The organism is Novispirillum itersonii subsp. itersonii ATCC 12639 (assembly GCF_000381985.1).
In the GTDB taxonomy this organism is placed as follows: Bacteria; Pseudomonadota; Alphaproteobacteria; order Rhodospirillales; family Rhodospirillaceae; genus Novispirillum; species Novispirillum itersonii.
Genome location: NZ_KB907342.1, coordinates 1 through 57,671, shown reverse-complemented (window position 1 = coordinate 57,671; position 57,671 = coordinate 1). Strand labels below are relative to the sequence as shown.

General features: G+C 63.1%; 51 protein-coding genes and 2 tRNA genes (1 of these 53 running past the window's edge). 39 read left to right on the top strand and 14 right to left on the bottom strand.

Features of this window, described 5'->3' with window-relative positions; genetic code table 11:
- Positions 1–420, top strand: partial view of a cysteine synthase A gene (gene cysK / locus G365_RS0110345; RefSeq protein WP_019645452.1) — the 3' end only. It extends 540 nt beyond the left edge of the window; only the last 420 of its 960 coding nucleotides appear in the window; its start codon lies off the left edge, out of view; the stop codon is at positions 418–420.
- 96 nt (positions 421–516) lie between these two features.
- Entirely contained in the window at positions 517–1,329 is an 813-nt protein-coding gene (locus G365_RS0110340; RefSeq protein WP_019645451.1) for a HesA/MoeB/ThiF family protein, read from the top strand.
- A 65-nt stretch (positions 1,330–1,394) separates the two neighbouring features.
- Here the strand turns inward: G365_RS0110340 and G365_RS0110335 are convergent, their stop codons facing one another.
- Positions 1,395–1,970: a hypothetical protein gene (locus G365_RS0110335; RefSeq protein WP_019645450.1), complete on the bottom strand. Its 576-nt coding sequence runs from the start codon at positions 1,968–1,970 to the stop codon at positions 1,395–1,397.
- 123 nt (positions 1,971–2,093) lie between these two features.
- Positions 2,094–3,443 (bottom strand): TldD/PmbA family protein, encoded by a 1,350-nt coding sequence (locus G365_RS0110330; protein ID WP_019645449.1) that lies wholly within the window; start codon positions 3,441–3,443, stop codon positions 2,094–2,096.
- Positions 3,444–3,626: 183 nt separating this feature from the next.
- On the opposite strand from G365_RS0110330, the gene pabB reads away from it, so the two are divergent.
- A complete protein-coding gene (gene pabB, locus G365_RS0110325; RefSeq protein WP_019645448.1) occupies positions 3,627–4,979 on the top strand; it encodes an aminodeoxychorismate synthase component I in 1,353 nt (450 codons plus the stop codon).
- 106 nt (positions 4,980–5,085) lie between these two features.
- Here pabB and G365_RS0110320 read toward each other — a convergent pair whose 3' ends face one another.
- The 4 genes from G365_RS0110320 to G365_RS0110305 form a co-directional block, all read right to left on the bottom strand.
- Positions 5,086–6,195 carry a hypothetical protein gene (locus tag G365_RS0110320; protein ID WP_019645447.1) on the bottom strand — a complete coding sequence of 370 codons (1,110 nt, stop codon included), beginning with the start codon at positions 6,193–6,195 and terminating at the stop codon, positions 5,086–5,088.
- Between the two features lie 210 nt (positions 6,196–6,405).
- The gene (locus G365_RS0110315) at positions 6,406–7,218 is read right to left on the bottom strand and encodes a metal ABC transporter permease (protein ID WP_019645446.1); all 813 of its coding nucleotides are present in this window, start codon (positions 7,216–7,218) and stop codon (positions 6,406–6,408) included.
- The gene (locus G365_RS0110310) at positions 7,211–8,134 is read right to left on the bottom strand and encodes an ATP-binding cassette domain-containing protein (RefSeq protein WP_019645445.1); all 924 of its coding nucleotides are present in this window, start codon (positions 8,132–8,134) and stop codon (positions 7,211–7,213) included. The genes G365_RS0110315 and G365_RS0110310 overlap by 8 nt, the downstream gene beginning before the upstream one ends.
- Positions 8,131–8,652: a Fur family transcriptional regulator gene (locus G365_RS0110305; RefSeq protein WP_019645444.1), complete on the bottom strand. Its 522-nt coding sequence runs from the start codon at positions 8,650–8,652 to the stop codon at positions 8,131–8,133. The genes G365_RS0110310 and G365_RS0110305 overlap by 4 nt, the downstream gene beginning before the upstream one ends.
- Positions 8,653–8,811: 159 nt before the next feature.
- Here G365_RS0110305 and G365_RS0110300 point away from each other — a divergent pair, with 159 nt between their 5' ends.
- From G365_RS0110300 to G365_RS0110290, 3 genes are all read left to right on the top strand, one after another.
- On the top strand, positions 8,812–9,798 hold the full coding sequence (locus G365_RS0110300; RefSeq protein ID WP_019645443.1) for a zinc ABC transporter substrate-binding protein: 987 nt from the start codon (positions 8,812–8,814) through the stop codon (positions 9,796–9,798).
- A 207-nt stretch (positions 9,799–10,005) separates the two neighbouring features.
- Positions 10,006–10,082 (top strand) — tRNA-Arg (locus G365_RS0110295).
- 127 nt (positions 10,083–10,209) lie between these two features.
- Positions 10,210–10,286, top strand: a tRNA-Arg gene (locus tag G365_RS0110290).
- A 147-nt stretch (positions 10,287–10,433) separates the two neighbouring features.
- Here the strand turns inward: G365_RS0110290 and G365_RS0110285 are convergent.
- Both G365_RS0110285 and G365_RS22920 read right to left on the bottom strand, forming a co-directional pair.
- The gene (locus G365_RS0110285; RefSeq protein ID WP_019645442.1) at positions 10,434–11,687 is read right to left on the bottom strand and encodes an aspartate aminotransferase family protein; all 1,254 of its coding nucleotides are present in this window, start codon (positions 11,685–11,687) and stop codon (positions 10,434–10,436) included.
- 5 nt (positions 11,688–11,692) lie between these two features.
- On the bottom strand, positions 11,693–12,757 hold the full coding sequence (locus G365_RS22920) for a phosphotransferase (RefSeq protein ID WP_019645441.1): 1,065 nt from the start codon (positions 12,755–12,757) through the stop codon (positions 11,693–11,695).
- 192 nt (positions 12,758–12,949) lie between these two features.
- On the opposite strand from G365_RS22920, the gene G365_RS0110275 reads away from it, so the two are divergent.
- The gene (locus tag G365_RS0110275) at positions 12,950–13,624 is read left to right on the top strand and encodes a GntR family transcriptional regulator (RefSeq protein WP_019645440.1); all 675 of its coding nucleotides are present in this window, start codon (positions 12,950–12,952) and stop codon (positions 13,622–13,624) included.
- Between the two features lie 19 nt (positions 13,625–13,643).
- Here G365_RS0110275 and G365_RS0110270 read toward each other — a convergent pair whose 3' ends face one another.
- Positions 13,644–15,137: a carboxypeptidase M32 gene (locus tag G365_RS0110270; protein WP_019645439.1), complete on the bottom strand. Its 1,494-nt coding sequence runs from the start codon at positions 15,135–15,137 to the stop codon at positions 13,644–13,646.
- 81 nt (positions 15,138–15,218) lie between these two features.
- Here G365_RS0110270 and elbB point away from each other — a divergent pair, with 81 nt between their 5' ends.
- From elbB to G365_RS22915, 4 genes are all read left to right on the top strand, one after another.
- Complete coding sequence (gene elbB / locus G365_RS0110265; RefSeq protein WP_019645438.1) at positions 15,219–15,905, top strand: isoprenoid biosynthesis glyoxalase ElbB; 687 nt, start codon at positions 15,219–15,221, stop codon at positions 15,903–15,905.
- A 189-nt stretch (positions 15,906–16,094) separates the two neighbouring features.
- A complete protein-coding gene (locus G365_RS21095; protein WP_081628520.1) occupies positions 16,095–17,993 on the top strand; it encodes a GGDEF domain-containing protein in 1,899 nt (632 codons plus the stop codon).
- A gap of 217 nt (positions 17,994–18,210) precedes the next feature.
- Complete coding sequence (locus G365_RS21090) at positions 18,211–18,471, top strand: hypothetical protein (protein ID WP_155976221.1); 261 nt, start codon at positions 18,211–18,213, stop codon at positions 18,469–18,471.
- Positions 18,472–18,508: 37 nt separating this feature from the next.
- Entirely contained in the window at positions 18,509–20,410 is a 1,902-nt protein-coding gene (locus G365_RS22915; RefSeq protein ID WP_019645435.1) for a cyclic nucleotide-binding domain-containing protein, read from the top strand.
- Positions 20,411–20,455: 45 nt separating this feature from the next.
- Here the strand turns inward: G365_RS22915 and G365_RS0110245 are convergent, their stop codons facing one another.
- Positions 20,456–21,760: a molybdopterin molybdotransferase MoeA gene (locus tag G365_RS0110245; RefSeq protein WP_019645434.1), complete on the bottom strand. Its 1,305-nt coding sequence runs from the start codon at positions 21,758–21,760 to the stop codon at positions 20,456–20,458.
- 295 nt (positions 21,761–22,055) lie between these two features.
- Between G365_RS0110245 and G365_RS0110240 the strand changes: the two genes are divergently transcribed.
- The 3 genes from G365_RS0110240 (at position 22,056) to G365_RS0110230 (ending at position 25,586) form a co-directional block, all read left to right on the top strand.
- On the top strand, positions 22,056–22,562 hold the full coding sequence (locus G365_RS0110240; protein ID WP_019645433.1) for a cold-shock protein: 507 nt from the start codon (positions 22,056–22,058) through the stop codon (positions 22,560–22,562).
- A gap of 694 nt (positions 22,563–23,256) precedes the next feature.
- Positions 23,257–24,108 carry an OmpA family protein gene (locus tag G365_RS0110235; protein WP_019645432.1) on the top strand — a complete coding sequence of 284 codons (852 nt, stop codon included), beginning with the start codon at positions 23,257–23,259 and terminating at the stop codon, positions 24,106–24,108.
- A 167-nt stretch (positions 24,109–24,275) separates the two neighbouring features.
- Positions 24,276–25,586 (top strand): bactofilin family protein, encoded by a 1,311-nt coding sequence (locus tag G365_RS0110230; protein WP_019645431.1) that lies wholly within the window; start codon positions 24,276–24,278, stop codon positions 25,584–25,586.
- Between the two features lie 79 nt (positions 25,587–25,665).
- On the opposite strand, the gene G365_RS0110225 is transcribed toward G365_RS0110230, so the two are convergent.
- Positions 25,666–26,004 (bottom strand): BolA family protein, encoded by a 339-nt coding sequence (locus G365_RS0110225; protein ID WP_019645430.1) that lies wholly within the window; start codon positions 26,002–26,004, stop codon positions 25,666–25,668.
- 146 nt (positions 26,005–26,150) lie between these two features.
- Here G365_RS0110225 and G365_RS21080 point away from each other — a divergent pair, with 146 nt between their 5' ends.
- From G365_RS21080 to G365_RS0110185, 8 genes are all read left to right on the top strand, one after another.
- Positions 26,151–26,783: a J domain-containing protein gene (locus tag G365_RS21080; protein WP_019645429.1), complete on the top strand. Its 633-nt coding sequence runs from the start codon at positions 26,151–26,153 to the stop codon at positions 26,781–26,783.
- 122 nt (positions 26,784–26,905) lie between these two features.
- Positions 26,906–27,892, top strand: coding sequence for a cobaltochelatase subunit CobS (gene cobS, locus G365_RS0110215; RefSeq protein ID WP_019645428.1), 987 nt, complete (start codon positions 26,906–26,908; stop codon positions 27,890–27,892).
- A 90-nt stretch (positions 27,893–27,982) separates the two neighbouring features.
- Positions 27,983–29,980, top strand: a complete 1,998-nt coding sequence (cobT, locus tag G365_RS0110210; RefSeq protein ID WP_019645427.1) for a cobaltochelatase subunit CobT — start codon at positions 27,983–27,985, stop codon at positions 29,978–29,980.
- A 223-nt stretch (positions 29,981–30,203) separates the two neighbouring features.
- On the top strand, positions 30,204–31,808 hold the full coding sequence (locus tag G365_RS0110205) for a peptide ABC transporter substrate-binding protein (protein ID WP_019645426.1): 1,605 nt from the start codon (positions 30,204–30,206) through the stop codon (positions 31,806–31,808).
- Between the two features lie 150 nt (positions 31,809–31,958).
- Positions 31,959–32,885 (top strand): oligopeptide ABC transporter permease OppB, encoded by a 927-nt coding sequence (oppB, locus tag G365_RS0110200; protein WP_019645425.1) that lies wholly within the window; start codon positions 31,959–31,961, stop codon positions 32,883–32,885.
- A complete protein-coding gene (locus G365_RS0110195) occupies positions 32,885–33,802 on the top strand; it encodes an ABC transporter permease subunit (protein WP_019645424.1) in 918 nt (305 codons plus the stop codon). The genes oppB and G365_RS0110195 overlap by 1 nt, the downstream gene beginning before the upstream one ends.
- Before the next feature lie 12 nt (positions 33,803–33,814).
- Entirely contained in the window at positions 33,815–34,786 is a 972-nt protein-coding gene (locus G365_RS0110190; protein WP_019645423.1) for an ABC transporter ATP-binding protein, read from the top strand.
- The gene (locus tag G365_RS0110185) at positions 34,783–35,772 is read left to right on the top strand and encodes an ABC transporter ATP-binding protein (RefSeq protein WP_019645422.1); all 990 of its coding nucleotides are present in this window, start codon (positions 34,783–34,785) and stop codon (positions 35,770–35,772) included. The genes G365_RS0110190 and G365_RS0110185 overlap by 4 nt, the downstream gene beginning before the upstream one ends.
- Before the next feature lie 96 nt (positions 35,773–35,868).
- On the opposite strand, the gene G365_RS0110180 is transcribed toward G365_RS0110185, so the two are convergent.
- Positions 35,869–39,189: a YhdP family protein gene (locus tag G365_RS0110180; protein ID WP_169545116.1), complete on the bottom strand. Its 3,321-nt coding sequence runs from the start codon at positions 39,187–39,189 to the stop codon at positions 35,869–35,871.
- A 119-nt stretch (positions 39,190–39,308) separates the two neighbouring features.
- On the opposite strand from G365_RS0110180, the gene G365_RS0110175 reads away from it, so the two are divergent.
- Together G365_RS0110175 and bcp are read left to right on the top strand one after the other, a co-directional pair.
- Positions 39,309–42,335: a bifunctional [glutamine synthetase] adenylyltransferase/[glutamine synthetase]-adenylyl-L-tyrosine phosphorylase gene (locus G365_RS0110175; protein ID WP_019645420.1), complete on the top strand. Its 3,027-nt coding sequence runs from the start codon at positions 39,309–39,311 to the stop codon at positions 42,333–42,335.
- Complete coding sequence (gene bcp / locus G365_RS0110170; protein WP_019645419.1) at positions 42,332–42,805, top strand: thioredoxin-dependent thiol peroxidase; 474 nt, start codon at positions 42,332–42,334, stop codon at positions 42,803–42,805. The genes G365_RS0110175 and bcp overlap by 4 nt, the downstream gene beginning before the upstream one ends.
- A 91-nt stretch (positions 42,806–42,896) precedes the next feature.
- Here bcp and G365_RS0110165 read toward each other — a convergent pair whose 3' ends face one another.
- Positions 42,897–43,217: a TM2 domain-containing protein gene (locus G365_RS0110165; protein ID WP_019645418.1), complete on the bottom strand. Its 321-nt coding sequence runs from the start codon at positions 43,215–43,217 to the stop codon at positions 42,897–42,899.
- Positions 43,218–43,565: 348 nt separating this feature from the next.
- On the opposite strand from G365_RS0110165, the gene G365_RS0110160 reads away from it, so the two are divergent.
- From G365_RS0110160 to G365_RS21070, 7 genes are all read left to right on the top strand, one after another.
- On the top strand, positions 43,566–43,757 hold the full coding sequence (locus tag G365_RS0110160) for a periplasmic nitrate reductase, NapE protein (RefSeq protein ID WP_019645417.1): 192 nt from the start codon (positions 43,566–43,568) through the stop codon (positions 43,755–43,757).
- Between the two features lie 16 nt (positions 43,758–43,773).
- A complete protein-coding gene (locus G365_RS22910; RefSeq protein WP_019645416.1) occupies positions 43,774–44,115 on the top strand; it encodes a 4Fe-4S dicluster domain-containing protein in 342 nt (113 codons plus the stop codon).
- Positions 44,112–44,381 (top strand): chaperone NapD, encoded by a 270-nt coding sequence (locus G365_RS0110150; protein WP_019645415.1) that lies wholly within the window; start codon positions 44,112–44,114, stop codon positions 44,379–44,381. The genes G365_RS22910 and G365_RS0110150 overlap by 4 nt, the downstream gene beginning before the upstream one ends.
- Complete coding sequence (gene napA, locus G365_RS0110145) at positions 44,378–46,882, top strand: nitrate reductase catalytic subunit NapA (RefSeq protein ID WP_019645414.1); 2,505 nt, start codon at positions 44,378–44,380, stop codon at positions 46,880–46,882. Before G365_RS0110150 ends, napA begins: the two co-directional genes overlap by 4 nt.
- 2 nt (positions 46,883–46,884) lie before the next feature.
- Complete coding sequence (locus tag G365_RS0110140) at positions 46,885–47,445, top strand: nitrate reductase cytochrome c-type subunit (RefSeq protein ID WP_019645413.1); 561 nt, start codon at positions 46,885–46,887, stop codon at positions 47,443–47,445.
- Positions 47,445–48,071, top strand: coding sequence for a NapC/NirT family cytochrome c (locus G365_RS0110135; protein WP_019645412.1), 627 nt, complete (start codon positions 47,445–47,447; stop codon positions 48,069–48,071). Before G365_RS0110140 ends, G365_RS0110135 begins: the two co-directional genes overlap by 1 nt.
- Before the next feature lie 96 nt (positions 48,072–48,167).
- Complete coding sequence (locus G365_RS21070) at positions 48,168–49,439, top strand: molybdopterin molybdotransferase MoeA (RefSeq protein ID WP_019645411.1); 1,272 nt, start codon at positions 48,168–48,170, stop codon at positions 49,437–49,439.
- A gap of 6 nt (positions 49,440–49,445) precedes the next feature.
- On the opposite strand, the gene G365_RS0110125 is transcribed toward G365_RS21070, so the two are convergent.
- On the bottom strand, positions 49,446–50,423 hold the full coding sequence (locus G365_RS0110125) for a helix-turn-helix transcriptional regulator (RefSeq protein ID WP_169545115.1): 978 nt from the start codon (positions 50,421–50,423) through the stop codon (positions 49,446–49,448).
- A gap of 205 nt (positions 50,424–50,628) precedes the next feature.
- Between G365_RS0110125 and G365_RS0110120 the strand changes: the two genes are divergently transcribed.
- The 8 genes from G365_RS0110120 to G365_RS21065 form a co-directional block, all read left to right on the top strand.
- Complete coding sequence (locus tag G365_RS0110120) at positions 50,629–52,623, top strand: TonB-dependent receptor domain-containing protein (protein ID WP_019645409.1); 1,995 nt, start codon at positions 50,629–50,631, stop codon at positions 52,621–52,623.
- 64 nt (positions 52,624–52,687) lie between these two features.
- The gene (locus G365_RS0110115; protein WP_019645408.1) at positions 52,688–53,818 is read left to right on the top strand and encodes an ABC transporter substrate-binding protein; all 1,131 of its coding nucleotides are present in this window, start codon (positions 52,688–52,690) and stop codon (positions 53,816–53,818) included.
- Positions 53,815–54,843 (top strand): FecCD family ABC transporter permease, encoded by a 1,029-nt coding sequence (locus tag G365_RS0110110; protein ID WP_019645407.1) that lies wholly within the window; start codon positions 53,815–53,817, stop codon positions 54,841–54,843. The genes G365_RS0110115 and G365_RS0110110 overlap by 4 nt, the downstream gene beginning before the upstream one ends.
- A complete protein-coding gene (locus tag G365_RS0110105) occupies positions 54,840–55,607 on the top strand; it encodes an ABC transporter ATP-binding protein (protein WP_026345248.1) in 768 nt (255 codons plus the stop codon). The genes G365_RS0110110 and G365_RS0110105 overlap by 4 nt, the downstream gene beginning before the upstream one ends.
- A gap of 11 nt (positions 55,608–55,618) precedes the next feature.
- Positions 55,619–55,909 carry a DUF2218 domain-containing protein gene (locus G365_RS0110100; protein WP_019645405.1) on the top strand — a complete coding sequence of 97 codons (291 nt, stop codon included), beginning with the start codon at positions 55,619–55,621 and terminating at the stop codon, positions 55,907–55,909.
- A 236-nt stretch (positions 55,910–56,145) separates the two neighbouring features.
- Complete coding sequence (locus G365_RS0110095; RefSeq protein ID WP_019645404.1) at positions 56,146–56,532, top strand: hypothetical protein; 387 nt, start codon at positions 56,146–56,148, stop codon at positions 56,530–56,532.
- A gap of 71 nt (positions 56,533–56,603) precedes the next feature.
- Positions 56,604–57,344 carry a P-loop NTPase family protein gene (locus G365_RS0110090; RefSeq protein ID WP_019645403.1) on the top strand — a complete coding sequence of 247 codons (741 nt, stop codon included), beginning with the start codon at positions 56,604–56,606 and terminating at the stop codon, positions 57,342–57,344.
- Between the two features lie 11 nt (positions 57,345–57,355).
- Positions 57,356–57,671: hypothetical protein (locus G365_RS21065; RefSeq protein WP_043742083.1), on the top strand; the 316-nt coding region annotated here is incomplete at its 3' end.

Sequence of the window (57,671 nt, the reverse complement as noted above, 5' to 3'; positions counted from 1 at the left end):
GTCGACGTGCTGATCTCCGGTGTTGGGACCGGTGGCACCATCACCGGCATCGGCGAAGTGCTGAAAGCCCGTAAGCCGGGCGTGAAGATCATTGCGGTGGAACCGGAAGACAGCCCGGTGCTGTCCGGCGGGGCCCCCGGCCCGCACAAAATTCAGGGCATCGGGGCCGGTTTCGTGCCCGGCGTGCTGAACACCGGCGTGTTTGACGAAGTGATCCAGATCGGCAACGAGACCGCCTTTGCCACGGCCCGCAAGGCTGCAAAACTGGAAGGCCTGCCGGTCGGGATTTCCGGCGGGGCCGCACTGGCTGCCGCGCTGGAAGTTGCGGCCCGCCCGGAATTCGAAGGCAAGCAGATCGTCGTGATTCTGCCGAGCTTTGCCGAGCGTTACCTGTCCACCGCCCTGTTCGAAGACGCCTGATCGACTCTCGACAGACGCCGGTTTCCGGTCCATATCGGGGGGGAGGGTCCAGCCGGGCCCTCCCTTCCGCTTTTTTGGGACAGAGACACCGCGCCGATGTCGTTCAGCGAAGATCAGATCCGCCGTTACGCCCGCCATATCCTGCTGCCCAACGTCGGCGGAATCGGACAAGAAAAGCTTCTGGCCGCAAAGGTCCTGCTGATCGGGGCAGGCGGGCTGGGGTCGCCGCTGGCATTGTATCTGGCAGCCGCCGGTGTCGGCACCATCGGGCTGGTTGATGATGACACCGTTGATCTGTCCAACCTGCAACGGCAGATCGCCCACACCACCGACCGCATCGGTCAGCCGAAAACGGACAGTGCCACACAGGCCATGCAGGCTATCAACCCCGATGTGACGGTCCACCAACACCGCCTGCGGCTTGATGCGTCCAACGCTGCGGCCCTGTTTGCCGACTATGATCTGATCGCCGACGGGTCAGACAATTTCAGCACCCGGTTTCTGGTCAACGACGCCGCCTTCTTTGCCCGCAAAACGCTGGTCAGCGCCGCTATCCTGCGGTTTGACGGCCAGCTTGCAACCTACAGACCCCATGCCGGCGGCCCCTGCTACCGCTGCATTTTCCGCGAACCGCCACCGCCGGGCCAGATTCCGTCCTGCGCCGAAGCGGGCATTCTCGGGGCCGTCGCCGGGGTGATGGGCACACTGCAGGCGACGGAAATCCTGAAGGAACTGCTGGGAATCGGCGACAGCATGGCCGGACGGCTGCTGATTTATGATGGCCTGTCCACCACGTTCCGCACCGTACGGGTCAAGCCGGACCCCGGTTGTCCCCTGTGTGGCCCAAACCCGACGATTACGCATCTGGAACAGCCGGACGAAGGCCCGGCCTGCGGTCTGCCCGGATAAAAACACAGCGGGGCCCCATACATCAGGGGCCCCGCGGGTCTCTTTGCCTGCCGGAGCTGAGGATCTTACCGGCTGTTCTGGCGGCGGTTATAATTCAGCTGATCCTGCGTCAGCTGGAACCCGACATAGACCGGCATGTCCTTGGTCTTGGTATCCTTCAGCGGCAGGGTCAGGCGCACTTCCTCATCGCGGACCATCATCGTGCTGATGTTGCCGTCAGGATATTTGAATTCCATCGGCATCACCTGCTTGGCCGCCGGAGACGGATAGAACGACGGTATCGCCACAAAATATTCCAGCTTGTTGGTGGCTGACGTTTCCGCCGGCCCCTTGGTGATCGCAAACAGCACCTTCATCCGCATATTGACGGTCTGCTTGTCCTTGGTCTTTTCAAAGGTGCAGTCCCCGTTGTAATCAGCGATTTCCGCCGTATAGACCACATCGGTCAGATCGCGGCCCGGACCATCGCGGAACACCGTCAGCTTGGCGGTATTGCGGTCAATCTTCACCTGCGGGCATTCCTGACCGCCGCTGGGATCTTCTTTCTTAAACGTGGAGCAGGCCGACACTGCCAGCACCAGCCCGGCAACGGCCCCGAAGCGCAGCATGGCCCCAACGCGATCAACGGACAGGTTCAGCATTATCTTCTCCTTACGCCGCATCCGGCCGGGCAGTGCCGCCCGCACCCTGCGATTACCGGCCCTGATTTAGACCTTTTCCCGCCTCAGGGCAACCCGAGGCGGGTGAATTCAGGCAAAAGGGCCTCAGCCCCCGGCCACCGTCATTCCGTCAATGCGCAGGGTCGGTGCATCCGTGCCATGACGCAGATCGAGATCACTGGCCGGAGTCAACGAACGGAACATTTCCTTCAGATTCCCGGCGATGGTCACTTCGTTCACGGCATAGGTGATTTCGCCGTTCTCGATCCAGAAACCGGCTGCCCCACGGGAATAATCCCCGGTGACACCGTTGACGCCATGACCGAACAGATCGACCACCAGCAGCCCTTCCTTCAGCTCGCGGATCATTTCCTCCGGACTCTGGGATCCGGCTTCCATCCACACATTGCTGACGCTTGGCGACGGGGCCGAAGAGGTGCCCCGCGCGGCATGACCGGTGCTGGCCAGCCCCAGCTGACGGGCTGACCGCAGATCCAGCACCCAGGTGGTCAGAACGCCGTTGTCAATCAGGGCCCGGCGGCTGTTGGCAATACCTTCAGCATCCACAGGACGCGACCGCAGACCTCGCGCGCGATGCGGATCTTCGATGATCGAAATACCGGGGGCGAACACCTCGGTCCCCATCGCATCTTTCAGAAATGACGTTCCCCGGGCAATGCTGGCCCCATTGATCGCACCGCACAGGCTGCCGACAATCCCCCGGGCCATACGCGGATCAAAAATCACCGGCACCCGGCAGGTTTTGATCCGGCGGCCACCGAGACGGCGCACCGCCCGCTCTCCGGCGCGGCGACCGATCAGGGCGGCCTCTTCCAGATCTTCGACATAGACCGCAGTGGTGTAATCGTAATCCCGCTCCATCCCGCTGTCGCCATCCCCGGCCAGCGCCACTGCCGACAGCGACGACCCTGAGGACCAATAGCTGTGCGCAAATCCGTTGGAGGCCACCACCGAAACCAGCGAGCGCCCCCAGGAGGCCTCTGCCCCTTCGGAGTTGGTGACACCGGGAACCGAACGGGCGGCATCTTCCGCCGCCGCGGCCATGGCAATCAGCTGATCGGCACTGAGTTCCGTCGGATCGTCACCGTCAATATCAGGCATCGACAGAGCCAGCTGATCAGGGTCAGCAAGCCCGGCAAAGGGATCTTCCGGCACGGCCTTCGCCATGGCAATCGCCCGCTCCACCAGTGCCGACAAGGCTTCCCGGCTGCGGTCGCCCGACGACACAATGGCCTGACGCTTGCCGATCAGCACCCGCAGGCCAATATCCCCACCTTCTGACCGTTCCAGCGTTTCCAGCTTGCCAAGCCGCCACGCCACCGACACCGACTGTCCGTCCACCAGAATGGCATCGGCGGCATCGGCACCGGCCCGGCGGGCATCGGCAATCAGATCTTCGAGCAGAGACAGGGTATTGGCAGAAACGTCGGTCATGAAAACTCCCGGCACAGACGGCAGACAGCGGCCCAAAGCGGCACTCCCGGTTTCAGCCACCACACCTGTCACGGCCGGGCTGAAAAACGGATCAGGCCCGCCACTCTGCCCCAAACACCGCGCCGAGAAAACCGCTATCTCTCCCCTCGCCTTTCCGGGCCGTTCGCCGTATGGTCCCCCGCCATGAGCATGCACCTGATTCCTTATTCTGATCCGCTGGCCGCCTTTGCGCCCTTCGCCGGGCAGGACGGCTCGGTTTTGCTCGACTCCGCCGCCCCATCGGGCGGGCGGGGCCGCTGGACTTATCTGTGCGTCTCCCCCCTGACCTGCGTGACCGACCCGGCAGACCCGTTTGCCGCGCTGGATCATGCCGTCCGCAGCCTGCCAACAGCGCAACCAGACCCCAATCCCCTGCTGCCCCCGTTTCGCGGCGGGGTGGCCGGATGGCTGGCGTATGAGGCCGGACGTCACCTGGAAGCCCTGCCCACAGCCCGCCCGGATGATCTGGGTATCCCGGAAGCTGCTTTCGGTGTGTATCCGGTCATCGCCGCTTTCAACACCCTGTCCCGTACCGCGATGGTTCTGGGCCTGCCGGGCTTTGAACGCGATGCGGCGGACCTTGCCGCCAGACTGTCCGTCAGCACGCCGCTGGCGCCCCCGGCCAGCGCCACAGCCCCGATGCGGGCCGAACTGAGCCGGACGGAGGCCGCAGACCGGATCCGGCAGGTGATCGACTACATCTATGCCGGAGATATCTTTCAGGCCAACTGGACCCAGCGCTTTCTGGCGGAACACCTGCCGCCCGGCGTACCCCCGTTTGACCTCTACCGGCGGCTGCGCGCCCTGTCCCCCGCCCCTTTCGCCGCCTGCCTGTCTTTTGACGGCGCGCATGTGCTGTCTGCCTCACCGGAGCGGTTTCTGCAGGTCAGCGCCGATGGCCATGTGGAAACCCGGCCAATCAAAGGCACCCGCCCCCGGGGCCAGACGCCAGAAGACGACGCCCGGCTGGCCGCCGACCTGTGCGCCAGCGAAAAAGACCGGGCTGAAAACCTGATGATCGTCGATCTGCTGCGCAATGACCTGTCCCGGGTGTCGCAGGTCGGGTCAGTTCGGGTCCCCGTTCTGAACGGACTGGAAAGCTATGCCACCGTCCATCATCTGGTCTCGGTGGTGGAAAGTCAGCTTCGGCCCGGCGACTCGGCGGTTTCGCTGCTGCGGGCCAGTTTTCCCGGCGGGTCGATCACCGGGGCACCGAAGATCCATGCCATGGAACTGATCCACGCGCTGGAGCCCGCCCGGCGCGGCCCCTATTGCGGATCCGTTTTCTGGCTGGGGCCAGACGGGGCCTTTGACTCCTCCATCATCATCCGCACGCTGGTAATCGGCAGGTCGGGCCGCATTGCAGCACAGGCCGGGGGCGGCATTGTTGCCGACTCCGACCCGATGGCTGAAGTAGAGGAAGCCCTGACAAAAGCCCGGGCGATGATCCGGGCCGTCAGCGGCGCGGATCTGCCGCAGTTCCCCCAGCAGTCTTAACCCCGGCCCGGGGCACATGAACTGAGACACACGAACTGAGACAAACGAAAACCCCCGCACCTTTCAGGATGCGGGGGTTGAGTGTCGCTGTCTGAAGCGTCCGCTGTTAACGGACGTAGAGATGGACTTCGTTAGAGCTGGCACCACCGCTGGACATCGCCGACATGCGGACGCGGTCGGCAGAAACCCCCATATCGGTCAGCGAGCGCATGACCTGCTCGGCACTGCGGCGGGCATTGGCTGCCGCCATTGCCGACTGACCGGCACCGCCAGCCGACGGGCTGACCGCAACCAGATCGAACACCGCATTCGGGCGGCGCTCAACAGCGCGGGAAACCGCCTGATACAGCTGCTGCTCATAGGACACATTCGGGCGGTCGAAGCGGATCACCACCAACGGACGGCGGTCCGCCGCCAGCCCCTGACCGGAAACCAGACCGGTATCCTGCGACAGCGCGTTGCCGCGGATCATCGCCTGATTGCCGATGGAGGCCCCGTACAGCTGGCCGTTCTTCACGCCCAGCGCCAGAGTGTTGAGATTGCTGCGCTCGTTGCCGATATAGCCCTGCTGGCGGGAAATATCCTGCGACAGCTCCGACAGCAGGCGTTCAATCAGCACCACGGTCTGATTGGTTTCCACCTCCAGCGTCTGCAGCTGACGGTGATCTTCATCAACCGCGCCGCTGAGGCTGTAGGCAGCACGGATGCTATCCAGCAGATAAACCGTCATCGCGCTGTCCGACGACACGGTGGTCGCCAGCTGGTTCATCGCGGCGACGTCCATGTTCAGGCGGTCAAGCTGCGCCTGTGCATTGGACCACTGATTATGCAGTTCCGGGTTCCCCGGAGTGGTACCGACCTGCAGACGCGCATTCACCGACGCAACGGTCTCGTGATAGGCGCGGCTGTCGTTGATGGTCTGCATCCGCAGGGACTGGAGCTGCTGGTTCCGCTGGCGGATCACGCCCTGCAGATTGGACAGTTCGGCCCGGAAGGTCTGTACCTTCTGGCCAACAAAGGTTCCGGTCGGCTGACCGGGCGTGACGGACGGCGGCACAAAGCTGCTGTTACCAAGGCTGGGCGGCTGATCAATCGCGCTCGACTGAATGCCGGCGTCACCCCCAAGGGACGGGAACAGAGCATCGTTGGCGAAAGAACACCCGGCCAGCGCCAAGGTCACGCCGAGAACCAGAAAACGCGACTTCGACAGCGACATCGAATTCCCTTTTGTTTTGCCGCCTTTAGTCCCGGCGTATCTCCCCGGGCGGCGGCCGGGGCGCCGGGAAACGACGGGTTCAGATTGTTCGGCAAGGACTTGGCGGGACAAATCCCCCCGCACGGTGAGGGGGAGTGTACTGAAAGGGGATGCCCGTAACAAGCCGCAATTGTGCCATGGTTTATGACAAGGACGCGGGGAATCCCGCTCCTATGCCTTCCCTGTTGTTCGTATGACCATTGTCGCAGAAAAAATCAATGCCGCAGTCGCAACAATCGCCGGACCGGCTGGCAAATCCCATGTCAGAGAGGCCCCGAGGCCACAGCCGACCGAGAGCAGACCGATCAGTGCCGCCACCGCCGCCATCTGCTCCGGCGTGCGTGACAGGCCCCGCGCCGCCGCAGCCGGAATGATCAGCAGGGCGGTGATCAGCATCACCCCGACAATCTTAACCGCCAGCGCGATGGTCAGCGCCACCAGCACCATGAAAGCAGCCTCGACCCGCGCCACCGGCACCCCTTCAGCCTGCGCCAGATCCCGGTGGACCGTCGCCGCCAGCAGCGGCCGCCACAGAAAGGCCAGCACCGCCAGAACGACCGCACACCCGACCCAGACCTGTACAAGGTCACCGGCATCCACCGCCAGAATATCCCCGAACAGCAGGGCATGCAGGTCAATCCGCACCGCCCCCAGAAAGGATAGGGCAATCAGGCCGAAAGACAGGGCCGCGTGTGAAAAGATCCCCAGCAGGGCGTCACTGCCCAGACGCTTCTGGCGGGCAAACGCGGTCAGGAAACCGGCCATCGCCAGCCCGCTTGCCACCACGGCAGCCTGTACCGGCACCCGAAGCAACGTCCCCAGCGCGATCCCCAGCAACGCCGAATGCGACAGGGCATCCCCGAAATAGGCCATCCGCCGCCAGATCACGAAGCATCCAAGCGGTCCGGCGGCCAACGCCACCGCCAGCCCGGCCAGCCCGGCGCGGACGATGAAATCATCAAAAAGGCCCGACAGTTCAGTCATGGCGGTTCTCTCCTGCCAGACTCTCAGGCGGGGGCGGAAAATGGGCATCATGAGACGGCAGGGCACAGTCGTGCACGGCTCCATGATGGTGGGCCTCATGATGGTGGGCCCCGTGGTGGTGCGTATGACCGGAATGGTCATGCCCGCAGGAGACCAGCCTCGGCTGTACCTGCCCGTCCGGCCCGTGCACATGATGATGATCATGCGTATACAGGGCGACGTGCCCCGCCGCTTCGCGCCCGAACAGGCGCTGATAGGCCGGGTCCTGCGCCACCGCCTCCGGGTGGCCGATACAGCAGACATGATGATGCAGGCAGACCACCCGGTCGGTGGCGGCCATCACCACATGCAGATCATGTGAAATCATCAGCACGCTCATGCCATGCCGGCTCCGCAGGCGGGCAATCAGGTCATAAAGATCAAGCTGCCCCCGGAAATCCACCCCTTGTGCCGGTTCGTCGAGAATCAGGATATCCGGCTGCCGCAGCAGGGCACGGGCCAGCAGCACCCGCTGGGTCTCTCCCCCCGACAAGGTCTGGGTTGCCGCTTCCAGCAGATGGGGCACCCCGGTTTCAGTCAGGGCCGCACGGATCGCCGCATCATCCGCCGCAGCCCGCTTCCCGTGGCCAAGCGTCATCAGGCGCCGGACCGTCAGCGGCAGCAGCGCTTCCGTCTGAAAGCGCTGGGGAACATAGCCGATCCGCAGACCGCTTTCCCGCTCCACCCGCCCGGAGTCAGGCTGATCGAGGCCAACCAGAACCCGCACCAGCGTGGTCTTGCCTGCCCCATTGGGACCGACAATGGTGACAATCTCCCCCCGGCTGACATCAAGATCCACCGCGTCGAGAATCACCCGCCCGCTGCGGCGGACCGTCACCCCGACCGCCTGCAGAATTCCTGCGCCGCCCCCCGTCATGCCGGTGCCCCGGAGCAGGTCGGGCAGACCCCCTCCACTTCCACCACCGGGGCCTGCACCCGGAATCCCAGTTCAGCCCCCGCAGTGCGGATGGCGCTGTCAATCTCCGGAGACCGGGTTTCCGCCACCTGCCCGCATTCCCGACAGATGAAAAACTGCGCGCCGTGCTCACCGCCGATATGGGCGCAGCCGATGAAAGCATTCAGACTGTTCAGGCGGTGGGCCAGACCATGCTCGATCAGAAAATCCAGCGCCCGGTATACCACCGGCGGCGCGGCTTTCCGGCCATCGGCATTCAGGCGGTGCAACAGATCATAGGCGCTGACCGGGCGATGGTCGGCCCACAGCAGATCCAGCACCTCCCGCCGGGCCTGCGTCAGCCGCGCCCCCTGCCGGGCACAGACATCCTCGGCACGGCGCAGCGCATCATGGCGGCAGTGGTCGTGATCGTGGTGAGGCCGGGGGAACGGCACGTCATCCCCGGGCACGGGCTCATCAGACGGAGAAACGGGTTTCATCGGCGGATCCAGACGGAGAACGGGCGGACCGGCGGCCAGCAGAACGCAGACCTTGCCATATCAATTGTTATAACATAACATTTATTACAGTGTAGCACACCTCCCCGGTGCTGACGAGCCCTCCCCCTCCTGTCCTCCAGAGTTAAGGATTCTCCTGCAATGCCTGTCCGGCCCCTTCTGCGCTCCGTTACCCTTGCCACCACCCTCGCCCTGACCGGCACCGCTGTCACCGCGCGGGCCGACAGCCCGGTGCCGGTGGTGGTGACCAGCATCACCCCGGTCTATGCCCTGACCGGGGCGATTATGGAAGGCGTGGGGGAACCCGTACGCCTGATCCCACAGGGGCAATCACCCCATACCCATGTCCTGAAGCCGTCTGATGCCCGGGCCGTCAGCAAGGCGGATGTGATCTTCTGGGTCGGGCCGGAGCTGGAAGGGACGCTGCCTAAAACCCTGACCACCGCCCCCAAAACTGCCCAGATTGTCCCCCTGCTGCGGTCACTGGGCGAGGCCGCCCTGCCCCTGCGCGATGGCGAGAACTGGGAAAGCGGGCACGACCATGATCATGACCACGGGCACAGCCATGGCCATGATCACGGCAAAGCCACAGCCGATGAGCATGAAGACGGGCTTGACCCGCACGCCTGGCTGGACCCACAGAATGCCAAAGCCTGGGCTGCAACCATCGCCGCCACATTGTCGGCACGTGATCCGGCCCATGCCATGCAGTATGCCGCCAATCTGACGAAGACCGAACAGCAGCTGACCGCACTGGAAACCGCCCTGCAGGAAAAGATCGCTCCGGCAAAAGCCCAGAAGGTTCTGGTGTTCCATGATGCCTACCAGTATCTGGAACGACGGTTTGGTCTGCAGGTGATCGGCGCGGTCACCATTGACCCCAGCCGCGCCCCCAGCGCCAAACATCTGAAAGCCCTGCAGGCAAAAGTGCAGGAACAGGGCGTGACCTGCCTGTACGCTGAACCGGAATTCCCCGATGCCGTCCTGCGCACGGTGGCACAGGGCGTTAAAGCCAAGGTCATCACCGTTGATCCTGACGGCGGTGCCCCCGGCAAAGGCTTTGCCGCATATGAGGCCGCCATGCAGGGCGTTGCCACAGCGGTCGCCAGCTGCGCCGCTGCAGGCTGATCCCACGGTATGGTGCCCGGCCCCGGCCCCGGGCACCATACTCTCTCTCCCCGCCTCTCCCCGGCCCTGACTCCGGCGCAAACGACAAAAATCTTTCACGGTATTGCATTTTTCTGTTGCAGAGGGCCGCCGGGGCCAATATAAAGCCGCCCTCAGCCGAGCCCATCGGCTGCACCGGCAGAGATGCCGGAGATCAGATACCTCTGTGCGCCCGTAGCTCAACTGGATAGAGCACTTGACTACGAATCAAGAGGTTGGAGGTTCGAGTCCTTCCGGGCGCGCCATTCCGAGGGCCGGAGCCTAAAGCTCCGGTCTTTGCTTTCCACCGAAACAGGCATATCGCCAATCGGGCGCGGGAAGAGGAACAGCGCAGTATCTGATGTCCGTTTCTATGTTCGGTAAAACCTCTGTGCGCCCGTAGCTCAACTGGATAGAGCACTTGACTACGAATCAAGAGGTTGGAGGTTCGAGTCCTTCCGGGCGCGCCATTCGAAAGCCGGAGCCTAAAGCTCCGGCTTTCGTCTTTTCTGGCATCAGACTCTGCGCCGGGCCATCTCTCCCCCTGACAGAATAAAAAGAAACCCGTCCCGGAACAGTCCGGAACGGGATCTTCTCAATCATCCCAAAGCAAAGCCTCAGGTCAGGCGGGACAACACCCGGTCCAACACCCCGGTCAGTTCAGCGACATGCTGCGCGCAGAACGCCAGCGGCGGGCGGATCTTCAGAGTGTTGGAGGCAATACCGCAGACACCGATCAACACGCCCTCACGGGCCATCTCATCCATCACCGCTTTTGCCAGCGCGGTCGCCGGGGCCTTGGTGACCCGGTCGGAGATCAGTTCCACCCCATAATACAGACCGAGCCCACGGATATCGCCAACCACGGTATGACGGCGCAACCCATCCAGAGCGACGGCCAGATCAGCCCCCAGCGTGGCCGCATGCGTTGGCAATCCACCCTGCTGAATGGTGGTCAAGACCGCCAGGCCGACCGCCGCAGACACGGTATTGCCGCCAAAGGTGTTGAAATACCGGGACCGCGCCCCGAACACATCCAGCAGATCCTTCCGGGTGACCACTCCACCGATCGGGTGACCATTGCCCATCGGCTTGCCTAAGGTGACAAGGTCAGGGACCAACCCCGGCTGGTGCAGGAACGTCCACAGTCTGCCGGACCGGCCGAAACCACCCTGCACCTCGTCAGCGATAAACAGCCCCCCGGCTGCGCGCACCGCCGCGACCGCCGCATCCAGATACCCGGTCGGGCCAACGTGGATCCCATCACTGGCAAACGTAGTATCCACCAGCAACGCCGCCACCTGAATACCGGCCTGCCGCAGGTCATCGGCTGCCGCCGCAACCGCTGCTCCGAAAGCCGCCCCGACATCCTCGGTCTGACGATAGCTGTCGGGGGCCGGAACCGTCCGCACCTGCGGTGCGGTGCCGATGCCCAGCGACGGCGACAGTCCGGCCAGCAGGGCGGTCACCCCGTGGTAGGCGTTCTCCGTCACGATCACCCCGGTGCCACCGGTCACCGTCATGGCGATCCGCAGGGCCAGATCATTTGCCTCGCTGCCGCTGCAGGTGAACATGGCGTGGTTCAGCGGATCGGGGAAGGTCGCGGTCAGGGCCTCTGCATAGGTCAGGATGGTGTCATGCAGGTACCGGGTATGGGTGTTGATCTGCCCGGCCTGACGGGTCAGGGCCTCCACCACCGCCGGATGGGCATGGCCCAGCACCGGCACATTGTTGTAGGCATCCAGATAGCGCCGTCCGTCGGCGTCAAACACCTCGACCCCACTGCCGCGTACCAGCGTCAGCGGCTCGGCATAAAACAGACGATAGGCCGCGCCAAGTACGCTGCGCCGGTCCTGAAGCGATGCGGTCATCTTCCTTACTCCTCTTCGCCCCGGTAAAAAGCGGGCCAGTTGATGTCGGCGCGGTTCTTCCACACCGGGAACAGGGTATTGAGCAGAGCCTGCGCTTCCTGACTGCTGCGCAGGATGTAATCGCGGTTTTCGGGGAACAGATCAGCCCGCCAGCGGGTGATCAGAATCCGCCCCATCAGCCGGGCCAGCACAAAGTCGAGCAGCAGGTCGCATTCTTCCGGCAGCAGCGGCATCACCGTGTCAAAGGCCGCGGCGACAACCCGCAGATTCCACAGCGGGTCTTCTCCGGCAATCTGATAGGACGCCGCCACCGCCAGCTCGCTGAGAACCGGGGCGTGGATCATATCGCCGAAATCCACCACACTCAGCAGACCGGTGGGCGCGCCGGGGGGAAACAGCAGATTGCTACGCGACAGATCATTGTGAATCACCTGATGCCGCAACCCGGGAATCCGGGGGGCCACCGCCGTCACAAAATGATCGAGGAAAGCGCTGACCTGATCCCGGGTCACCGATGGCGGCAATCCCCCGACCAGTGGCAGCAGGGCCCCGATCTTACACAAATCCCACAGGTTCAGACGCCGGGCTGCCGGATGATCGAAGCCGGCGAGTGCCTGAATCACGTGTCCGGCCGTCCGCCCGACAGCCCGGCGCTGCGCATCATCCACCGGACGGACGGACAGCGGCTCCCCCGGCAGATAACTGTAACAGCGGGCCCGGATTGCCAGACCCGAGGCGGTTTCAGCCCGCAGAACTGTCTGTCCATCCACGGTGTGGCGGGCCACCGGCAGGGTCAGCGGGCTGCCATGGGCCGCCAGCGCATCAAGCACCTGCGCCTGCATCTCGGCCTCAGCATCCGGTTCCAGAGGATTGATGACCTTGAACACCACGGCCCCGCCCGCTGCCGAAGTGATGACAAAGTTGGCATCACGCTCCCCGGTCAGGCGACGGACTGTCCCCGTCACCCGATAGTGGGCCGCGACCAGTGCGGCCGCCTCATCCTCCGTCACCGCCGGGGGCGGGGTTTCAAACAGAGGCCGGGCTTCATCCAGAAGGGACACAGGGGTCATCGGCAAACTCTCCGGGGCAGAGGCAGGATCAGGAACAGAACCACGCCTTCGGTTTTGACACATGATGCATCATATTTCAATTCATCCTGTTTCAACGGTCGGATCTGGCACCCCGGGCTGAACTGCGGTACACCCAAAGACGCCGCCGGAGCGGCCCCGTCACCCTGAACCGCCCCTGATCAGAGATCCTGCATGACCGACGGCCTGCCCCCCATCGCTTACGAGACCCTGAACACCCGGGTCTACAGCACCCTGTGCGACGCGATCATCAAGGGGCAGTTCAAACCGGGCGACCGGCTGAAGATCCGCGATCTGGCCCAGCGCCTTGGCACCAGCGTAACCCCGGTGCGTGATGCGATCCTGCGGCTGACCCATGACGGGGCGCTGGTCTTCCATTCCCCCCGCGACATCCGCATCCCGGTGCTGGGAATGGACCAGTATCTGGAAATCCGCAATATCCGCCTCCGGCTGGAGGCGCTGGCCGCCGAAAATGCCGCCCGGAAAGCCACCGCAGAAGATCTGGACCGGCTGCGCGCCCTGATCGCCCGGAATGAGCAGGCCATTGCCGAGGGCAACATCACCCTTGGACTGGAACTGAACCAGTCCTTTCATTTCGAGCTGTCGGTGATTGCCCGCATGCCGGTGCTGTTCAACACCCTGCGGCGGATCTGGTTACAGATGGGGCCGCTGGTGGCCGGGGCCTACGGGCCGGGCGGACGCGACATGATTGATCACCATTATCCGGTGCTTGACGCGCTGGAACGCCGCGACCCCGATGCCGCCGCCGCCGCCATCATGCAGGATATCCTCGGCGGCGGTCAGATGATTCTGGCGCAGGTCAAGGCAGCGGCACCACCGTCCGCCTGACCATGCGGCCTGCCCGGCCTCAGCCGCCGAGATAGCGGCGGCGCAGATGGGCCTTAAACACTCCGGCATCCAGTGATTTTCCGGTGGCACCACGAATGATCTGATCGGTCGACAGACTGGATGCCTTGCCATGCACGTTAGCCCGCAGCCAGCCGAGCAGCGGGGCGAAATTGCCCTGCGCCAGATCGTCGGGGATCGACGGCACCGCCTCCTGCGCTGCTGCATACAGCTGTGCCGCCGTCATCGCCCCCAGCGTATAGGTCGGGAAATACCCGATCGCCCCGTCATACCAGTGAATATCCTGCAGCACGCCCAGCCGGTGTTCCGGCACCGGCACGCCCATCAGCGCCTCGAAGCCGCTGTTCCACGCCTCCGGCAGATCAGCCACCGACAGCGACCCGTCGACCAGCGCCTTTTCCAGCCGGTACCGCAGAATCACATGCAACGGATAGGTCACCTCGTCGGCATCAACCCGGATGAACCCCCGGCGCACGCGGATTGCCCGGCGGTGAAAGGCCTCAGCCTCCCACAGGGATCCTTCGCCCTTGAACGCCTCTTTGATCAGCGGGGCCGCAAACCGGAAAAACTCCAGAGACCGGCAGGCCTGCATTTCCATCAGCAGCGACTGGCTTTCGTGCAGGCTCATCCCCCGTGCCCGGCCAACCGGCTGGGTCCGCCAGCCGACCGGCAGGCCGCGTTCATACATGCCATGACCGGTCTCGTGCAGCACCCCCATCATCGCTGAGGCGAAATCATCGCGGCTGTAGCGGGTGGTGATCCGGACATCCCCAGGGGTACCGCCGCAGAAGGGATGCGCTGACACATCCAGACGGCCATGAGCAAAATCAAAGCCGATGGTCTGCATCAGCCGTCGCCCCAGATCTTCCTGCGCCTTCAGGTCAAACGGGCCCTGCGGCATTTCTGCCTCAGGCCCCTGAGCCTCCAGCACTTCATTCAGGAAAGTGGGGAGAAAGTCCGCCAGATCGGCAAACAGCGCATCAATCGCCGACGACGACCCGCCCGGCTCATACTGATCCAGCAACGCATCATAGGGGGAAACGCCCAGCGCCTCGGCCTTGGCCTGCGCGCTCTGGCGGGTCAGGGACACCACCTGTTCCAGCGCCTTCTGCACCTGTGTAAAATCCGACGCCGGACGGGCCTGCCGCCACACCTGTTCGCAGGCCGACCCGGCCCGGCTGAGGGCCTCGACCAGATCAGCAGGTACCGCAGTGGCATGGGCATGCAGACGGCGCATCTCCGCCAGATTGGCCTGCTGCCACAGATCCAGCACCTGCGGATCCGCTGCGGCCAACCATTCCCCCATCTGCGGGGCCGTCAGCAGGTCATGGGTGACCGCCGCCAGTGCCGCCAGCTGATCTCCCCGGTCCTCAGCCCCGCCGGGCGGCATCATCACCGCCGAGTCCCAGTGCAACATGCCTTGGGCGGCCTCCAGCGCCCCGATCCGGGCAAACTGCTTTTCAAGGGCGGCATAGGCAGACACAGGCGTGGTCATGGGGCTGTTTCCGTCACGGTGGACCATCAGAGTCTTCATAGGTAGGCTGGATAGAGGTCATTGAAAAGAGGAACCTGCCGCATGTCTGAGTCCCGGTCTTCCCATTCCCCTGCCCGCGTCGCCGTGGTTCTGTCCGGCTGCGGGGTTTACGACGGCGCGGAAATTCACGAGTCGGTGCTGACCCTGCTGGCGCTGGACCGTCAGGGGGCGCAGGCCCAGTGCTTTGCCCCGGACCGACCGCAGCACCACGTCATCAATCATCTGACCGGCGAAGAACAGACCGACGCCCCCCGCAACGTCCTGACCGAAGCCGCCCGCATCGCCCGCGGCAAGATTTTGCCGCTGGGGCAGTATCAGGCGGCTGATTACGACGCCATCGTCTTCCCCGGAGGCTTCGGGGCGGCCAAGAATCTGTCGTCCTTTGCCTTTGACGGCCCCGGCTGCACCGTAGACCCGGATGTTGAACGGGCAATCCGCGACACCCACGCCGCCGGTAAGCCGATTGGCGCCCTGTGCATCAGCCCGGTTCTGCTGGCAAAAGTTCTTGGGGACGGCATCACCCTGACCATCGGCAGCGATGCCGGGGCCGCCGGAGCGATCACGGCGATGGGCGCTGCCCATCATGTCACCGACCACGGGCAGGTGGTCACCGATACCACTCACCGCATCGCCACCACCCCCTGCTACATGCTGGATGCCACCATCGCCCAGATCGACGACGGGGCACAAGCCGTGATCCGGGCCGTGCTGGCAATGATCCGTCCCTGAACGGGCTGCCGGGGCTTCCCCGCCCCGGCCACACCCCGGGATCTTGATGAAGTTTTGGTTGCAATCCACCCCCCGCCGTTGACCCGCCCCGCCCTGCCCCTTTAATCCAGACGATCCTGTGTGACGGCCACGCGCCAGACGACAGGACTGCCGGACAGGCAGATGGGGCGGAGCGGGGAGGAACGCGGGATGTCCCGGAACAGTACAACAGACAGGGCCTCCGGGCTGATCCAGCCTGACAGCCGATTCCCGTCCACCGGAACCGCCGATGAGATCGGCGACCGGGCATCCGCCCACTGGCGGGCGATACAGGCGGCGGTCTCAGTCTGCCTGCAGCCGGTGATCAGCATCCATTCCGGGCGCTGTGTCGGGTTCGAGACCGTGCTGAGCGGATATGAACGCCTTGGCTATGCCAGTGCCAGCGGCCTTCTGGATGCCGCCCACGGGCTGGGGGCGCTGCCCGATCTTGAGCACCTGATCCTCGACCGGGCGCTGTCGCTGTTCTGCGGCGGGCCCGATCACCCGGAACAGAAGCTGTTTCTGAACATTGATACCCGCAGCCTGTCCGATGCCCGCGCGCTGGCAGCCCGCATCACCCGCTATCTGCAACAGTATGGCCTGAACACCGTCAATCTGGTGATTGAGGTCGCCGAACGGCACCCGATTGCTGACCTGTCGCAGATTGCCCCGGCCCTGACCCTGCTGCGGCAGGCGGCGGGCGGCATCGGGCTGGATAACTTCGGGGCCGGATACTCCGGCCTGCCGCTGCTGTATTCCGCCCAGCCGGATTACATCAAGATAGACCGCTTCTTCATTGCCAATGCCGAAGTGGATACCCGCAAGCGGGCCTTCCTGACCCATATCGTCAATCTCGCCCATCTGCTGGGTGTGCAGGTGATTGCCGAGGGCGTGGACTCTGACCGGGAATACATGCTGTGCCGGGATTCCGGCTGCGACCTTGTGCAGGGCTTCGCCATCAGCCCGCCGCTGTCCTCCCTGACCGATGCCACCCCCCTGCATGACGGCGTCCGCGCCCTGAATGCGCAGGACCGCCGGAACCGGGGATCGGATATCAAGCTGGTGTCCGCCCAGATCGAGGTGATCCCGCCGCTGCCCGACACCGCCAGCCTTGATGACGCCTTCGAGCGGCTGCGCACCGGCAGCACCACCTTTCTGCCGGTCGTCTCCGCCCTCGGCGAGCCGCTCGGCCTGCTGCGGGAAAAAGACCTGAAAGCCTATGTCTATTCGCCGTTTGGCAAGGATCTGCTGTCGAACAAGGTCTATGGCCGGGGTCCCCGTCATTTCCTCTGGCCCTGCCCGACGGCAGAGGTCAGCGCCAGAGCAGAAAAGATCCTCGAAATCTTTTCCTCCGACGAGGAGTCCGAAGGGATCATCCTGACCGAGGACGGACGTTATGCCGGTTTCCTCTCTGCCCGCTCCCTGCTGCGGATTCTCAACGAAAAGAACCTCGCGGTGGCGCGGGACCAGAACCCCCTGACCAAACTGCCCGGCAATGCCGTCATCAACGACCACCTGACCGAAGCGCTGGCCGACCGGGGTGCCGCCTACACCATCGCCTATATCGACTTTGACTTCTTCAAGCCGTTCAATGACAGCTACGGCTTCCGGCAGGGGGACCGGGCGATCACCCTGTATGCGGATATCCTGCGGAAGGATCTGCCCCGCGATCTCTGTTTCATCGGCCATGTCGGCGGCGATGATTTCTTCGCCTCAATCCGGCACAGCGACTGCGCCGAAGCGGTCAAGATGATCCGCCACACCCTCGACCGCTTCTGTGATGAGGTTGAGAGTTTCTACGATGAGGAATCCCGGCGGCGTGGCTACATCCTTGGTAAGGACCGTGACGGGAAGGATGTCCGCCTGCCGCTGCTCCGGGCTTCCGCCGGGGTGCTGCACATCACCAGCGGGCAGTCGGTCGAATCGATTGATGAAGTCTCAGGTATTTTTGCCCGGTTGAAAAAGCAGGCCAAAGCCAGTCCATCCGGCATGGCCGTGGCGATGCTGGGCCCGGTCACGCGGGAGGAGGCCGCCTGCTGCCCGGAGGCCGATCCCTCTGAGTCGGTCTAAGCCATCCCCAACCGATCTGCCCCCAACCTATCTGTCTCAGGCTTCACGCTTTCCATTGCTCTACCGGGCAGATGCGGCTTATGTAGAAGGGAATGACCCTTGATCCGGCACCGGCCCCCAGCCGCTGCCGGGTGTCGGTCGTGGAAGCGTGGCCTTCCCGATGAAGGCCGCTGCCTGCCCCGGCCCGGCACATCCCCCTGACCACGGAGACAGACCGGTGGAAAACCGAGAGCATTTTCAGGAAATCAACGCGCTGGTCGCCTCGATCGCCAAGGCCCTCGGACAGGATGACAAACAGGTGGCAACCGGGCTGGAAAGCGGTGCCATCACCCTGTCTCTCGGAGAAGATGAGAACGGCAACCGCTACATCGAGGCCCGCTGCGGCGACCAGACCGCCAAGGTGTATCAGGGGGCCATCCGCTATGCTGACGGCGTCAGCCCGCCGACCGAACCGGACGGAACGGAAGCCGCCGGTTAACTGCACCCCTTCGAAACACTGACGGAGAAACAGACCGGTGCGGACCGAAACCCGCCAATATGAAGCAGGGGCTGTCATCTTCCGTGAGGGAGAAGACAGTGATGCCGCTTTCATGATTGAAAGCGGCCGCGTTGAACTGCTGAAGGGCGGACGCGGGGGAATGCAGGTTCAGGTCGGGGAACTGGCCAACGGGGACCTGTTCGGCGAAACCGGGGTGCTGGATAACGGCCCGCGTAACGTTATGGCCCGGGCCCTGACGGATGTGATCGTCCGGGTGATTCCACGCTCGGAGTTTCTGCGCGCGATTCAGGATGATCCGGCCACCGCCCTGAAGGTGATGACCCGTCTGGCCCGCCGCCAGCGCGACGCCGATGAACGGCTTGCCGCCGGCGGAGCGGAACCCCCGCCGCCGATCCCGCCCAAGCCGGGAACGGCCAAGGCAGCCTCGCCCGGTACGGCCCTTGTCACCGCCCCGCTGAAAGACGCGCCGCCGATCCCGCCGCGCCCGATGATCACCCCCAACCCGGCGATCGGGCGACGGGCCGGATTGCTGGGACGGCTGATGGATGCCATTGCCCCCGGCGCCGCGACAAAACTGGTAAAGAAACGTCCGCCGGTGGTGGCGGTCACCCCCCTGTCGCTGGAAGCCGAATACGATCAGCGCCCCTTTCTGATCACCCAGCTGAATGCACTGGATGGAATCGAAGTCCGTCCAACGGCTGCACCGCTGTTCACCCCCAATGATCCGGTCCCGGATTTCAACAGCACCAGTCTGCACGCCAAAGCCCGCGCCCTGCAGGCAGAGGAAAAGGCCGACGTCCTGATCTGGGGCGGGGAAGACGGCGAAGGTCGTACCATCACCCTGTTCTTCAGCAGCGGCCAGCCGCCGATGTATGACCGACTCGGCGGTCTGCCGCCGGATCAGCCGCTGATCGTCCCCGCTGACTTTGATGAAAGCTGGGCCCCGCTGCTGCGGGCCTGCGTCGCCGTTGCCCTGGGCGATGAAACGGGGCTGGTCGCCACACTGGCAGCGGAAGCACAGGACCGGGTCAATACCCCACACCCAACCCTGTCGATGGAAGAAGGCGCAATGACGCTGGCAGTGTACGGCTATCTGGCCGTCACCATTGCCGGCCACAGCCGACGCGGGGACTGGCTGGAACGGGCCGTCACCACCTGGCGCGATGCGCTGACCCGCCTGCCAAACGCCAACGACCGCCGCGCCAGCCGCCTGTCGATGGCCCTTGGCATGGTGTTGCAGGGACAGGGCGAAAAACACGCCGACGAGCAGATTCTGCATGAAGCCGTCAAAACCTACCGGGACGGCCTGAAAGGGGTCAACCGCGACACCGACCCCCGCCTGTGGGGACAGCTGCAATATCGCCTCGGGGGATCACTGTTCCGTCTGGACCTGCTGACCGGCGACGAAGAGGCCCTGCGCGAATCGCTGATCCGCTTCAGGGAAGCGACAGCCGTGGTCAGCCGCGCCGATGACCCGTGGCGGTGGTCAGAGCTGACCCACGCCATTGCGCAGGCAATGCAGGTGTGGGGGGATCATCACAAGAGTCTGGATATTCTCGCCAAAGCCACCGACCTGTGCCGGGCCGCGCTGGAGGTGCGGACAGCGGAAACCGCCCCGCATCTGTATGCCGCCACCCGCAACAACATGGGCTCTGCCCTGTTCCTGATGGCCAAGCATAGCAACGATCCGGAATATATGCGCCTCGCCGCCGTTGCCTTCCGCGATGCGCTGGCGGTGCATCGGGCCACCGGCGCCGGCGGGGCGCTGTACAAGACCATCGAACGCAATCTCTCCCGGGCGGAAGAACTGCTGCGGCGGGAGGATGCCCGCCCGGTGGCCCAGCCGTCGTGGGCAGCGGAATCACCATACCGGGTTTCCATGCAGGAAGAAGATGATCCCGGCATGATCCGGCTGTGACCGCCGGGCCTGCAAACAGGCCCGGCCCGCCTCCCGCAACCGGCGTTACCACAGCGCTTCGGTAAAGGGAATGTAGTCCAGAATCTCGCCGTCACGCACCCCGGTCCCATCACGGCTGAGATCTGCCAGCCCCGTCGCCTGCACCATCGAAGACAACACCCCGGAGCTTTGTGACGGAAAAGCCCGCAGGACAGGCCGCCCGTCCGCTCCGGTCTCCGTCCACACCCGGATGAATTCCTGCCGCCCGGGCTTCTTGGTGAAGGAAAAGGCCGCTGTCAGCGGGTACCGGACCAACGGCGTCTCTGTCCGTCCCTGCAGGCGGTGTATCAGCGGGCGGCCGATCAGCAGCAGGGTCACCAGCGCCGAAACCGGGTTGCCGGGCAGCCCAAGAAAGGCAGCCCCCCGGATCGCCCCCAGCGCCACCGGACGGCCCGGCTTGAGGGCCAGCTTCCAGAAATGCAGGGCCCCGAGAGCGTCCACCGCCCCCTTGACATGATCCTCCTCGCCGACCGAAACCCCGCCGGAGGTCACGATCAGATCATGGCCTTCCGCTGCCTGATCCAGCGCCGCCCGGATCAACGGCGCCTGATCACTGAGAATCCCGAGATCCGTCACCACACAGCCCAGGGCACGCAGCATCGCCATCACCCCATAGCGGTTGCTGTCATGGATGCAGCCGGGCGGCAGCGGCTGCCCCGGCTCCCGCAGTTCACTCCCGGTGGAAAAAAGGGCAACCCGCAGCCGCCGGAAGACCGCGACCTCCGTCCGTCCGACCGCAGCCGCCATCGACACATCAGCCGGACGCAGGCGGATGCCTGACCACAGAACGGTCTGACCGCTCTGCACGTCCTCACCGGCACAGCGGCGGTTGTCGCCGGTTTTCAGAGCGACCGGAACCGTCACCAGCCTCTGATCGCCCTGCCCGGCAACAGTACAGTCCTCCTGCATCGCAACCGTATCTAATCCCGGCGGCAACGGGGCGCCGGTGAAGATCCGTACAGCAGCCCCGGTTCCAACCGGATCCCCCGGCGGATCTCCGGCCACCACCCGCCGGACCACCGGCAGGGTCAGCGCCACCTCCCCACGGTCCCGTGCCGCAGCCAGATCACGCCCGCAGAGCGCATATCCATCCATCGCCGAGTTATCATAGGGAGGCATCGGAAACGGCGCCTGCACCGCCTCCGCCAGTACCCGCCCCGCAGCCTCAGTCACCGGAACGGTTTCAGGGCCGCAGACAGGCCCGACCGCAGACACAATCCGGCGCCAGGCATCTTCCAGCGGCAACAGCCCCTGCGCAGGGGCAAAACAGTCAGCGGTAACGGCAGCAGGACGGGGCGACTCCGGGAGCATGATGCAGCCTTTCTTCCTTATAGACCGTCCCCCGGCGCTCTTGCCGCCAGACCTGATGCCGGACCGAGACGCCTGCAAAAGGTGCGAAATCCGTTACAGAACGCGTGCCGACAGAACCGGACATCCGACAGAGCGGGAGGAACTCTGGACTCTTCCCCACCCATCGGCACATTTGCAACAGCTTTCCCGCTCTCCCCGGAAAAACAGAAATGGTGAGTCATAGCGCTTGGAGACGGGTACGGAATCAGGTAATGTTCGAGACGGTTATACCCCTTTCAAAGGTTTTCTGTTCGCTATGAATAACCGCTCCTTCCGCCCGTCCAACCCGCTGCAAACCGGCGTGACGGCAACCGTTAAGTGGTTCAATACCTCCAAGGGCTTCGGTTTCGTCGCTCCTCAGGATGGTTCCTCTGACGCGTTTCTCCACATTTCTGTCGTCCAGCGCGCGGGTCTTAACGCCATTGCGCAGGGCGCGGTTATCGTCTGCGATCTCGAAGCCGGTCCGAAGGGCCCGCAGGTTTCGACCATTCTGTCGGTGGATAACTCCGACGCGGTCGAAGGCGGCGGCGGCGGCATGGGCGGCGGCGATGACGATGCCATCATCGAAGGCGTCGTGAAGTTCTTCAGCGCCGACAAGGGCTTCGGCTTTGTCACCCCGGACAGCGGCGGCAAGGACGTGTTCATCGGCATCGGTTCCCTGAACCGGTCCGGTCTTCAGGCCCTGGAAAGCGGCCAGCGGGTGCGTCTGAACACCCGTATGGGCAAGAAAGGCCCGATGGCGGAAGAAGTCGAAGTCATCTGAGCGGTGGTTTCAGAAATGGGCGCAGCCTAACGACGGCGCCCATTTTTCTTTCGCTGACTGCCTGCCAGTGCAGGTCACCGGCAGACAGCAGAGCTAAAGACAAAGGTCCGTCGATACCGACGGGCCTTTTGTTTTGACCGGGTAGGAGGGGAAGCCCCATTCCCGGGCAAATTTTTCTGGGCCGACATATTCTTTATCTACGATGGCCACCCGCGTCCCTTTGGCGGGGAACGTGCAGGCAAAACATTGACTTAAAGAAATAAATATCTGGAAAGACATAATTTTTCGCCCCCCTCCCGCGTACAGCGCTCCACTTCCCGAGAGGCTTGAAATTCCTGTGATTTCGCCACAGATCCCTGTACTATGGCATGCTTTCTGTTGCATTGGCGGGGCATCTCTGTCACCCAATCACCAGATCAGCCGGACTTCCGGCAGCTTAAGTGGGGATATAACTGTCTTCTGGCCTGCCTCAGGCCGGACGATAGGGGGGAATGGGATTGCTCGGCTCCGCGTCGTCACTTCCGGCTGCGTACAGCCTGAAAACAGGACGCGGATCTCGTAAAAACCACAAGGACAGGGCGTATCAGAGGGCTACAGACGGTATCCTGCATCACTTCACGGCTGGACAGCCTGTGAAAAATGGTCAGTATAGCGTCCGGCTGGCGCCTTTCTGCGAATGAAGGATAGACTCACGATGTTTAAGAAAATTCTTCTGGTGACTGCTGCTGCGGGACTGCTCTCGGCCTGTGCCGACCAGTGGAATGTCGATGCGGTCCAGAAGCTGCCGGTCACCGGCGGTGACTTCAACAAGACCCTGCATCAGGAATATGTGAAGCTGGCCGCCAGCGAAAAGGGACAGGGCGACTGGCGTGATGCCGCCTACTTCCTGCGCCGCGCCGAAGCTGCTGCCCGCGGGGAAAAGGTTCTGCCGCAGGCCGTTGCCGAACGTGACCTGGCCGCCGATAAGGCTGTTGAACTGTCGAAGGCCCGCGTTGACCTGCTGAGCGCCCTGGATGCCGGCGGCCGCGAGAAGGCTCCGGTTCTGGCCGCCAAGGCTCAGGCTGCCGGTTTTGACTGCTGGATCGAACAGCAGGAAGAAGGCCACCAGCCGGAAGATATCGCAGCCTGCAAGAAGGCCTTCACTGACAACCTCGCCGGGGTCAAGAAGGAACTGGAAAAGAAGCCGGAGCCGGTTGTTGAAGCCAAGCCGCAGGTTTTCACCGTCTACTTCAAGACCGGTGCCTCGGTTCTCGACCCGAATGCCGCTTCTGTCCTGCAGGCCGCATCTGACGCCTACAAGAAGTCCCCGAACGTCACCGTGGTGATTGCCGGTCACACCGATACCGCCGGTGCTGATACCGCCAACATCCTGCTGTCGCAGAAGCGTGCTGAACGCGTTGCCGATCAGCTGGTGAAGCTGGGCATCAAGGCCGAGTCGATGGCTCTGGAAGCGTATGGCGAGCAGCAGCTTGCTGTTCCGACCAAGGACAACGTGCAGGAACTGAAGAATCGCCGAGTCGAAATTAAGTTCCGCAGCGCGAAATAACACCTGTATCAAGCACCACCCACCTTTAGCCGCGGGCACGGCTAAAGGTGGGTGGAAATTTTAGATAAAATTCGGCATGATGGCGGCAGTTGGGAAATCCGGCTGCCGTCGTTTATCGGGGGCAGGAACGACTTGGCACAAGGCCGGACCCTTACCGGGGGAGCGTCATGTCTGTTGCCGCATATCCTTTGTCGCCATTCGGAAGCGCCGGTACCTCATACCTTGCGCCCGATCTGACCATTCGTGGCCGGATTGAAACGTCCGGCAGCGTCGAGATGGACTGCGAATTCCATGGCGATGTGTTGGCCCGTCAGGCCACCGTTGGCCCCAATGGTCGTATCCGCGCCCGTATAAGTGCCGAGGAAGCGACTGTCAGTGGAAATATGACCGGCATTGTGAATGCTCGGCAGGCGATTTTCCGTGATGGCTGTCACTTCCGGGGAGAAGTGGAATACGAAAGCCTCGGTACGGAGCCCTGCGCGGACGTCAACGCCCGTCTTGTCCCGGTTATGTCCGGCACCAGCCGCCCGGCTATTCCGACTGTCACCGAAATTCCGGCCGCTGCCTCTCTCAAGCAGGCCGCTGCGGCGTCGGTTTCTCCGCCACGCTTTAACATGTCCATGCTGGCCTTTTTGGGTGGAATGATCGTCGCCGGCGTCATCACTGGCATCACCGTGATTAATCCGACCACCCGAAACTGGAAAGACCAGCTTCTGGAACAGGTGACACAGTCACGGACGGAAAACCCTGCCACTGTCGCAGAGACCTCTACCACAGCAACAGCAGCCCCTGCTGCCGTTGCGGCTAGCTCGACGAATAATACGACCACAGAAGCCGCACCGCGTATTACGCCGCCGCCGCCGCCTGCCGTGCCACCGTCACTGTCAAAAATCATGCCGTCGACCCTGACCGCAGCAGAGCCGCCGTCTGTTCCGGCCATTCCGGCTGCCGAGACCGTGGAAACCAAACCGGCGGTAACGGCACAGACCCCTGTGGCAGTCGCCCCGACACCCGTCGTGACCGCTCCGCCCCCGGTCGTGATCCCGGACTTGTCCCCCTCACCGCCCCTGCCCCGGCATGAACCGGTCGACAGGCCGATTCCTGCGGCTGTATCGCCTGAACCGGCTCCGGTCGCCGCGCCTGCGGTCCCGGCAGTGGCTGCCGCAGCAACAGCACAGACTCCGCCTGCCCCGGCAGAAGCGGCATCCTCCAGCCAACCCGCGACCGGTAAGCCGACTCCGGCATCCCGGGAAGCGGTCACCGACGATCCGGCACCGACGAAAGACACGGGCACCGTGAAGGCGACTGTCGCCCAAAGCAGACCTGCGGACTCTCCGGCAGCTTCGGCTTCCGCGAAAAAGACCAAACCGGCCCTGCCAGCCGGGGCACGCGGAGCCCTTCAGGAAGTCTGCACCTGGGAACTGAAGTGTGAAGCCGAGAACCAATGCATCTCGGTACGGTCCTGCAAAATGCAGTAAAAACCGGCATCAAAAGCCAGACGGGCGGGATTTTTCCCGCCCGTTCCTTTTTCAGGTCCGACTTCGTCCGGTACCCCCCTCACTCACCGGGGGCCTTGGTGGTCAGAGCCAGCGCATGGATCCGCTCACGCAGTTCATCCCGCAGGACGTCATAGACCATTCGCTGCCGCTGAACGCGGGACTGCCCCACAAAAGCCGCCGAAACAAGCGTGACACGAAAATGGGTTTCGCCCCCACCATCCACCGGCGCATGCCCCGATGGCCCCAGCGCGGCAATCCGGTCGGCATGACCGGCATGCTTATGGGAGTCGTCCTTGATTTCCAGCAGCGACGGCGCAAAAGCTGCGGTCAGCTTTTCCACCATCCGGCGGGCATAGGGGCCATCCGGCATCGGGGCAGACATCGGGGAGTTGGACATAACACCATATCCTGTGCTTGAAAAAGAAACCGCCGGCCTCTGGCAACCGGTCTCTTCCGCTCACCCGCGCACTCGGCCATTATGACGGTATCATACATAGGCCGTTCCCCTTGCCTCTGACACCCTCCCGGTCACATATTCTGCCCATGCGCTCCAAAAAGACTCCCTCTCCGGCGGAAGAAGCCGCCTTTGATCCTTTCGGCCGTTATTCGACCCGCCGACAGCCGCGCCACCGCGTCTGCGCCCATCCCGGCTGCCCGGAGGCGGGGGAATACCGCGCCCCCAAGGATCGCAATCTGTCGGATTATCAATGGCTGTGCCTTGAGCATGTCCGCGAATTCAACAAAAGCTGGAACTTTTTTGACGGCCTGAATGACGCACAGGTCGAAGACCATATCCGGCAGGATACTTACTGGCAGCGCCCGACCTGGAAGATGGGGCGTAACGGTGCCGGAGCCCGGAGTGACGGCCCGGATATCAACGACCCCTTCGGCGTCTACCGCGACAATGTCGGGGCCGGGGCCGCTGATGCCCGGCGACGCTGGCAGCAGACCCAGCACGACCGCCCCCCGCGCCCCGATACGCCGGAAGACCGGGCCCTGCGGGTGATGGGACTGGACTGGCCGCTGGAGAAGGACGTCCTGCGCAGCCGCTATCTGTCTCTGGTCAAACAGCACCACCCCGATGTCAATCAGGGGGATAAGGATGCCGAAGACCGCCTGAAAGAGATAAACGCCGCCTATCGCCTCCTTCTTACTGGACTAAATGACCGGACTTGAGGCTATTCTAAGGACCTCAGACGCCACGTCGCCGTTCCGGTGGCCCGGCGCGCGCAGGTCCGGCAGGTCTCGGGGGCTCTCCCGGTCATCGCCCGGACGACCAGAGGATAAAGAGGACACAGATGGACTCCGGTGCGGTTAACCCCCTGAACACCCCCGATATCACCCTGTCCGTGCGGGACGTGTTCGGGATCGACAGCGATATGATGGTTCCGGCTTTTAGCAAGGGCTCGGACTACGTCCCTGATCTGGACCCGAACTACCTGTTTGACCGCGATACCACACTGGCAATTCTCGCCGGGTTTGCCTACAACCGCCGCGTCATGGTGCAGGGGTATCACGGTACCGGGAAATCGACCCATATCGAACAGGTTGCCGCCCGCCTGAACTGGCCCTGCATCCGCGTCAACCTCGACAGCCATGTCAGCCGTATCGACCTGATCGGCAAAGACGCGATCGTGCTGCGCGATGGTCAGCAGGTCACCGAATTCCGTGAAGGGATTCTGCCGTGGGCCCTGCAGAACCCCTGTGCTCTGGTGTTTGACGAATACGATGCCGGCCGACCGGATGTGATGTTTGTGATTCAGCGGATTCTGGAAGTCGAAGGCAAGCTGACGCTGCTCGACCAGAACAAGGTGATCCGGCCGCACAAGTCGTTCCGCCTGTTTGCCACCGCTAACACCATTGGTCTGGGGGATACCACCGGCCTGTACCACGGCACCCAGCAGATCAATCAGGGCCAGATGGACCGCTGGAACATCGTCGCCACCCTGAACTATCTGGAACACGATGCCGAAGTGAACATCGTCGCCGCCAAAATGCCGGACTTTGTCGCCGCCAAGGGCCGCAAGACCCTGTCGGCCATGGTTTCGGTGGCTGACATGACCCGCTCCGGCTTTATCGCCGGTGATATTTCGACGGTGATGAGCCCGCGCAGCGTGCTGACCTGGGCAGAAAACAGCCAGATCTTCGGGGATGTGGCCTATGCCTTCCGCGTCACCTTCCTGAACAAGTGCGACGAGACCGAGCGTCCGCTGGTGGCGGAATACTACCAGCGCTGCCTTGGGGAAGAGCTGCCGCAGTCAGCCCTGCGGGCCATCATGCCCTGAGGCTGACCCCGCACCCGATGCACCGCCTGCCCGGCCCGTCCCGGCAGGCGGTGCATGGATGACCGATCTGTTTTAGGAATCCTGCCGATCATGGCTGATACGCCCCGCTTTGCCCGTCCGTCCGGTGCCGCTTCTGCCGGTGGTGCCGCCGCCATTGGTTCTCCGATTGCCGGGGGTGGCCGTCCGGGCAGCATCCATGCCGGGCCCGCACGCGGCCCGAAAGGCGACGCCCTGCACAGCGGCGAAACCCCGACCGAAACCCTGAAGCGGGCAACAGCCGCCTGCCTGCGGGCCATGGCCGGGCAAAAAGATCTTCTGATCAGCTATTCCCCGGTTGGCCTGAACGGTAACGGGTCGGTCATGGGCAATCAGGTCCGCCTGCCACTGCCCCCCAATGCGCTGGACCCCAAGGCTCTGGGGCGCCTGCGCGGGGTCGCCGACGCCACCGCCCTGAAGCTGCGGTATCACGATGTGCGGGTGCATGCCCGCCGTCTGCCCACCAGCACCGATGCCCGCGATGTCTATAATGCGGCCGAACAGGCACGGGTGGAGGCGATCGGGGCCAGCCGCCTGCAGGGCACCGCCCTGAATCTGTCGGCTGCAGTGGAAACCCGCCTGAACGCCGAAGGATACGCACAGGTCACCGATCCGGCCTCGGTCCCGCTGCATGAACTTGCCAAGCTGACCATTGCCGAAGGGCTGGGAGATGTGCCGATCGGCCCCGCAGCCCGGCACCTGCTGACCCTGTGCGCGGATACCGTCGACCGGCTGCGCCAGCGCATCGGGGATCTTGCCGCCACCCGTGACGATCAGGTGGCCTACGCCAATGTCCTGCGCCAGATCCTTGAGGATCTGGAACTGGAGCGTGATGATCTGGAAGATCTGGAACGCGACGAACAGGATCAGCAGGCCGATGGTCAGGCAGCCGACGGCGGAGACGAAGGCGGCGACGAGCAGCAGGAAAATCAGGGCGGCCAGCAGCAGTCCGGTCAGGATCAGTCTGACGACAGCAAGGGCGGCAGCGAACAGGGTGAAAGCGGTGAGGAAGACGGCGATCAGGCCATGCAGATCGCCGCCCCCGGTGAAGGATCAGAGGATCCGGCCGGAGAGACCGAAGCCGCCCGGCCCCGCCCCGGCCATAACAGCGGCCTTGATACCGCCTACAAGGCTTATGTCACCGCCTTCGATCAGGTGAAAGACGCCACCGACCTCTGTGATCCGGAAGAGCTGACCCGTCTGCGCTTCCAGCTTGATCAGCAGCTGTCACACCTGCAGGGAGTGGTCTCCCGGCTGGCAAACCGCCTGCAGCGCCGTCTGATGGCCCAGCAGCTGCGGTCATGGGACTTTGATCTGGAAGAAGGCTATCTCGATGCGGCCCGTCTGGCCCGCATCGTCGCCAACCCAACCGTTCCACTGTCTTACAAACTGGAACGCGATACCGACTTCCGCGATACCGTGGTGACGCTGCTGATCGACAACTCCGGCTCAATGCGCGGACGCCCGATCACCGTTGCGGCCATGAGTGCCGACATTCTGGCCCGCACACTGGAACGCTGCGGTGTGAAAGTTGAAATTCTGGGCTTCACCACCAGCCAGTGGAAGGGCGGCAAGGCCCGCGAACAATGGCTGAAGGACGGGAAACCGGTCAGCCCCGGACGTCTGAATGACCTGCGGCATATCATCTATAAGGCTGCCGACACCCCGTGGCGCCGGGCCCGCCGCAGTCTGGGCCTGATGCTGAAAGAAGGCATCCTGAAGGAAAACATCGACGGGGAGGCCCTGATGTGGGCCCACCAGCGCCTGCTGGGCCGCCCGGAGCAGCGGCGGATTCTGATGGTGATTTCCGACGGGGCCCCGGTTGACGATTCAACCCTGTCGGTCAACCCCGGTAACTATCTGGAAAAGCATCTGCGCGACGTCATTGCCTGGATCGAGACCCGCAGCCCGGTCGATCTGCTTGCCATCGGCATCGGCCATGACGTGACCCGCTACTACCGTCGCGCGGTCACGATCATGGATGCCGAGGAACTGGGCGGTACGGTACTGAAACAGCTGGCTGAGCTGTTCGATGAAGACGGACGCCGCTGAAGCCCGCAGCAGATCCGGCGGAAAACTCCCCCCAAAAGAGCATAAGCCCCCGTATCCGGGGGCTTATGCCTTCGGGTAGGGGTAGAGATTACCCTATACTTTAAACCCTTGGCGGCTGACATTCGGGTCAATTGCGCCAGACGTGCCTCTGTTGACAATGGCAGGATCAGCCCCCGGTTCTTCGGATGCCGGGAGGCGGCAAAATCAACAGGGAGTTACCTCAATGCGTGTGCTTACCGGATCGAAGCCGACCCGTACCCTCCGCGCCCTGATGCTGGGGACCATGCTGTCCACCGTGCTGATCAGCGGCGCTCACGCGGAAAAGGTCCTGCGTAACGGCAATGACGGCGAACCGCAGTCGATGGACCCGCACTATGTGTCGACGGTCCAGACCAGCCGCCTGACCGACGACATGTATCTGAACCTGATGACCCGCGGTCAGAAGGGCGAGGCCATTGCCGGTGCGGCGGAAAGCTGGACCATCTCTCCCGACGGGCTGGTCTATACTTTTAAGATCCGCAGCCACACCTGGTCTGACGGCACCCCGGTGACCGCCAACGATTTCGCCTATTCCTTCCGCCGTCTGCTGGATCCGGCCTCCGGCACCGAATACGCCTCGCTGCTGTACATCATCAAAGGGGCGGAAGAGTTCAACAAAGGCAAGGCCAAGGCTGAAGACGTCGGCGTGAAAGTCGTTGATGACCGCACGCTGGAAGTAACCCTGACCGCCCCGGCCCCGTATTTTCTGTCGCAGCTGGCCCACCAGACCGCGGCCCCGGTGCCGAAGCATGTGATCGAAAAATTCGGCAAGGACTGGACCAAGCCGGAAAACATCGTCGTCAACGGTCCGTTCAAGCTGGCCGAGTGGGTGCCCAACGTCCACGCCAAGCTGGTGAAGAACGACAAGTTCTATGATGCCGCCAACGTCAAGCTCGATACCGTGTATTACTACACCTACGAAGACCGTACCGCGATGCAGAAGCGGTTCCGGGCCGGGGAGCTGGATGTGGTGCGCGATATCGCGTCCGAACAGATCGACTGGCTGAAGGCGAACATGAAGGATGAGCTGCGGATCATCCCCTACGCCGGGATCTATGATTACGCCCTCAACACCACCAAAAAGCCGTTTGACGATCTGCGTGTCCGCCGGGCCATGGCCCTGCTGGTCGATAACGAAGCGATCACCGACAAGGTTCTGAAAACCGGCGAGCTGCCGGCCTATTCCTACGTTCCGCCCGGCACCGGCAACTACACCGCCCCCGCCACCGTGGACTGGAAGGGCAAGCCCTACGCGGCCCGGGTCGAAGAAGCCAAAAAGCTGCTGGCCGATGCCGGATACGGCAAGGATAAGCCGCTGAAATTCACCCTGCGCTACAACACCTCGGAAAACCATAAGCGTATCGCCATTGCCGTCGCCGCGATGTGGAAGCAGGCGGGCATCGAAGCCGAGCTGTTCAACACCGAAGGCAAGATCCACTACGCCGACCTGAAGCAGAAGAACTTCGAGGTCGCCCGTGAAGGCTGGATCGCGGACTATGATGATCCGCAGAACTTCCTGTTCAAGATGGAAGGCAAGACCGGCCCGCTGAACTATTCCGGGTACAACAACCCGGAATTCAACGCCCTGATGGATAAGGCGGCCCTGATGACCGACCTGACCGCCCGCGCCGAGGTGCTGAAGCAGGCCGAAGCGCTGGTGATGCGGGATGTGCCGGTGATCCCGATTTATTACTACGTCTCCAAGCAGCTGGTGTCGCCGAAAGTGGTCGGCTGGGTCGATAACACCCCGGACAACCATCCGTCCCGCTTCATGGACATCAAGCAGTAACAGCCTGCCTGCCCCGACCCTGCCGGTCTCCGCCGGGGGCGGGGCTTTCTGTTCCGCTCTCCGCCATCGCTTCCGGCGGGTCATCCTTCCGGTTCCGTCCCGAACCGGAAGGATGACCGCGCCGCCTGAACCTGGGAGGTTTCCCCTGGGATGACCCGCTATATCCTCAAGCGCCTGCTCGGCGCGATACCGTTGATGTTGATCGTCATTGCCGTGGCGTTCTTCATGATGCGCATCGCCCCCGGTGGCCCCTTCGACTCCGAACGCGCCCTGCCACCGGAAATCGAGCAGAACATCAAGGCAGCCTATGATCTTGATAAACCGCTGGTTCAGCAGTTTGGCATCTACCTGTGGAAAGTGATGCACGGCGACTTTGGCCCGTCGATCAAAATCCGAGACTTTTCCGTTGCTGAACTGATCGCCAGCGGGGCACCGGCCTCCATCCAGCTGGGCCTGTCAGCAATCCTGCTGGCCCTGATGGTCGGGGTGACGCTGGGGACCCTGTCGGCCCTGCGCCAGAACAGCGCGGCGGATTATGCGGTGATGGGTGTGGCCATGACCGGAATCGTGATCCCCAATTTTGTGATGGCGCCACTGCTGTCTCTGGTGGTCGGAGTGTACTGGGAACTTCTGCCGACCTCCGGCTGGGGCAGCGGAGAGCTGAAGTATAAGGTGCTGCCGATCATTGCCCTGTCACTGCCGCAGATCGCCTACATCAGCCGCCTGACCCGTGGCAGCATGCTGGAAGTCCTGAACTCCAACTTCGTCCGCACCGCACGGGCGAAAGGGCTGCGCGACCATCTGGTGGTGATCCGCCACGCCCTGAAAGCGGGCCTGCTGCCGGTGGTCTCTTACCTCGGTCCGGCCACGGCTGCCGTCACCACCGGATCAGTGGTGATTGAGACCATCTTCGCCGTTCCCGGCATCGGCACCTACTTCATCAAGGCCGCTCTCAACCGCGACTATCCGCTGGTGATGGGTGTGGTGATTGTGTACGGCGCACTGATCATCACCCTGAATCTGCTGGTCGATGTGCTGTACGGCCTGCTCGATCCCAAACTCCGGAGCAACCGCTGATGCTGTTCTTCCGCCGCAAATCCACCCTTGCCTCCGGCAACGGGGCCCCGGCTGAGGCCCCGTCCGTTGAAGCCCGCAGCGTCTGGCGGAATGCCCGCCTGCGCCTGTACCGCAACAAAGCGGCAATGGGGTCGCTGATCATCCTTGGCCTGATCATCGTCCTGGCAATCATCGGCCCGTCCCTCAGTCCGCACGAGTATGATGCGGTATACTGGGACCGTATCCAGATGGGGCCGGACTTTGCCAACCAGCATTGGTTCGGCACCGATGGCAATGGCCGGGATCTGTTTGTCCGCACCCTGTACGGGGCGCGGGTGTCGATGGCCGTCGGGCTGCTGGCCACCTTTGTTTCGATGGTGATCGGGGTCGTCTATGGGGCCACGGCCGGGTATTTCGGCGGCCGGGTCGATAACCTGATGATGCGCTTCGTTGATATTCTCTACACCCTGCCGTTCATGTTCTTCGTGATCATGCTGATGGTGGTGTTCGGGCGGAATATCTTCCTGATTTTCGTCGCCCTTGGCGCTGTCGAATGGCTGACCATGGCCCGGATCGTGCGCGGCCAGACACTGGCAATCAAACGGCGGGAGTTCATCGAAGCCGCTCATGCCATCGGGGTCTCCAACCTGACCATCATCTTCCGGCACATCATCCCCAACGTTCTGGGACCGGTGATCGTTTATGCCACTCTCACCATTCCGCAGGTGATCCTGATCGAAAGCTTTCTGTCCTTCCTTGGCCTCGGCGTTCAGGAACCGCTGACCAGCTGGGGTGTTCTGATCTCGGAAGGGGCCAACGTGATGGAAGTCGCCCCGTGGATGCTGCTGTTTCCGGCAGCGTTCCTCGCCACCACCCTGTTCTGCTTCAACTTCATCGGCGACGGGCTGCGCGACGCGCTCGACCCGAAAGACCGCTGAGGGGGAACCGCAATGACTGCCGTTCTTGACGTCCGTAATCTGGAAACCCGGTTCTCCACCCCTGACGGCATGGTTTCTGCTGTCAACAGCATCAGCTTCACCCTCAACGCCGGGGAAACACTGGGCGTGGTGGGGGAATCCGGGTCCGGCAAAACGCAGGTGTTCATGTCGGTGATGGGCCTGCTGGCCCGCAACGGCCACTGTACCGGCGAAGCCCTGTTTCAGGGTGACAACCTGCTGACCATGCCGAAGAAGAAGCTCAACACCATCCGGGGGTCGCGGATGGCAATGATCTTTCAGGATCCGATGACCTCGCTGAACCCGTATCTGTCGGTCGCCCGGCAGATGACCGAGGTGCTGATTGAGCACAAAGGCATGAGCGCCCATGACGCCCGCCGCCATGCGATCACCATGCTTGACCGTGTCGGCATCCCGGAAGCAGCCCGGCGGATTGACATGTATCCACACGAATTCTCAGGCGGGATGCGTCAGCGGGTGATGATCGCCATGTCCCTGCTGTGCTCGCCGGAACTGCTGATCGCCGACGAACCGACCACCGCGCTGGACGTGACGGTACAGGCACAGATCCTTGATCTGCTGAATGACCTGAAGCGGGATTTCAACACGGCCATCGTCATGATCACCCACGATCTGGGGGTGGTCGCCGGACTGTGTGACCGGGTGATGGTGATGTACGGGGGCCGCGTTGCTGAAACCGGCAGCGTACAGGATATTTTCTATGCCCCGCGCCACCCCTATACCAAGGGGCTGCTGCAATCGATGCCCCGTCTGGACGGCACTGCCGGATCCAGCCTGTACGCCATCCCCGGACAGCCGCCGAACCTGCAGAACCTGCCGAAAGGCTGTGCCTTCCATGACCGCTGCAGCCTGCGTACAGACCGCTGCCGTGATGTGCCCCCGGCGCTGCTGGACTACGGCAATGGCCGCATGGCGGCGTGCCACCATGAGGAGGCCACCCGATGAGCGCCGATCCGATTCTGAAAGTCCGCGACCTGCGGGTCCATTTCGAGATCCCCGGCAAAGGCCTGTTTGGCAAACCGGCACTGCTGAAGGCGGTGGACGGCGTTGACTTCGACCTGCAGGCCGGGGAAACGCTGGGCATCGTCGGCGAGTCAGGGTGCGGTAAATCCACCCTTGGCCGTGCCGTCCTGCAGCTGATTGAGCCAACCGCCGGGCAGGTGGTCTGGCTGGGCCGGGACATTGCCGGGCTGCGCTCCACCGCCATGCGCCCCCTGCGCAAGAGCCTGCAGATCATCTTTCAGGATCCGCTGGCCAGCCTGAACCCGCGCATGACCATCGGCGAAATCATCGCCGAACCGCTGGTGACCCACCGCCGTGATCTCAGTAAGGCCGAGATCCGTCAGCGGGTGCAGGACATGATGGCAAACGTCGGCCTGCTGCCGCAGATGATCAACCGTTATCCGCATGAATTCTCCGGCGGACAGTGTCAGCGGATCGGCATTGCCCGGGCCATGATCCTTGAACCGAAGCTGATCGTCTGTGACGAACCGGTCTCGGCGCTGGACGTCTCAATTCAGGCCCAGATCGTTAATCTGCTGCAAGACCTGCAACGCAAATTCGGCCTGTCCCTGCTGTTCATCAGCCATGACCTGTCCGTGGTGCGCCACATCAGCCACCGCATCATGGTGCTGTATCTGGGCAAAGTAATGGAAATTGCCGACCGGGACAGCATCTATGCCCGCCCGCACCATCCTTATACCCGGGCCCTGATCTCAGCGGTCCCGATCCCCGACCCGGAGAAAGAACGGGCAAAAGAACGGCTGATCATCAGCGGTGATCTGCCCAGCCCGATCAACCCGCCCTCGGGCTGCGTGTTCCGCACCCGCTGCCCCTTCGCGCAGGAACGCTGCGGGCAGGAGGAGCCAAAACGACGGCAGCTTGCCCCCGGTCACGAGCTTGCCTGTCATTTTGACGGCCCCGGCCTGTAACGGAAACCCCCGGCAGAGACAGTCTGCCGGGGGTTTTCTCATCACAGCAATTTCAGTCACGCGCCAGTGTTCCCTTTTCGCGGACCCACCCGGGGTTTATCCCCCGGATCCATGCGACGGAGGAGACAGCGGAACCTCCGGCGACGGGGCCTCCGTCACCGGGTCAGAGGAACTGCTGCCGAAGTCAAAGGTAAACAGCTTGCGCAGGAAGCCCGGTGCCAGCGCGCTGAGGGGATTAACGCTGATGTCGGGGTCCGACACCGCCCCCCGTACGGTATATCCGGCGGCAAACAGGCCACCGTCTTTTTCAAACCCGGTCAACAGATCCCCCAGCAGCGGAATCCGCCCGACCAGACTGTTGACCATGAAGAACGGCACCATCGTCCCGGTTCCGTCAATGCGGTTGGTACGGAAATCCATGCTGCCACTGCCGGTCAGACCGAGGGAGGACCCAAAGGTACGGAATTGCCGGAACTGAACATGCTCGCGGTCGCTGTCATAGACAAACGGCGCTTCAAGGCGGTCAAAGGAAATCCCGTCCCCGGTCAGGGCATCCAGAATGCCGGTCAGGGCCGCCACCGACAGCAGCTTAGCCAGAATCGGGGCATCAACCAGCCGGTATCCGTCAATGCTCAGGGTCCCTTCGGCGACGCCCCGGGCATTGACATACCCTTCTGCCCATAGCTTGCCGCCGCGCAGGGTCCCCAGCACATCAAGGGCCCGCAGCAGCGCACCGGCATCCTCGGTACGGGCTGTAAAGCGGCGGCGGGCCTTGCCCTCCGGGTCCGGCCCCAGAATGAAGGAAACCGGGCCGCCCTCCGCGACGGTGGCATCAATACGGGCTGTCTGCCAGCGCCCGCCGGAACGGTTGGCCGATGCCTGCAGGGCGGTGACCAGACCGATTTTTCCGGTCCTGACATCTTCTGATGTTTTCACAGTGTCAAAAAAGCCGCGCAGCACCAGCGGGGGCAGACCGTCATCAATGGAGCCATCGGCAGCCACCTCCGGCAGGGGAGCCGGTGTCTTCGGGGCGGCACCTTCAACTGTCCGGGTGCCGAGGAACGGCGTGGCATCCAGAAACGGCCCGCGGGCATCAACCTCAAAACCGTTCCGGTCCTTCATCCGGGTCAGGGTCCCACTCAGGACCGTATCGCCGATTTTTCCGGAAGACACTGTCACCGACTGCAAATCCTGCCCCGCCGTCAGGGCCACGGCCCCCTCCAGCTCCAGCCCGTCCGCACTGACATGGAACTTCGGCACATCGGTGATCTGATCACCCTTCAGCAGAACCTGCGCCGTGGCCTGTGCCGGTTTCCCCGGTGGCTTTTCATACTCAAAGCCGGGAATCCACAGCCGGGAATCCGCCAGATCGGCCTGCACATCCAGCACCGAGGTCCGGTTGCGGTTGACCGTATAGACCAATGCCGCCGTTGCCGGGCCCCCGATATAAGTCGGCGTGAACGGCGGGAACGTCAGGCCAAACATCCCCCGTTTATCTTCCGCCACCTGCGCGGTCGCAGTGTAGCGGCTGGCAAACGGCTTTCCGGAGAAGTTCTCCCGCCAGGTGAAGTCCATCGGCACCCCGCCGATCCGGGCCTTCCCCTTGGCATCCAGGGCGGTGGTATCGACGCCCAGCGCGATATCCCCTTCGGTCAGATCCTGCCCGAACACCGCCCCTTTCAGAATCCCGTTGCGCACCTTGGCATCAGCCCGGACCTTCAGATCCTCCAGAGCCAGATTCTGCAACAACGGAAACTGCAGCGACAGGGTCGTCGCCGTTTCGCCCCGGGCCTTGGTGGGGTCGAGCCCCAGCTTGCGGGGGTAACCCAGCGGCGGACTGTCCAGCAGCTTCAGCGCATCCAACAACGGCCCCTCGACCGCCAGCTGGATATCAGCAAAGTTGTCGTATTTATCCAGATCGGTGAACCGGATCGCCCCATCGGTGATTTTCAGGGCCCCGACCTGCCCCTGCAAGGCCAGCAGCTCCACCCGGTCCATACCGAAGTTCAGATCGGCACGGGCATCGGTGGCCAGCGGCATCGGCGACAGATAGGATACGGTCACCGCCTCGGCATGGGCCTTTCCCTCAAGCCCGGTGACCGTCACATCCGCCAGATCCGGGCCACCGAGAGACACCGTCCAGCTGCCGCCGGTTACCCGCCCATCCTTCAGATTGGCGACCACCCATTCCCGCGGGTTGGGGGCCACCGGAATCGGCCAGTACCGCTTCAGGGTTTCCACCGTCATCGGCCCGACGGAAACCGTGGCGGTGCCCGCCATTGCCCCGCCTTCGGCCGGGGCCAGACTGGCGGTACCGGTCACCGTTGCCGAATCAAGGACAACCGACAGGTCATCCAGCGCCACTTTGGAACGGTCAAGGTCGTAACTGCCCCGCAGCCGCAGGGACAACAACGGGTAATCCGTGTTGACCGGGGCGGGGGCCCGCAGCATTCCGGCCCCGCCGGTCAGATCAACCTCAACCCGGTGCACGACCGGCGTGGTCTGCTCCAGCGTTGCGGCCAGCCGCACCCGCCCGGACAGCGGAAAATCCACCGTCGACAGGGGGCGCAGATCACGGTGCAACGGGGCCAGCGCCGCCGGGCGCAGACCATCGACATCGACATTCAGCGACAGGGTACGGCTGGCATTGCGGAACTGACCGGCCAGCAAAACCGTTGTCGGCCGGGCATCCAGATCCAGCCGGGCCTCTGCCGTCACCGCCAGCCCGGTTGCCTCACGCTCCACATCCAGCGACAGGGCCGGGATATCCCAGACCACCCCATTCAGACGGTCGATCACCTCGACATCCGCATCCGTCAGGGCCACGCTCTGCAGGCGGCCTGCAACGGTATCGCCGGTGTTCAGCGCCTCAAACAGAAGATCAAGCGGCTGGGACGATCCGGGGACCGGATCATCGGCTGAGGGAAACGGGGCAACGGGCTGAGGGGTGGCCGGTTGGGGCGCTGCCGCCTCTGTCCCTGCCGGAGCGACCGGGGCAGGCGAAGTCTGAAGCCCAAGCCGGAGCGTGCCATCTGTCTCGCGGATCAGCCGCAGGTGCGGTTCAAAAATATCAATGGCCCGCGGTCGGATCCGCCCGGCCAGCAGGGGGGCAGGCTCCAGCGACAGGCCCAGCTTAGAGAACCGGGCCAGAACCCCGCCGCTGCCATCCACCACCGAAGCATCCCGCACCCGCAGATCCAGCACCCGCTCAGCATTTTCCCAGGCGATTTCCGTTGAGCCGATCCGCAGGCGGACCCCGGCCTGCGGGGCCGACAGGGCTTCTTCCAGATAAGGGGTAAGCCAGTTGAGCTGTACCGGCCCCTGCCCCAGCCGCCAGACGACGAAGCCAGAAGTCAGCAGGGCGCCCAGCGCCACCGCCCCCAGACCACGGAACAGCAGTTTAACCCCACCATGCACCAATGCAGAAATGCTCCTGTCGTCGGGATCAGTCCCCGGCCTCTCTTGACCAGCCGCCGGGCATGCCGCAGTCTGCGGCAAATGTCCAGTGCTGCAAAGGCCGAACGGGGGGAAATATAATGCCGGAATTGGCTTTTTTTGTGTCATCACCGCATTTTCCCCGCCCTTATGATGCCGAAAAGGCTGCCACCGGGCTGGAGCGCTGGCTGGATGACGCCAGCCGCCGCAGCGAGGATGACCCCGGCCTCGCCGCCTTCATGCAGCACTGCGCCACCCCGGAGACCCCGGCCCGGGCCCTGCTGGACTGCTGCTTCGGCAACAGCCCGTTCCTGACGGCCAGCCTGCTGCGTGAACCCGCGTTTGTACGGACCCTGCTGGAACAGGGCCCCGATGCCACCCGGACCGCCCTGTTTGACGGGATACAGACCACCCTGTCCGGCGAACGGAAGATCGACGTTCTGATGCGGGGGCTGCGGGTCGGCAAACGCCGGATTGCTCTGCTGACCGCACTCGCGGACATCGCGGGTCTGTGGACGCTGGAAGCCGTCACAGAAACACTGTCGGACTATGCAGAAACCGCCCTGAGCCTTGCCGCCGGTCATCTGCTGCGCGAAGGCCATCTGGGGGGGCATCTGCGTCTGCCCAACCCTGACCGGCCGGAACAGGACAGCGGCTTTGTCGTGCTAGGCATGGGAAAGCTGGGCGCGCGGGAGCTGAATTATTCCTCTGACATCGACATTATCGTTCTCTATGACCACGACCGGATTGACTACACCGGCAGCAAAAGCCCGCAGGAATTCTTTGTCCGCCTGACCAAGTCACTGGTGCGGATCATGGATGAGCGGACCGGTGACGGATACGTCTTCCGCACAGATCTGCGGCTGCGGCCTGACCCCGGATCAACGGCGGTGGCCATTTCCACCGATGCGGCGGAAACCTACTACGAAAGCTTCGGCCAGAACTGGGAACGGGCGGCGATGATCAAGGTCCGCACCGTTGCCGGGGACCGGGAGCGCGGGGCCGCTTTCGTGCGCCACCTGCGGCCTTTCGTCTGGCGGCGGTCGCTGGATTTCTACGCCATTCAGGATATTCACTCGATCAAACGCCAGATCAACGCCCATAAGGGCGGGGCAACCGTGGCGGTGGCCGGGCATAACATCAAGGTCGGACGGGGCGGCATCCGCGAAATCGAGTTTTTCGCCCAGACCCAGCAGCTGATCTGGGGGGGACGGGTGCCGGATGTACGCCCGGCCCGCACCCTGGAGGCCATCGGGGCGCTGGTGGCGCTGGGGCAGGTTGATGAGCCGGTGCGCGACGATCTCGACCGCTGCTACCGCTTTCTGCGCGGTCTCGAACACCGGCTGCAGATGATTGATGACGCCCAGACCCAGACCCTGCCGGAAGACGATGCCCGCCTGACCCATGTGGCGGTGTTCTACGGTTTTGCCGACCTGCCCGCCTTTTCCGGGGCCCTGCGCGGCATTCTGGAAACGGTGGAGCGCCATTACGCTGCCCTGTTCGAGGAAGCGCCCAGTCTGGCCCCGGACAACGGCAATCTGGTGTTCACCGGGCACGAGGATGACCCCGGAACCCTGTCCACCCTGTCCGGCATGGGGTTCGGCAATCCGCAGAGCGTTGCCGCCACCATCCGAGGCTGGCACCACGGGCGGTACCGCGCCACCCGCTCCACCCGTTCGAAAGAACTGCTGACGGAACTGACGCCGACCCTGCTGAAAGCACTGGGGCAGACCGCTCAGCCGGACTCCGCTTTCTTCCGCTTTGACGAATTTCTGGCGGGGTTGCCTGCCGGGGTACAGATCTTCTCGCTGTTTCATGCCAACCCGCCGCTGTTGGGTCTGGTGGCGGAAATCATGGGAGATGCCCCCCGTCTGGCCTCCATTCTCGCCAAACGGCCAAGCATGCTCGACTCGGTTCTGGCCCTCGATTTCTTCGATGCCATTCCCGATGCCAACCAGCTGGGGACCGAACTGGACCGGCAGCTGGAACACTGCCAGAGCTATGAGGAAATTCTCGACGTCAGCCGCCTGTGGTCCAACGGACGGCGCTTTCAGGTCGGGGTGCAGACCCTGCGCCGCCTGATTGATGCCAGGGAGGCCGGATACGCCCTGACCAACATCGCCGATGCGGTCCTCAGCCGCCTGCTGGCCGCCACCGAAACAGAATTCACCCGTCTGCACGGCGTGGTGCCCGGTGGTGGGCTGGCGGTGGTGGCATTGGGCAAGATGGGCGGGCGGGAAATGACCGCCACCTCTGACCTCGATCTGATCACGGTCTACGACACAGCCGAAGGGGCGGAAACCTCTGACGGACCGAAACCACTGAGCCGGAACGATTACTTCATTCGCCTGACCCAGCGGTTCGTGAACGCCATCACCGCCCTGACCGCCGAAGGGCGGCTGTATGAAGTGGACATGCGGCTGCGCCCGTCCGGATCAAAAGGGCCGCTGGCGGTCAGCCTGCCTGCGTTCGTCAAATACAACGCCGAAGATGCCTGGACCTGGGAAAAGCTGGCGCAGACCCGGGCCCGCGTGGTCTGCGGCCCGCCGGATCTGTGCCGGAAAGTGGAGGCCGCCCTTCAGGCCTCGCTGACCGCCCCGCAGGATGCTGACAAAGTGCTGGTGGATGTTGCAGACATGCGTGCCCTGATGGCGCGGGAACGCAAAGCCGCCAATCTGTTTGATGTTAAACTGCACCGGGGGGGTCTGGTCGATGTCGAATTCATCGTGCAGTATCTGTTGCTGCGTCATGCTGCGGCCCTGCCGCAGCTGCTGACCCCGACGGTGGGCGAGGCCCTGCCCCACCTGCGGGATGCGGATCTGCTGACTGCGGATCAGACGGCAACCCTTCTGGAAGCACAGGGACTGTGGCTGGCCCTGCAGGGGCTGCTGCGCTACTCCATCGACGGGACATTCCGGGAAGAAGAGGCCCCGGCCGGACTGACCCAACGGCTGGCAGCCGCGGCATCAGAGCCGGACTTTGACCGGCTGAAAGCCCGGATGACGGATCTGTATGATCGGGTCCACACCATTTTCCGTATGGTGATTGATGATCCTGCAGAGCAGGCCCGGGCCCGCCGGGCCATTGCCGCCACGTCCAGTCCTGTTGCAAAGGAATGCCCACAATGAGTGAAGCCCTGACCATCGGCCAGACCGCTCCCGATCTGACCCTGCCGGTGAGCGGCGGGGGAAGCCTGTCGCTGTCAGCCCTGCGCGGAAAAAAAGTCGTCCTGTATTTCTACCCCAAGGACATGACCAGCGGCTGCACCACCGAGGCAGAGGCTTTCCGGGATCTGCACGACCGGTTCAGCGCCGCAAACACAGTGATTCTAGGGGTTTCCAAAGACAGTATCAAAAAGCACGACCAGTTCATCGCCAAGCACAACCTGCCTTTCCAGCTTCTGTCGGATGAGGAAACCGGTGCCCTGTGCGATGCCTTTGGCGTCTGGGTCGAAAAAAGCATGTATGGCCGCACCTACTTCGGGATTGAGCGCGCCACCTTCCTGCTGAATGCTGACGGCGTGATCACGCATCAGTGGCGTAAGGTCAAGGTCGCAGGCCATGCCGCTGCGGTGCTGAAGGCCGCCGAAGAAAACTGAAGTCGAGAACAGGCCCCTGAAAACGGAAAACGGCGGCTTCCCTGTCGAAGCCGCCGTTTTACATCTGTACCCTGTATCCAGCAGAAGCGAATTAACGCTTCAGCGGCAGGCCTTCGGCATCTTTGAAGTTGCCGATGATGATCATGATGAAGTCGATAAACGACCAGATCCCAAAACCACCCAAGGTCAGCAGCTGCAGAACACCGGTGCCGACCTTACCGACATAGAAGCGGTGGAAGCCAAACACACCGAGGAAGAAGCACAGCAGCAGGGTCGGCAGCCATTCCTTCTTCGACACCTTGCCAGCGGCAGCGGAGTTCGGAGCGCCGCACTTCGGGCAGGCAGCCGCCGAGGACGCCATCTTTTCCCCGCAGGTGGCGCAAAAAATCAGAGATGCAACAGCTTCAGTCATTCCTGTATCCGATCAAACAGGTGATAATCCCCCGTCTGGTATAGTGTCTCGGGTCCAGAACGGTCAAGAAAATGTATGGATTACGACCTATAACAAAAAACAATCATCTGACCCTGAAACAAAAAAGCAGAACGCCCTGAAAGGAAAAGTGGACCAGATATTTTCCACTGAGAAAGTCTAATTTCGGTTACAATAACTACACATTCCGTCGGATGCCGCCGGAATATCCGAGAAAAACAGTCAATGATTCGTTTAGATACAGAGACTTGACCGCCGTCAAGGTCCCGCTTGAGGAAACCGCGCATCCTGCATCCGACGGTTTTCCCGATAACAGCAGGGCACTTCACCATGTCGGCCTCTTCCGCCCCCCCTTCTGATCCGGCCGGATCCGGCCGGGCTCCCAGTTCAAAACGGATCGAAAGCCTGAAATTTTTTGTCCTCGCCTTTGTCCTGCTGCCGGTTCTCTCGGTGGCGGTGGTCGGGGCCTATGGGTTTTCCGTCTGGTTTTTACAGATGATTTACGGCCCCCCGGGCCTATGACAGAGGGGGAAAGATCATGGTTGATCTTAGCCGCCGCGCTCTGTTCACCCGCCCCTCTGCCCTGTTGAAGACAGCTTCGGCCCCTTCAGCCCCCTCTGTACAGGCCAGCCCGGCCAGCGGGCCGGTTGCCGTGATCAACGCAACCTGTCTGACCGAAAACGGGGCCTATTGCCGCACCTGCGGTGATGCCTGTGCCGATGGGGCCATCCGCTTTCACCTGTTGCCCCGGGGCAGATCGCGGGCAGACGTGGACCCTGACCGCTGCACCGGCTGCGGTGACTGCCTGCCCCCTTGCCCGGTCGGTGCCATCGGTCTGACCTTCCCCCCCGGAGAGGCCACGGAGCCCCAGAGACCATGACGGAAGAACTGCATATCTCCAGCATCGTTGTGCATTGCCGCCCGGAGCATGCCGATGCCCTGAGCCGCCAGATTCTGGCCCTGAACTGTGAAATAGCCCCGACAGAAGACAGCCATGGCCGCCTGATCGTGCTGGTGGAACGGTCCACCGTCCGGCAGGTGGCTGATGTACTCGACACCCTGCAGGCGCTGCCCGGCGTCCTGAGCGCCCTGCTGGTCTACCACCATGCTGAGCCTGCAACCGCCCTTGAGGACCTGATGCCATGACCATCACCAGACGCGATTACCTGAAAGCACAGGCTGCCGTGGCCGCCGCCGCCGCTGTCGGGGCAACCCTGCAGCAGGCCCATGCCACCCAGCTGCCGACCGGGGCCGATGCATCGGTCAAATGGTCCAAAGCCGCGTGCCGGTTCTGCGGGACCGGCTGCGGCGTCATGGTCGGGGTGAAGGACGGGCGGGTCGTTGCCTCTCACGGGGACCAGAAGGCCGAGGTCAACCGGGGCCTGAACTGTGTGAAAGGCTACTTCCTGTCCAAGATCATGTACGGGCAGGACCGGCTGACCACCCCGATGCTGCGGATGAAGAACGGCCAGTATGCCAAGGATGGCGACTTCACCCCGATCACCTGGGATCAGGCCTTCGACATCATGGCCGAAAAGTGGAAGGCCACCCTGAAAGCCAAGGGACCGGAAGCGATCGGGATGTTCGGGTCCGGCCAGTGGACGATCCATGAGGGCTATGCCGCCTCCAAGCTGATGAAGGCGGGCTTCCGGTCTAACAACATTGACCCGAATGCCCGGCACTGTATGGCCTCGGCCGTCGCCGGTTTCATGCGCACCTTCGGCATCGACGAGCCGATGGGCTGCTATGACGACATCGAGAATGCCGACGCCTTTGTGCTGTGGGGCAGCAACATGGCGGAAATGCATCCGGTGCTGTGGACCCGGGTGACGGACCGCCGCCTGAGCCATGAAGGCACCAAAGTCGCGGTCCTGTCCACCTTCGAGCACCGCTCGTTCGAGCTGGCGGACATCCCGATGGTGTTCACCCCGCAGACCGATCTGGCGATCCTGAACTACATCGCCAATCACATCATCCAGACCGGTCGGGTGAATAAGGACTTCGTTACCAGACACACCACCTTCGTCAAAGGCAACGACGATATCGGTTACGGCCTGCGCCCTGACCATCCGCTGGAAAAAGCGGCGAAAAACGCCGCGACCGCCAACGATTCCGCCCCGATCTCGTTCGAGGATTACGCCGCCTTCGTTGCCCCCTACACGCTGGAAAAAGTGGCCGCCCTGTCCGGGGTGCCCGCCAACCGGCTGAAGGCACTGGCCGAGCTGTACGCCGACCCCAAGGTCAAAGTGATGAGCTTCTGGACCATGGGCTTCAACCAGCATACCCGTGGGGTGTGGGCGAACAATCTGGTCTACAACATCCATCTGCTGACCGGCAAAATTTCCGAACCCGGCAACAGCCCGTTCTCTCTGACCGGCCAGCCCAGTGCCTGCGGCACCGCGCGTGAGGTCGGCACGTTCTCGCACCGCCTGCCCGCCGATATGGTGGTCACCAACCCGGACCACCGGGCCCACACGGAAGAGCTGTGGAAACTGCCGCCCGGCACCATCCCCGCCAAGCCCGGTTATCACGCCGTGCAGCAGGACCGGATGCTGAAAGACGGCAAGATCAACTGCTACTGGGTGCAGGTCACCAACAACATGCAGGCCGCGCCCAATACCGGGAATGAAACCTGGCCGGGCTACCGCAACCCCGACAACTTTATTGTCGTTTCCGACGCCTATCCCACCGTCACCACCATGGCCGCCGATCTGGTGCTGCCGGCGGCGATGTGGGTGGAAAAGGAAGGCGGTTATGGCAATGCCGAGCGCCGGACACAGGTCTGGCATCAGCTGGTGAATGCCCCCGGCGAGGCCCGGTCCGACCTGTGGCAGCTGGTGGAGTTCTCCAAGCGGTTTAAGGTAGAGGACGTCTGGCCGGAAGACCTTCTGGCCAAGGCCCCGCAATACCGGGGGAAAACCCTGTTTGACGTGCTGTACCGCAACGGACAGGTCGACCGCTTCCCGGTCAGTGACTGCGATCCGGCCTACGAAAACCGCGAATCCAAAGCATTCGGTTTCTATCTGCAGAAGGGACTGTTCGAGGAATACGCCAGCTTCGGGCGCGGCCACGGGCACGATCTGGCCCCCTACGACACCTACCACACCGAACGCGGCCTGCGCTGGCCGGTGGTGAATGGCAAGGAAACCCGCTGGCGCTTCCGCGAAGGCAGCGACCCGTACGTGCCTGCCGGAGAAGGCATCCGCTTTTATGGTCATAAGGACGGCAAGGCCCGCATCTTCGCCCTGCCCTATGAGCCTGCGGCAGAAAGCCCGGACAAAGACTATCCGTTCTGGCTGTCGACCGGGCGTGTGCTGGAACACTGGCACTCCGGGTCGATGACCCGCCGCGTGCCGGAGCTGTACAAAGCGGTGCCGCAGGCCCTGTGTTACATGCACCCCGATGATGCCAAGGACATGAATGTCCGGCGCGGTCAGGAAGTGGTGGTGGAATCCCGCCGTGGACAGGTCAGGGCGCGGGTGGAAACCCGGGGACGGAACAAGCCGCCGAAGGGGCTGGTGTTCGTACCGTGGTTTGACGCCGACGTGCTGATCAACCGCGTCACTCTCGATGCCACCGACCCGATCTCTAAACAGACCGATTTTAAGAAATGCGCCGTGCGGATCACGCCGGTTCAGGGGACGTAATCATGAAACAGATCCTGCGCACCACGATCGTCCGGGCTGCCCTGCTGTCGGCGGCGCTGCTGGTGACCACTCTGACCGCCCTGACCGCCATCCCGCAATCGCAGGCCGGAAGCACGGCTCCGGTGGCAGAAACCGCCAGCGGGCGTGATGTCGCCGCCAGCGGACGCCCGGCCTTCACCGGGGCTGAGGGCCTGACGGTGCAGGAAGCACCGCCGATCCCCAAAGACGTCACCGATGACCGCCGCCGCCAGCGGAACTATCCGGAGCAGCCGCCGGTGATCCCGCATTCCGTCGCCGGGTATCAGCTGGACCTGAACGCCAACAAGTGCCTGACCTGCCACAGCCGGGAGTTCACCGGGGACAGTCAGGCCCCGATGGTCTCCGTCACCCACTTTCAGGACCGGGATGGACAGGTTCTCGGGGCGGTCTCGCCGCGCCGTTATTTCTGCATGCAGTGCCATGTGCCGCAGACCGAAGCCCAGCCCCGGGTGCAGAACACCTTTAAGGATATGGACAGCGTGATCCGTCAGGGGTCAGGCACCAGTGGCGGGGGGAATAACTGATGGGACTGTTCCGCTGCGCCATCGGTCTGGCAAAGGCGGCCTGGGCAGCCTTCAACCGCCCCGCCGCCCATCTGGGGATCGGGTTTCTGACCATCGGTGGCTTTATTGCCGGGGTGATCTGGTGGGGGGGCTTCAACACCGTACTGGAAGCCACCAACAAGGAAGCCTTCTGCATCGGCTGTCACGAAATGCGTGACAACCCCTATGCCGATCTTCAGAAAACCATCCATTATTCCAACCGCTCCGGTGTCCGCGCCACCTGCCCGGACTGTCATGTCCCCCATAACTGGACGGACAAGATCGCCCGTAAAATGCAGGCGTCAAAAGAAGTCTGGGGCAAGATCTTCGGGACCGTCGACACACCGGAGAAGTTTGAGGCAAAACGGAAAGAACTGGCTGGCCACGAATGGGCCCGCCTGAAAGCGAACAACTCGCTGGAATGCCGGAACTGCCACAGCGCCGAGTCGATGGATATCACCCGGCAGGGTGCCCGCGGGGCTGCCGCCCATCAGGAATTCCTGTTTACCGGCAAAGCCACCTGCATTGACTGCCACAAGGGGATTGCCCACAAGCTGCCGGACATGACCGGCGTGCCGATCTGGACGACGCCCGCCGCTGCTCACTGAGACCCCATCCGGGGGCTGACACGCTGACTCCGTACTCTCCCTCCCGCAAGGTCTGCCGGCTTTACGGGAGGGGTCTTTTTGACAGGACCAGAGACCATGCCGCTGACCACCCCGGATGACTGCGCCTGCTGCGGCCCACAGGATGAGAACCGGACCATTGAAGCCCTGCTGGCCCGGTTGCTGCCCGATCAGCCCGTGGTGCAGGACGTCACTCTCTGTCCGGTCCGGCAGGCCCGGGGCCGGGTTCTGGCGCAGGATCTGAGCGTTGCCGAACCGATCCCCGCCTTCCGCCGGTCGGCCATGGACGGCTATGCGCTGCGGGCGCAGGACCTGAGCGGCCCAGCCCCGCTGACCCTGCCGCTGCGGGGGCGGGTCGCTGCCGGGGACAGCGGTCAGGGTCTGCCGGAACGGGCCGGAGCCGTACGGATCTTCACCGGGGCGGCCCTGCCGCCGGACTGTGACCGGGTGATCATGCAGGAAGACTGCACCACTGACGGAGACAGCGTAACCCTGCACCGCCTGCCCAACGCCGGGGCCAACATCCGGCTGCCCGGTGACGATCTGGCCGCCGGAGCCATAGCCCTGACCGCCGGAACCCAGCTGGGGGCCCGGCACCTTGCCTGCGCTGCCACGCTGGGGCTGGCCAATGTGCCGGTCCGCCGCCGCCTGCAGGTTGCGGTACTGTCCACCGGCAGCGAACTGACCGAACCGGGGCAGCCCCTGCGCCCCGGTGCCATCTACAACTCCAACCGCTTTTTGCTGGCCACCCGCCTTGAAGAAGCCGGATTCGACGTGCTTGACCTGCCGACCGTCCGCGATGACCCGGCAACGGTCGCCGCCGCCCTGCGCAGGGCGGCAGACAGCTGCGACGCGGTCGTCAGCTCCGGTGGGGTCTCGGTCGGGGATGAAGATCATGTCAAAGGGGCGGTCCTGACCCTTGGCGGTCGGATTGATCACTGGCGGCTGGCGATCAAACCGGGAAAACCGGTGGCCGTCGGGGCACTGCCCGGCCCGGATGGACAGGAGTGTCTGTTTCTGGGGCTGCCGGGAAACCCCAATGCGGTCTTCGTTACCCTGATGCTGATTGGCCTGCCTCTGCTGCGGGCCCGGGCCGGGATACCCTATCGCCCGCCAGTCCGCTTCCCGGTGCGGATTGCTGAGGAGATCCGCCGGAAAGCCGGGCGAGAGGAGTATATCTCCGTGACCCTGCGACCGGGGGCAGATGGTCTGCCCGTGGCCGAACGGACAGGGCACGGCAGCTCGGCCCAGCAATCGGCGCTGGTGGCAGCCGATGCGCTGCTGGTGATCCCCGCCGACTGTGACCATGCGGCGGCAGGAACCCTCTTTCCCGCCCTGCCCCTGCCCTGATCCACATCAGGCCCGGGACCGGACATCTTTCGGTGAGACCCCGAAGTGACGCTTGAAGGCCGTTGCGAAGTTTGCCGGAGATCCGTAGCCCGCATTCAGGGCCGCTTCCGTCACGCTGAGATCCCCGCCCTCCAATGCCCGCCGAGCCTGTTCCAGCCGCCGCACCCGGGCGAAATCCAGCACGGAGGTCCCATAGGCGGCATGAAACAGCCGCTGCAAGGCGCTGACGCTCATTCCTGCCGCCCGGGCCACCTGATCGACTGACAGGCGGGCATCCTGATGGGCATCAATACAGTCACAGGCCCGACGCAGCCGCTGACGGTCACGGGAGCTGACCGTAACCGGTCTGTCCTCTTCCTCCAGCCACGCCCGCAGCACATCGCTGACAAATTCCAATGCCAAAACTTCGCGGTGCAGGCTGTCGAGGTAAGGCATACCCGGCGTGGGATCAATCATCCGCGCCGCCAGATCCAGCTGACGGGCCGTCGGCACCCAGGTCCGCAACGCCCGGTGATCGCCGCACAGCGCGGCCAGAGACCGCACCGCAGGCCAGTCCTCGGCTTCCAGCCAGCCCTGCGGGATGTTCACATTGACCTTGCGCACCCGCTGCCCGCGCAGACCCCGCCGCTCGAACAGATCCTGCTCGCCGGTATAAAGGGCAAAGGCATGCGGATTCCCGCCCGCTCCGCTGAGGGTGATGGGCCGTGACCCCAGAGAAATCCGCGCCGATCCGGCCAGAAAAACCCCAAGCGTCAGCCCGGGCTCGGCCCGGGCCTGCGTGACCATATCAAACATATCTACAGTATCAGTGGCATGCAGACGCAGGCCAGACCGCAGTTCCAGCGATGAATAACGCCCGCGCAGGGCCACATCATCCGGCTGGATCACCGGAGCCACCACCCGGAAGCCGTCTTTCCGGTTCTGGGCGCAGATATCAAGAAAGCGAATCGACCGCGCATCGGGCGCTGTTATCTGGGCGTGCATCCCTTCCCCTTCCGTCACCATCGCCCCTGCTTTTGGCAGCAGCGCAAACAAAAACGGGCGCAGCGCAAAAGCGCAAAGTTTTTGGTGTCTTTATACAGAGGGCCAATCAGTCCCCCGCACCGCTTGATTTTGAGAGTGCGTCTCATTATTAGCATACCCGCATCAGCGGGTCCAGACCGGATGCCCCGAACAAAAGGACCTCACCATGCCCTTCTCTGCCCCGCAGACCCGACCCGCCGGTAAAGCCGCGCTGCTGGCTTCCTCAATGCTGGTGACGACTCTGCTGCTGCCGAACCTCGCACAGGCACAGCAGGCACAGCTGACGCCGATGACCATTCAGGATGATGCCCCGAAAGCGGTGGAAACCACCTCCGCCATCACTGCGGAGGAAATCGACCGCGAACAGCCGAAAGATCTGCGCCAGCTGTTCCGCGATGATCCGGCAGTGACCACCAGCGGCGGATCAGCGGCGGCGCAGCGGTTTTTTGTCCATGGCGTGGAACAGAGCAAACTGAATGTCAGCATCGACGGTGCCACCCAGCGTAGCAATATCTGGCACCACAACGGGGCCATGACGCTTGACCCGATGTTCCTGAAGTCGGTTGATGTTTCCGCCGGGGTCTCCCCCGCCGATGCCGGTCCGGGCGCCTTGGGCGGCACGGTGCAGATGAAGACCAAAGATGCGAAAGATATGCTGCTGCCGGGGCAGGACGCCGGTGGCACCGTGATCACCAGCTACAACACCAACAGTGAAAGCCTGCGCACCACCGGTGCCGGATACGCGGTGAAAGACGGCTTTGAGGTATTGGGAATCCTGACCCGCAATGCCGGGGAAAATTATGAGAACGGACGCGGTGCCGACGAAGACGGTACCAAGGATGCCCTGAAGAGCGGGCTTGCCAAGCTGGCTTACGAAAGCCGGGACGGCCATCGCATCAGCCTGTCGGGGGAATACGACGAAGACAAAGCGGTCCGCCGGATGCGCCCCAATCTGGGTCTGGTCACTGCCGGAACCGGGCGCCTGATGAACACCACCCGCGCCACCCGCACCACGGTCGGCGTCGGTTATGAAACCACCGCTCCGACCGCGACTTTCGACCCCAAGGTCAACGTCTATTACAACCGCGTCGGGCTGCAGCGCCCCAATGACACCGCACAGACCGCCGCCGCATCCGGGGTGTTTAATTCAAACATCGAAACACTGGGCCTCAAGGCACAGAACACCTTTGCCATCCCGACCGGAACACTCACGGCCGGTTTTGATGTTGAAAACACCGAAACCTATGTACGGCGCTATCTGATGGCCACCGATGCCGATGAACAGGTGCGCAATTACGGGCTGTTCGCGCAGGCCCGGATCGAACCATGGACAGACTGGAAGATTTCCACCGGCCTGCGCGCTGACTATCAGACCTATCACAGCGTCGACGAAAAGGATTTCGACAACGCTGGCCTGTCGCCCAACGTCAGCGCTGAATATGCGATTACCCCTGCCATCAGCGCTTTTGGCGGATATTCCTACGTCTTCGGCGGGATGGAACTGCCGGAAACCGGGGTTCTGCATGCCCGCAATTACACAGTGCGCGATGATGTCAAACCGACATGGGCCCATAATTTCCGCTCCGGTCTGCGCTATGGGGCTGATGGTCTGTCGCTGGAAGGGGCGGTGTTCCGCACCCTGATGACCGACACCTATTCCGATACCGGCGCCGGAGGGGTGCGGTTCACCGGCCCCAGTCTGCGCACACAGGGCTTTGATCTGTCTGCCGGGTATGACTGGTCCAACGCCAAACTGTGGAGCAAGTACACCTATACCCGGGCCCGCTACGGTGGCCGTATGGCTCTGCCCAGCGATTACTTCACCGCGGTTCCGGTCGGACAGATGGTTACGCTTGGCGGGGAATACACCGTTGAGCCGATCCGCCTGACCGTCGGGGGTTCCACCGAGCTGACACAGGGCATCCGTGACGAGGCCCTGCGCCAGAACGGCTTCCAGCCGATCAAGGGGTATGGGGTGGTCGATCTGTTCAGCGAATGGCAGCCGCTGAAGAGCTATGAACATTGGACCCTGCGTCTGGAAGCAAACAACATCTTCGACAAGACCTATCTGTCGCGCGGGACCTACCCCGCCGCCACCAACGTCACCCCGGTGTACGAGGAAGGGCGCGCCTTCCTGCTCTCAACCACTGTGAAGTTTTAACGATCCGGCGCAGGCCCCCAGACCGGAGGGCCTGCGCTGTTGCCTGAGCGGCGGGGAGCCGGCCATGCTGAAAAGACTTGCTGCAATCCTGAGTGTGATCCTGCCATGTCTGTGCGGAGGCACCAGCTTCGCGGAATCGCCCCCGGCAACGGTCACGGACCTTGCCGGGCGTACTGTTGCTGTACCGACATCCCCCAAACGGATCATTCTGGGGGAAGGCCGCCTGTTGATTGCTCTGGCAATTCTGGATCCGGCAACCCCACTGAACGGCGTGGTCGGGGCCATGGGAGAGTTCCCCCTTCTCGATCCGCCGGGATATGCCCTGTGGGCGGAACGCTTCCCGGCACTCCGGGATATTCCTGCTGTCGGCAAAGCCTCGGCCACCTCCTTCAGTGCAGAACAGGCACTGTCGTTACGACCAGATCTGGCAATCCTGACTCTGGCCGGTCACGGACCAACCCCGAAGGATGAAGAAGTCATCCGCCAGCTGGAGGCGGCAGGGGTGACCGTCGTCTTCGTCGACTTCTTTCTTGATCCTCTGGTGAACACCCCAAAGAGCATTGCCCTGCTGGGCGCCCTGCTCGGCAAACAGACAGAGGCCGATGCCTTTGTCAGCACCTATCAGACAGAACTGCGGCGGGTGACAGACCGCCTGCAGACCGGAGTACCCCGTCCGCTGGTCTTTCTGGAAAATCGGGTCGGGCTGCAGGGGGACTGCTGCGCCAGTATCGGCAGCGGTGTTCTTGCCACCATGATTGACGCCGCCGGAGGCCGAAATCTGGCGACCGGTCTGATCCCCGGTCAGTCCGGCATGGTCAGTCTGGAATATCTGCTAACCCATCAGCCAGACCTCTATATCGGCACCGCCATCGGGAATGCCGCCACAGCCGTGAAAATGCCAGAACGCATTGCGCTGGGGCATGGGGTCTCCGCCAGCGATGCCGCCGTCAGCCTGAACCGCAGCCTGAACCGGACCGGCATCAGCACCCTGACCGCTGTGCAACAGGGGCGCGCCCATGCCCTGTGGCACCACTTTGTGCATTCCCCGTTCAATGTCGTCGCGGTGCAAGTGCTGGCCAAATGGATCCACCCTGATCTGTTTGCTGATCTTGATCCAGCGGGCACCCTGACCCGGATGACCACCCGCTTTCAGCCGATGCCGCTGAACGGCACCTACTGGATCTCCCGGCCATGACCGCCTTTTCTCTTGCCGCAGGATACCGTCGCCGGATTTTGGGGCGTATTGTTTTGTTGACCGCTCTCGCCGGGGCTGTTGCCGCCGCTATGCTGCTGGATGTTGCCACCGGACCATCCGGGGTCCGGCTGACAGACCTCCTGCAAGCCGACACGGAACCGGCACTGGCGATTATTCTCTGGGATATCCGTCTGCCGCAGGCCGTGATGGCGGTTCTGGTCGGGGCTGCGCTGGCATTGGCAGGGGCAGAAATGCAGACCACCCTGAACAATGCCCTCGCCAGCCCGTTTACCCTCGGCCTGACCAATGCTGCCACGCTTGGCGCCGCCCTTGGGATCGTTTTCGATCTTTCGCTTCCGGGGATTCCATCCCTGTGGACAATTCCCCTGAACGCCTTTGCCGCCGCTGTCGCTGCCACCCTGCTGGTCAATGCGCTGGCCCGCTCTCAAGGGGCCGGGGCCGACACCATTGTCCTGTTTGGCATCGCGATGGTTTTTGTAATGAATGCCCTGTTGTGGCTGATCCAGTATGTCGCCAGCGCAGATGCCGTGCAGCAGATTGTCTTCTGGACCATGGGCAGCCTGAACCGTGCAACGTGGGAGAAAGATGCGCTGGTGGCACTGGCACTGGCGATCTGCCTGCCCTTGTCTCTGCGGCAGGCATGGGCGATGACGACCCTGCGCAGCGGTGAAGATCACGCGCGGTCTTTCGGCATTCCTGTGGCCCGGCTGCGATTGGTTGTGCTTTTGCGGGTCAGTCTACTGGCAGCGGCGGCGGTGTCCTTTGTCGGAACCATCGGCTTCATCGGACTGGTTGGCCCGCATCTGGCCCGCCTGCTGATCGGTGAGGACCACCGGTTCTATCTGCCGGGGGCTGCACTGGCCGGGGCCTTGGTGATGAGTCTGGCCTCCACCGCCAGCAAAAGCATCGTTCCGGGGCTGGTACTGCCGGTGGGAATCGTGACCGCATTGGTGGGGATTCCGCTGTTCATGACCCTGCTCCTGAGCCAACGGAGACGGGGATGACGCTGTACCTGAATGGCCTTTCTGTACGCTATGGGCAGCGCCCGGTGCTGACAGACCTTTGCCTGCCACCGGTTGCCGCTGGATCGGTTGTCGGCCTCCTTGGTGCCAATGGCGCCGGTAAATCAACGTTGCTCCGGGCGCTGGCCGGGTTGCAGTCTGCAACCGGTACAGCAACCCTCGACGGACAATCTCTGCTGACATCCACTCATCATGAGGCAGTCGGATACCTCCCCCAGTCACTTCCGCAGGGATCACCTTTGCTGGCGTATGAGGCTGTTCTGAGTACGTTGCGGGCGACCCGCCCCGACCTTTCGCGCCGCGCTGCAGAACAGAGGATCGAAACTGTCTTTGATCGCCTTGGTCTGCGCGATCTGGCCCTGCGGACAATGGCACAACTGTCAGGCGGTCAGCGGCAAATGGTCGGTCTTGCACAGGTCTTGGTCCGTCAACCGCGCCTGCTGCTGCTCGATGAGCCGACGAGCGCCCTTGATCTGCGCTGGCAACTGGCCGTGCTGCAAACCGTCCGGTCTTTGACGGTCGATCACGGCTGTCTGGCCCTGATCGCCATTCATGACATCAATCTGGCTGCCCGGTTCTGTGACCGGCTGCTGATTCTGGGGGATGGCACCGTGATTGCCGATGGCCCCCCCGCAAGCGCCCTGACTCCCGCCACCCTTTCTGACGCCTATGCCGTATCCGCGCGGGTCGAACGGTGTTCCCTCGGGACCCCAATCGTTCTGGCGGATAGCGCTCTTCCTCTTTAAAGGAGTTTATTGTGACCGAACTTATTCAGACGACCGCCGTTGTCTCCACGGCTTCCGCAGGGCGATATCTCAGCCAACTCTGTAAGCATTTCGCTCACAAGATCACCGTCGAGCATGATGAAACATCTGGCCGGGCCGAGTTTCTCTGGGGCACCTGCACCCTCTCAGCAGATAGCAACGCACTGGCCTTGCAGATTACCGCTGACACACAGGAAGGTCTGGATCGGATTAAGGCCGTGGTGGAAGATCATCTGATCCGCTTCGGCTGGCGGGAAACCTTAACGGTGACATGGACCCGCTGAGACCTCTCAGGCCGCCGGATCATTTTCGGCGGTCTTTCTCTTTCCAGACAGGCCTCGCTCCCGTTCTGGGGAGAGAAACAAAAAAGCCGCCAACTCGATGAGTTGACGGCTTGTTTTGGTTGCGGGGGCCTGTGGCCTAATATTGTGACGCTTTGTCGCACAGCATAAAGCTGCACGCAATCCCAAACAATCACTAAGCCGCGTCTGCTGTCAAGACGAACCCAATAGGGGCGCACATGACAGGCGGCACCAACCACCGCAGCAAATGGGGGCAGGCTAAAGCGTCTGTCTCCGTGCTGGCCGATGACATTAAAAAACTAAAAGACGAGGGCCTCTCGTCGCACGAAATCTATCTGCGACTTGCATCCAGTGGCAAAACTACTGGATTCTCACGGGCCAGTTTTTATCGCTGGCTGCGGGTGCAGTTTCCGCAAGAGCAGAAGCGGCAACAATCGAAGGCTGTAACCATCCATCCACTGCCCGCCGCCGCGCCTGCAGTGATCACGAAGCGCCCCGCTCTCCCCTCGCCTTATCAATCCACGATCCAGCCCGCCACACCTCTGACGGGCACACCGAACGGCTCCCCCCTTTTGCTGGGCGAAGACGACAACGGCACCGACTGACACACGACCCCTTGCGGTCGCTGTGACCGCCGGGGGCTGTCCACTCTCAATCAAAACAACGGGGTTCCCCAATGGCACAGATTCATTTCACGCTGCAGGGCAAAGGCGGCGTCGGCAAAAGCTACATCTCCGCGCTGCTGGCCCAGCACTACCTCTCTCGGGGGATCACACCCCACTGCTTCGACACCGACCCGGTCAACCAGACGTTCGGGGGCTATGCTGCTTTCAGGACCAATGTGGTTCTGCTGGGAGAACAGGCAGGAGAGATCAATCCACGCAATTTTGACGTCCTTATGAAGGCACTGCTCGTCCTCCCGGACGATGCTGTCGCTGTCGTAGACAACGGCGCTGCGACCTTCCTCCCATTGGTCTCATACATGATTGAGGCTGATATTATCGAGATTCTGGAAGACGCAGGGCACACGGTGTTCCTGCACACGGTCCTGACCGGTGGACAGGCCCTCAACGATACGGCTCAGGGTCTGGTCAATCTGGCAAAGGCTATCCCCAATGGGGCCATCGTCGTGTGGCTGAACGAGTACTTCGGCCAGATCCTGATCGAGAGCGACAAGGGATCGCTCACCTTCGAACAGAGCCCCTTCTTCGCCCGCTTTAAGGCCCGCATCGCTGCCATCATCCAGCTGCCCGCCGTGCCGCCCCAGACCACCGGCGAAGACATCAAGCGCATGACCTCGGCCCGGCTGACCTTCGCCGAAGCCAGCACGTCCGAAGCCTTCGGGATTGTTGAACGCAGCCGCCTGCGGAAAGTCTGGGGCCAGATCAACGGTCGCATCTCCGCCGCCAATTTCTGAGGGGCCGGGCGATGCACTCCTATGAGAATGATCGGGGGCCACCCCCGGATTTCTATGACGATTTCGGACCGGAAACCGGGTTTGACGACAGGGAAAACACTCCTGCCACCCCCTCCGGCCCGTCCGCCGGTCAGATTGTGCCGCGTCTGTCACTGGATGAGCTGCGTCGCAGGCTGATGAGTGACACCGGCATCCCGCTGTCTGCGGATGATCCCGTCCTGCTGATCTACGCCATTCACCGCGTGGCGCTGGACGAACAGACGGCGCTGTCAGCGGCCCTGCTGCAGGACACGCGGGAGGATATCGAAGCCGCCACCACACAGGTGA

Excerpts from the sequence above, each read along its gene's own strand:
- bcp (WP_019645419.1), top strand. The coding sequence starts at position 42,332 with ATGAGTGAAGCCCTGACCATCGGCCAGACCGCTCCCGATCTGACCCTG.
- G365_RS21095 (WP_081628520.1), top strand. The coding sequence starts at position 16,095 with ATGTCCCGGAACAGTACAACAGACAGGGCCTCCGGGCTGATCCAGCCT.
- cobT (WP_019645427.1), top strand. The coding sequence starts at position 27,983 with ATGGCTGATACGCCCCGCTTTGCCCGTCCGTCCGGTGCCGCTTCTGCC.
- G365_RS0110135 (WP_019645412.1), top strand. The coding sequence starts at position 47,445 with ATGGGACTGTTCCGCTGCGCCATCGGTCTGGCAAAGGCGGCCTGGGCA.
- G365_RS0110205 (WP_019645426.1), top strand. The coding sequence starts at position 30,204 with ATGCGTGTGCTTACCGGATCGAAGCCGACCCGTACCCTCCGCGCCCTG.
- G365_RS0110240 (WP_019645433.1), top strand. The coding sequence starts at position 22,056 with ATGAATAACCGCTCCTTCCGCCCGTCCAACCCGCTGCAAACCGGCGTG.
- G365_RS0110125 (WP_169545115.1), bottom strand. The coding sequence starts at position 50,423 with ATGCACGCCCAGATAACAGCGCCCGATGCGCGGTCGATTCGCTTTCTT.
- G365_RS0110310 (WP_019645445.1), bottom strand. The coding sequence starts at position 8,134 with ATGACGGGGGGCGGCGCAGGAATTCTGCAGGCGGTCGGGGTGACGGTC.
- elbB (WP_019645438.1), top strand. The coding sequence starts at position 15,219 with ATGTCTGAGTCCCGGTCTTCCCATTCCCCTGCCCGCGTCGCCGTGGTT.
- G365_RS21070 (WP_019645411.1), top strand. The coding sequence starts at position 48,168 with ATGCCGCTGACCACCCCGGATGACTGCGCCTGCTGCGGCCCACAGGAT.
- G365_RS0110140 (WP_019645413.1), top strand. The coding sequence starts at position 46,885 with ATGAAACAGATCCTGCGCACCACGATCGTCCGGGCTGCCCTGCTGTCG.
- napA (WP_019645414.1), top strand. The coding sequence starts at position 44,378 with ATGACCATCACCAGACGCGATTACCTGAAAGCACAGGCTGCCGTGGCC.
- G365_RS0110335 (WP_019645450.1), bottom strand. The coding sequence starts at position 1,970 with ATGCTGAACCTGTCCGTTGATCGCGTTGGGGCCATGCTGCGCTTCGGG.
- G365_RS0110285 (WP_019645442.1), bottom strand. The coding sequence starts at position 11,687 with ATGACCGCATCGCTTCAGGACCGGCGCAGCGTACTTGGCGCGGCCTAT.
- G365_RS0110160 (WP_019645417.1), top strand. The coding sequence starts at position 43,566 with ATGTCGGCCTCTTCCGCCCCCCCTTCTGATCCGGCCGGATCCGGCCGG.
- oppB (WP_019645425.1), top strand. The coding sequence starts at position 31,959 with ATGACCCGCTATATCCTCAAGCGCCTGCTCGGCGCGATACCGTTGATG.
- G365_RS0110115 (WP_019645408.1), top strand. The coding sequence starts at position 52,688 with ATGCTGAAAAGACTTGCTGCAATCCTGAGTGTGATCCTGCCATGTCTG.
- G365_RS0110340 (WP_019645451.1), top strand. The coding sequence starts at position 517 with ATGTCGTTCAGCGAAGATCAGATCCGCCGTTACGCCCGCCATATCCTG.
- G365_RS0110320 (WP_019645447.1), bottom strand. The coding sequence starts at position 6,195 with ATGTCGCTGTCGAAGTCGCGTTTTCTGGTTCTCGGCGTGACCTTGGCG.
- G365_RS0110275 (WP_019645440.1), top strand. The coding sequence starts at position 12,950 with ATGACCGACGGCCTGCCCCCCATCGCTTACGAGACCCTGAACACCCGG.
- G365_RS0110235 (WP_019645432.1), top strand. The coding sequence starts at position 23,257 with ATGTTTAAGAAAATTCTTCTGGTGACTGCTGCTGCGGGACTGCTCTCG.
- G365_RS0110120 (WP_019645409.1), top strand. The coding sequence starts at position 50,629 with ATGCCCTTCTCTGCCCCGCAGACCCGACCCGCCGGTAAAGCCGCGCTG.
- G365_RS0110095 (WP_019645404.1), top strand. The coding sequence starts at position 56,146 with ATGACAGGCGGCACCAACCACCGCAGCAAATGGGGGCAGGCTAAAGCG.
- G365_RS22920 (WP_019645441.1), bottom strand. The coding sequence starts at position 12,757 with ATGACCCCTGTGTCCCTTCTGGATGAAGCCCGGCCTCTGTTTGAAACC.
- G365_RS0110300 (WP_019645443.1), top strand. The coding sequence starts at position 8,812 with ATGCCTGTCCGGCCCCTTCTGCGCTCCGTTACCCTTGCCACCACCCTC.
- G365_RS21080 (WP_019645429.1), top strand. The coding sequence starts at position 26,151 with ATGCGCTCCAAAAAGACTCCCTCTCCGGCGGAAGAAGCCGCCTTTGAT.
- G365_RS0110230 (WP_019645431.1), top strand. The coding sequence starts at position 24,276 with ATGTCTGTTGCCGCATATCCTTTGTCGCCATTCGGAAGCGCCGGTACC.
- G365_RS0110190 (WP_019645423.1), top strand. The coding sequence starts at position 33,815 with ATGACTGCCGTTCTTGACGTCCGTAATCTGGAAACCCGGTTCTCCACC.
- G365_RS0110225 (WP_019645430.1), bottom strand. The coding sequence starts at position 26,004 with ATGTCCAACTCCCCGATGTCTGCCCCGATGCCGGATGGCCCCTATGCC.
- G365_RS22910 (WP_019645416.1), top strand. The coding sequence starts at position 43,774 with ATGGTTGATCTTAGCCGCCGCGCTCTGTTCACCCGCCCCTCTGCCCTG.
- G365_RS0110175 (WP_019645420.1), top strand. The coding sequence starts at position 39,309 with ATGCCGGAATTGGCTTTTTTTGTGTCATCACCGCATTTTCCCCGCCCT.
- G365_RS0110245 (WP_019645434.1), bottom strand. The coding sequence starts at position 21,760 with ATGCTCCCGGAGTCGCCCCGTCCTGCTGCCGTTACCGCTGACTGTTTT.
- cobS (WP_019645428.1), top strand. The coding sequence starts at position 26,906 with ATGGACTCCGGTGCGGTTAACCCCCTGAACACCCCCGATATCACCCTG.
- G365_RS0110305 (WP_019645444.1), bottom strand. The coding sequence starts at position 8,652 with ATGAAACCCGTTTCTCCGTCTGATGAGCCCGTGCCCGGGGATGACGTG.
- G365_RS0110090 (WP_019645403.1), top strand. The coding sequence starts at position 56,604 with ATGGCACAGATTCATTTCACGCTGCAGGGCAAAGGCGGCGTCGGCAAA.
- G365_RS0110330 (WP_019645449.1), bottom strand. The coding sequence starts at position 3,443 with ATGACCGACGTTTCTGCCAATACCCTGTCTCTGCTCGAAGATCTGATT.
- G365_RS0110315 (WP_019645446.1), bottom strand. The coding sequence starts at position 7,218 with ATGACTGAACTGTCGGGCCTTTTTGATGATTTCATCGTCCGCGCCGGG.
- G365_RS0110270 (WP_019645439.1), bottom strand. The coding sequence starts at position 15,137 with ATGACCACGCCTGTGTCTGCCTATGCCGCCCTTGAAAAGCAGTTTGCC.
- G365_RS0110110 (WP_019645407.1), top strand. The coding sequence starts at position 53,815 with ATGACCGCCTTTTCTCTTGCCGCAGGATACCGTCGCCGGATTTTGGGG.
- G365_RS0110105 (WP_026345248.1), top strand. The coding sequence starts at position 54,840 with ATGACGCTGTACCTGAATGGCCTTTCTGTACGCTATGGGCAGCGCCCG.
- G365_RS0110195 (WP_019645424.1), top strand. The coding sequence starts at position 32,885 with ATGCTGTTCTTCCGCCGCAAATCCACCCTTGCCTCCGGCAACGGGGCC.
- G365_RS0110185 (WP_019645422.1), top strand. The coding sequence starts at position 34,783 with ATGAGCGCCGATCCGATTCTGAAAGTCCGCGACCTGCGGGTCCATTTC.
- G365_RS0110150 (WP_019645415.1), top strand. The coding sequence starts at position 44,112 with ATGACGGAAGAACTGCATATCTCCAGCATCGTTGTGCATTGCCGCCCG.
- pabB (WP_019645448.1), top strand. The coding sequence starts at position 3,627 with ATGAGCATGCACCTGATTCCTTATTCTGATCCGCTGGCCGCCTTTGCG.
- G365_RS0110165 (WP_019645418.1), bottom strand. The coding sequence starts at position 43,217 with ATGACTGAAGCTGTTGCATCTCTGATTTTTTGCGCCACCTGCGGGGAA.